The sequence below is a fragment of the Paenibacillus sp. LHD-117 genome (assembly GCF_030929555.1).
GTDB lineage: Bacteria > Bacillota > Bacilli > Paenibacillales > Paenibacillaceae > Pristimantibacillus.
In genome coordinates, this window is the sequence record NZ_JAVFVT010000048.1 from 1 (window position 1) to 55720 (window position 55720).

General features: G+C 50.0%; 36 protein-coding genes and 1 pseudogene. 30 read left to right on the forward strand and 7 right to left on the reverse strand.

Translation table 11 applies throughout. The features are described from left to right. A partial coding sequence (locus tag RB620_RS27075) for a transposase (RefSeq protein WP_308094525.1) occupies positions 1–201 on the forward strand: 201 nt, incomplete at its 5' end. A 748-nt stretch (positions 202–949) separates the two neighbouring features. On the opposite strand, the gene RB620_RS27080 is transcribed toward RB620_RS27075, so the two are convergent. Further along, a complete protein-coding gene (locus tag RB620_RS27080; RefSeq protein WP_308099923.1) occupies positions 950–1972 on the reverse strand; it encodes a Leu/Phe/Val dehydrogenase in 1023 nt (340 codons plus the stop codon). A 181-nt stretch (positions 1973–2153) separates the two neighbouring features. Here RB620_RS27080 and RB620_RS27085 point away from each other — a divergent pair, with 181 nt between their 5' ends. The 5 genes from RB620_RS27085 to RB620_RS27105 all read left to right on the forward strand — a co-directional run bounded on the left by RB620_RS27085 (position 2154) and on the right by RB620_RS27105 (position 18990). After that, complete coding sequence (locus RB620_RS27085; RefSeq protein ID WP_308099864.1) at positions 2154–2681, forward strand: DinB family protein; 528 nt, start codon at positions 2154–2156, stop codon at positions 2679–2681. Positions 2682–3086: 405 nt separating this feature from the next. Next, entirely contained in the window at positions 3087–9011 is a 5925-nt protein-coding gene (locus tag RB620_RS27090) for an RCC1 domain-containing protein (protein ID WP_308099866.1), read from the forward strand. Between the two features lie 46 nt (positions 9012–9057). Further along, positions 9058–17307, forward strand: a complete 8250-nt coding sequence (locus RB620_RS27095) for a S8 family serine peptidase (RefSeq protein WP_374121471.1) — start codon at positions 9058–9060, stop codon at positions 17305–17307. A 10-nt stretch (positions 17308–17317) separates the two neighbouring features. Next, complete coding sequence (locus tag RB620_RS27100; RefSeq protein WP_308099868.1) at positions 17318–17776, forward strand: hypothetical protein; 459 nt, start codon at positions 17318–17320, stop codon at positions 17774–17776. A gap of 563 nt (positions 17777–18339) precedes the next feature. Next, the gene (locus RB620_RS27105) at positions 18340–18990 is read left to right on the forward strand and encodes a hypothetical protein (protein WP_308099870.1); all 651 of its coding nucleotides are present in this window, start codon (positions 18340–18342) and stop codon (positions 18988–18990) included. Positions 18991–19164: 174 nt separating this feature from the next. Here RB620_RS27105 and RB620_RS27110 read toward each other — a convergent pair whose 3' ends face one another. Continuing rightward, the gene (locus tag RB620_RS27110; protein ID WP_308099872.1) at positions 19165–19371 is read right to left on the reverse strand and encodes a helix-turn-helix domain-containing protein; all 207 of its coding nucleotides are present in this window, start codon (positions 19369–19371) and stop codon (positions 19165–19167) included. A 160-nt stretch (positions 19372–19531) separates the two neighbouring features. Here RB620_RS27110 and RB620_RS27115 point away from each other — a divergent pair, with 160 nt between their 5' ends. From RB620_RS27115 to RB620_RS27130, 4 genes are all read left to right on the forward strand, one after another. Then, on the forward strand, positions 19532–20308 hold the full coding sequence (locus RB620_RS27115; RefSeq protein ID WP_308099874.1) for a recombinase family protein: 777 nt from the start codon (positions 19532–19534) through the stop codon (positions 20306–20308). A 130-nt stretch (positions 20309–20438) separates the two neighbouring features. Beyond that, a complete protein-coding gene (locus RB620_RS27120; RefSeq protein ID WP_308099926.1) occupies positions 20439–21680 on the forward strand; it encodes an IS110 family RNA-guided transposase in 1242 nt (413 codons plus the stop codon). Between the two features lie 357 nt (positions 21681–22037). Continuing rightward, on the forward strand, positions 22038–22271 hold the full coding sequence (locus RB620_RS27125; protein ID WP_308099876.1) for a hypothetical protein: 234 nt from the start codon (positions 22038–22040) through the stop codon (positions 22269–22271). Between the two features lie 799 nt (positions 22272–23070). After that, on the forward strand, positions 23071–23382 hold the full coding sequence (locus RB620_RS27130; RefSeq protein ID WP_308099878.1) for a hypothetical protein: 312 nt from the start codon (positions 23071–23073) through the stop codon (positions 23380–23382). A 243-nt stretch (positions 23383–23625) separates the two neighbouring features. On the opposite strand, the gene RB620_RS27135 is transcribed toward RB620_RS27130, so the two are convergent. The 4 genes from RB620_RS27135 to RB620_RS27150 are packed head-to-tail and all read right to left on the reverse strand — an operon-like array spanning position 23626 to position 27371. Beyond that, a complete protein-coding gene (locus RB620_RS27135) occupies positions 23626–24018 on the reverse strand; it encodes a response regulator (RefSeq protein WP_308099879.1) in 393 nt (130 codons plus the stop codon). Beyond that, on the reverse strand, positions 24011–25759 hold the full coding sequence (locus tag RB620_RS27140; RefSeq protein ID WP_308099880.1) for an ATP-binding response regulator: 1749 nt from the start codon (positions 25757–25759) through the stop codon (positions 24011–24013). The genes RB620_RS27135 and RB620_RS27140 overlap by 8 nt, the downstream gene beginning before the upstream one ends. A 5-nt stretch (positions 25760–25764) precedes the next feature. After that, complete coding sequence (locus RB620_RS27145; protein ID WP_308099881.1) at positions 25765–26304, reverse strand: heme NO-binding domain-containing protein; 540 nt, start codon at positions 26302–26304, stop codon at positions 25765–25767. Beyond that, positions 26301–27371, reverse strand: a complete 1071-nt coding sequence (locus RB620_RS27150; RefSeq protein ID WP_308099883.1) for an HD domain-containing phosphohydrolase — start codon at positions 27369–27371, stop codon at positions 26301–26303. Before RB620_RS27150 ends, RB620_RS27145 begins: the two co-directional genes overlap by 4 nt. Before the next feature lie 516 nt (positions 27372–27887). Between RB620_RS27150 and RB620_RS27155 the strand changes: the two genes are divergently transcribed. The 10 genes and pseudogenes from RB620_RS27155 to RB620_RS27200 all read left to right on the forward strand — a co-directional run. After that, positions 27888–29480: a sensor histidine kinase gene (locus tag RB620_RS27155; RefSeq protein ID WP_308099885.1), complete on the forward strand. Its 1593-nt coding sequence runs from the start codon at positions 27888–27890 to the stop codon at positions 29478–29480. A gap of 149 nt (positions 29481–29629) precedes the next feature. Continuing rightward, entirely contained in the window at positions 29630–33754 is a 4125-nt protein-coding gene (locus tag RB620_RS27160) for a hypothetical protein (RefSeq protein WP_308099887.1), read from the forward strand. A gap of 21 nt (positions 33755–33775) precedes the next feature. Beyond that, a complete protein-coding gene (locus tag RB620_RS27165; protein ID WP_308099889.1) occupies positions 33776–34132 on the forward strand; it encodes a hypothetical protein in 357 nt (118 codons plus the stop codon). 62 nt (positions 34133–34194) lie between these two features. After that, positions 34195–34446 (forward strand): hypothetical protein, encoded by a 252-nt coding sequence (locus RB620_RS27170; protein WP_308099891.1) that lies wholly within the window; start codon positions 34195–34197, stop codon positions 34444–34446. Positions 34447–34700: 254 nt separating this feature from the next. Continuing rightward, complete coding sequence (locus RB620_RS27175; RefSeq protein WP_308099893.1) at positions 34701–34889, forward strand: hypothetical protein; 189 nt, start codon at positions 34701–34703, stop codon at positions 34887–34889. 335 nt (positions 34890–35224) lie between these two features. Next, positions 35225–35689 carry a hypothetical protein gene (locus RB620_RS27180; RefSeq protein ID WP_308099895.1) on the forward strand — a complete coding sequence of 155 codons (465 nt, stop codon included), beginning with the start codon at positions 35225–35227 and terminating at the stop codon, positions 35687–35689. Between the two features lie 67 nt (positions 35690–35756). Next, complete coding sequence (locus RB620_RS27185) at positions 35757–36113, forward strand: DUF7957 family protein (protein WP_483874758.1); 357 nt, start codon at positions 35757–35759, stop codon at positions 36111–36113. 570 nt (positions 36114–36683) lie between these two features. Beyond that, positions 36684–37835 carry an SPFH domain-containing protein gene (locus tag RB620_RS27190; protein ID WP_308099899.1) on the forward strand — a complete coding sequence of 384 codons (1152 nt, stop codon included), beginning with the start codon at positions 36684–36686 and terminating at the stop codon, positions 37833–37835. Next, the gene (locus RB620_RS27195; protein WP_308099901.1) at positions 37832–38572 is read left to right on the forward strand and encodes a hypothetical protein; all 741 of its coding nucleotides are present in this window, start codon (positions 37832–37834) and stop codon (positions 38570–38572) included. The genes RB620_RS27190 and RB620_RS27195 overlap by 4 nt, the downstream gene beginning before the upstream one ends. A gap of 251 nt (positions 38573–38823) precedes the next feature. Beyond that, a pseudogene (locus tag RB620_RS27200) lies at positions 38824–39021 on the forward strand (TM2 domain-containing protein); the annotation flags it as partial. A gap of 62 nt (positions 39022–39083) precedes the next feature. Here the strand turns inward: RB620_RS27200 and RB620_RS27205 are convergent. Continuing rightward, on the reverse strand, positions 39084–40064 hold the full coding sequence (locus RB620_RS27205) for a phosphotransferase enzyme family protein (RefSeq protein WP_308099903.1): 981 nt from the start codon (positions 40062–40064) through the stop codon (positions 39084–39086). 242 nt (positions 40065–40306) lie between these two features. On the opposite strand from RB620_RS27205, the gene RB620_RS27210 reads away from it, so the two are divergent. The 10 genes from RB620_RS27210 (at position 40307) to RB620_RS27255 (ending at position 55489) form a co-directional block, all read left to right on the forward strand. Continuing rightward, positions 40307–41920 carry an S-layer homology domain-containing protein gene (locus tag RB620_RS27210; protein WP_308099905.1) on the forward strand — a complete coding sequence of 538 codons (1614 nt, stop codon included), beginning with the start codon at positions 40307–40309 and terminating at the stop codon, positions 41918–41920. A gap of 142 nt (positions 41921–42062) precedes the next feature. Then, positions 42063–42308: an AbrB/MazE/SpoVT family DNA-binding domain-containing protein gene (locus RB620_RS27215; RefSeq protein ID WP_308099908.1), complete on the forward strand. Its 246-nt coding sequence runs from the start codon at positions 42063–42065 to the stop codon at positions 42306–42308. After that, positions 42305–42697, forward strand: coding sequence for a type II toxin-antitoxin system VapC family toxin (locus RB620_RS27220; RefSeq protein ID WP_308099910.1), 393 nt, complete (start codon positions 42305–42307; stop codon positions 42695–42697). Before RB620_RS27215 ends, RB620_RS27220 begins: the two co-directional genes overlap by 4 nt. 142 nt (positions 42698–42839) lie before the next feature. Beyond that, positions 42840–44672, forward strand: coding sequence for a sensor histidine kinase (locus RB620_RS27225; RefSeq protein ID WP_308099912.1), 1833 nt, complete (start codon positions 42840–42842; stop codon positions 44670–44672). Beyond that, positions 44654–46288 carry a helix-turn-helix domain-containing protein gene (locus tag RB620_RS27230; RefSeq protein ID WP_308099914.1) on the forward strand — a complete coding sequence of 545 codons (1635 nt, stop codon included), beginning with the start codon at positions 44654–44656 and terminating at the stop codon, positions 46286–46288. The genes RB620_RS27225 and RB620_RS27230 overlap by 19 nt, the downstream gene beginning before the upstream one ends. Further along, positions 46278–47657, forward strand: a complete 1380-nt coding sequence (locus RB620_RS27235) for an extracellular solute-binding protein (RefSeq protein WP_308099916.1) — start codon at positions 46278–46280, stop codon at positions 47655–47657. The genes RB620_RS27230 and RB620_RS27235 overlap by 11 nt, the downstream gene beginning before the upstream one ends. 201 nt (positions 47658–47858) lie before the next feature. Next, positions 47859–51665 (forward strand): TIM-barrel domain-containing protein, encoded by a 3807-nt coding sequence (locus RB620_RS27240; RefSeq protein ID WP_308099918.1) that lies wholly within the window; start codon positions 47859–47861, stop codon positions 51663–51665. Positions 51666–51939: 274 nt separating this feature from the next. Then, on the forward strand, positions 51940–53289 hold the full coding sequence (locus tag RB620_RS27245) for an extracellular solute-binding protein (RefSeq protein WP_308099920.1): 1350 nt from the start codon (positions 51940–51942) through the stop codon (positions 53287–53289). A 438-nt stretch (positions 53290–53727) separates the two neighbouring features. Then, positions 53728–54633, forward strand: coding sequence for a carbohydrate ABC transporter permease (locus RB620_RS27250; protein WP_308099921.1), 906 nt, complete (start codon positions 53728–53730; stop codon positions 54631–54633). Between the two features lie 28 nt (positions 54634–54661). Then, positions 54662–55489 (forward strand): carbohydrate ABC transporter permease, encoded by an 828-nt coding sequence (locus RB620_RS27255; RefSeq protein ID WP_308099922.1) that lies wholly within the window; start codon positions 54662–54664, stop codon positions 55487–55489. The last annotated feature ends 231 nt before the right edge of the window (positions 55490–55720 follow it).

Genomic DNA, 55720 nt, shown 5'->3' on the forward strand with positions numbered 1-55720 from the left:
CGGGAATCCGATACGGGCAAAGCCATATATAAATTTCGAAGCCAGACGATTGAGCGAAGTTTCGCGGACGCCAAAGTGCTCCACGGACTTCGCTATTGCCGGTTTCGGGGAAGAGACAAGGTGCAGATGCAAGTGTTGATGACAGCAACTGCACAGAACATAAAGAAAATAGCCACGCACCTCGCTAAGCTAGCGGGGTGAGTAATTCCGCATGTTTATGCGTCTCTCCTCCAATAAAAAGTCTCAAGACAATTTCATTAGTGGGGTTTCCCAACAGCCTGATTTCATGCAGCAATTTCAGCCGCTTATTTAGCCTGCGGTCGTATAAGTGGTGAAATTGCTGTACGGAGTACAGGAATGGCCAATAGCAGAAGGCTTTTCACTCAAATTTGCTGTATGGAATACAGGAATCGCTCCAAGCGACTCGAATAGCGGATATCCCGAAGAGTGCTCACACATCAGACTAATCGAATATTAGTTGCTTGGAAGGTGCACATGCCAAGCGGCCCAAATAACAGATGTCCTAAAGTATGCTCGCACCAAGCGACTCAAATGGCGGATGACCTGAGGTATGCTCGCACATCAGACTAATCGAATATTAGTTGCTTGGAAGGTGCACATGCCAAGCGGCCCAAATAACAGATGTCCTGAAGTGTGCTCGCGCCAAGCGACTCGAAAAGCGGATGTCCTGAAGTGTGCTCGCGCCAAGCGATTCGAAAAGCGGATGTCCTGAAGTGTGCTCGCACCAAGCGACTCGAAAAGTGGATGTCCTGAAGTGTGCTCGCACCAAGCGACTCAAATGGCGGATGACCTGAGGTATGCTCGCACCGAGCGTCTCGAGTGACGGATTTCCTGAGGATGCCTCGCTCCAGGCAATTGTTGTGCCGAATGTTCGACAGCTCGCCGAGAGCAAACCAGCCTCTAACTAACTAGCCAAGCCAACAGCGCCTCACTTCCGCAAAATATCCTCCGTCATCCGGTCGGCCGCGGCCGAGGTGGACGTGCCCGTCGCCGCAGCCGTTTCGTACACGTTGGTCAGCGTGCCGTAAATCTTCTCCACGTTCCGCTTCGCTTCTGCCGCGTCCCCGCCGCCGAGCTCCGAGCCCGTCACGATAATGCCTCCGGCATTGATGACGTAGTCCGGCGCGTACAGGATGCCGAGCTCCCGCAGCTTCTCTCCGTGCCGCGCCTCCGCGAGCTGGTTGTTTGCGGCTCCCGCGACGATCCTGCAATCGAGCCGCTTCAGCGCCGCGTCGTTCAGGATGCCGCCAAGCGCGCATGGGGCGAACACGTCGCATGGCACGGATAGGATGGCCTCCGGCTTGCAAGGCGTCGCCCCGAAATCCGTGGCAGCCTGCTTCACGCGTTCGGGGTCGATATCCGTGACGACCAGATAAGCCCCGTCCTCCCGCAAATACCGGCATAGCCGGTAACCGACCTTGCCGAGACCCTGCACGGCAATCGTTCTGCCAAGCGTTGATTCCATACCGAATACGCGTTTCATTGAAGCCCGTATGCCGAGGAAAACGCCGTATGCCGTCATCGTGGCGGTCAAATCGTTTACGGCGCCGAGCGAGCCCGACACGTCGGTGACATAAGAAGTCGTCTCGCGGATGCGGTCCATGTCGGCGACCGTCGTGCCGAGATCCATGCCGGTAATGTAGTGGCCTTGCAGCTTATCGATATAACGGCCGAGCGTTCGGAACAGCTGCTCGCGAGCTCCTTGTCCGGGATGGGATAAAATAACCGCTTTGCCCCCGCCGTAGGTAAGGCCGGAGATCGCGGATTTGTAAGTCATGCCTTTAGCGAGCCGCAGCGCGTCCGTGACAGCCGCTTCGTCGCTGTCGTATTGCCACATTCGGCATCCGCCGAGAGCGGGGCCAAGCCTCGTATTATCGATGGCGATGATCGCTTTGAATCCGCTCGCCCTGTCCTGGAGGAAGAATACCCCTTCATAATTTTGCTGCCACATGTCCAAGATGAACCCTCCCTCGAAAGTTCGTTCATGCTGCGGGTCTGATGGGTCTGTATGATGATAGAATATTCAGCGCGGCATGCCTTGGACTAGGCGTAAGCGGGGGATGGGCGGCACGAAGATACGTGGTATACTTTTCCTTATTCATCATTTCGAGTTTACGAAGGAGTGTATGCGAATGGTATTGCCAAAACCGTTGGACGGCCTTTACCCGCCGCCTTTCAACAACTACATCGTGCTGGTGCCGGAGAGCGATCCCGTCCAGCTGCTGAAAGAGCAGGGAGAGGCAATCGACGCCTTATATGAGTCGATCGGCGAGGAGCGAAGTTTTTTCCGTTACGAGGAGGGCAAATGGAGCTTGAAGGAAGTACTCGGCCACATCATGGATACGGAGCGGATTACGAGTTACCGCTTGATGTGCGCCGCCCGTGGAGATCAGACGCCGCTGCCGCGGCATCCGGATCAATTCGTGAACTTCACGAAGTTCGACCGGCGTCCTTTGGCCGAGCTCGTTGCCGAGTATCGCGCCGTCCGGGCCGCAACGCTGGCTCTTGTGCAAGGACTGGAGGCGGAGGAGCTTGGCCGCACGGGAGTGGTGAACGATACGAAGACGATCGCGTCGGCGCTCGTTTATTTTATCGCGGGACATGCGGAGCATCATCTTCGTATCGTGAGGGAGAGGTATTTGCCGAAGTTGGGGCAGTAGAACATGAGTAAGATGGGCTGGAGAAGGGGAGTTGGAAGGAGAGCATACGAGCTAGTTGGAGTGCTAGAATAATACCAGAAGCGATAGGGGCTGTCCTGAAAGTCGATTTGACTTGGGCGGCCTCTTATTTGTATTTCTATTCAACTTATCAGGCCAAAACCATATTCTTGCGGCCGGTCTTTTCGATCCGAGCGATCTTATTCGACAATTATGAATCGTCCATAAATTAATAAATCAGTCTCAAGTCACTACTATTGAAGACAAACGACAAAATGACTGCAGGTTCGACAATTTACAACATTTTTCATCTATTACAATTATCGAAATGTTGGATTATAATGGATATCGTGATTGTTGATATCGAATCATAGAGTCCTATTAATCTAGTCCAAAAGGAGAAGTTTCATGAACATGAAAAAAACGATTGTGATGTGCATTTTAACAGCATTATTGGTTCAATTGACTTTCATACCTGGAATGGCTCAGGCACAATCTGCAACTAATTATCCATCGGTTGCAGCGGGCTATTATCACACCTTATTTTTGATGCCGGATGGAAAGGTAAGAGGAGTAGGTTTAAACAACTTAACTCAGGTTGGAAATGGTTCGACTAATACTGCAAGTTCACCAGTAGAAATTAACCTGACGAGAATTCGCCAAATAACTGCTAGTAAGTACTATAGCTCTTATGCAGTAAATGAATCGGGGGAAGTATTTGTTTGGGGATATAATAGCAACGGAGAACTAGGGACTGGAAATACGTCGCAATATTCAGTACCTACTAAGAACACCAATTTATCAAATGTCATGCAAGTAGCGGCAGGAGACAATTTTGCCGTTGCTCTTATGAAAGACGGAACTTTAAAAGCATGGGGTAATAACGGAGTTGGACAATTAGGGAATGGGACATACAGTAACTCATTAACTCCTGTAACGATACCCGGAATATCTGATGTCAAAAAAATTGCTGCTGGCTCTAACTATGTTGCTGCATTGTTAAATAACGGAACGGTTAAAACTTGGGGATATAATCAATACGGACAATTAGGATTAGGTCATACTAATACTGTGAGTTCTCCCACAGTTGTTCCAGGGCTAACGAATGTTAAAGATATAGCTGCAGGAAGTCAATATGCTCTGGCAATCATGAATGATGGTACAGTTAAGGCATGGGGAATTAATGCCAATGGTCAATTGGGAATTGGTTCGACTGCTCAGCAATTATCGCCAGTTAATATCAGTGGACTAGATAATGTATCCCAGATTTCAGCAGGAAGTAGTCATACACTTGCTGTATTAAATGATGGTAAGGTCAAGGTATGGGGCAACAATTATAGTTATCAATTGGGTTTAGCTTCCCAGGGAAATTATACTTCCCCGATAGAACTTAAAATAGATAACATCCTTTATGCTGCAACGGGATACGACTATAGCTTTCTAATATCGAGAGACTATAGTATTCGTGGCATGGGGTCTAACTCCAACTTTCAGCTAGGTCTAGGAGATAGTAGCCCGCGTACGACACCAACTTTAATTAATATGCAAGTCATGACCATTCCGATTCAGGCCACGGGTTATATTGGGCAAAATTTTATTGCTACGGGACCAAATTCTAATTCTACTTTTATTTATTCGAATGGTGTAATGAAGGTAACAGGGAGTAACAGTTCCGGCCAATTAGGATTAGGAGATTCGATCGGCCGCAATACACCGACAACTATCTCTGACCTAACCGGAATAAAGCAGCTTGTAGCAGGCACATCCCATACCCTGACGTTAATGGAAGATGGCACGGTCAAGGCGTGGGGATCGAGCTCTTCCGGTGGGTTAGGATTAGGGAACACGACCAGCAGAAATATTCCTACTACGATAGCTGGCTTAACTGGAGTGAAGCAGCTTACAGCGGGATCATCCTCATCCCATACACTAGCATTAATGGAAGATGGATCGGTCAAGGCATGGGGGTCTAACTCTTACGGTCAGTTAGGATTAGGACTAGAAGACACGAGCGATAGAAATATTCCTACTACAATATTAGGCTTAACCGGAGTGAAGCAGATAGCTGCGGGCTCGTACTATACCCTGGCGTTAATGGAGGATGGGACGGTCAAGGCGTGGGGGAATAACGTTTCTGGTCAGTTAGGATTAGGAGACACGACCAGCAGAAGTATCCCAGTGACTATAACTGGCTTAACCGGAGTGAAGCAATTATCGGCGGGCAACTCCCATATGATGGCGCTAATGGAGGATGGAACGATTAAGGCGTGGGGATCTAACTCTTCCGGTCAATTAGGATTAGGCGACACGACCAGCAGAAATACTCCTACTACAATAGCTGGCTTAACTGGAGTGAAGCAACTCGCAGCAGGTTCATCCCAAACGTTGGCGCTAATGGAGGATGGAACGGTAAAGGTTTGGGGATCTAACTCTTTCGGTCAATTAGGATTAGGAAACACGACCAACAGAAGCATCCCCACAACTATTTCTGGCTTAACTAAAGTAAAACAACTAGCAGCAGGTGCTTCACATACCGTAGCATTAATGGAGGATGGAACGATTAAGGCGTGGGGATCTAACTCTTCTGGTCAATTAGGATTAGGAGGTACAACGGCTATAAAAAATATTCCCACAGCTATATCTAGCTTAACCGGGGTGAAACAGATAGTCGCAGGCTCTTATTATACCTTGGCGTTAATGAATGAAGGAACGGTTAAGGCTTGGGGATCTAACTCTTCCGGTGAATTAGGATTAGGAGACACGTTTACCAGATATATCCTTACTCATATAGCTGGCTTATCTGAAGTAAGGCAGTTAGCGGCACGCAGTAATCATGCATTAGCATTAATGCAGAATGGAACGATCAAAACTTGGGGTGTAAACTCTTATGGACAATTAGGATTGGGAGATACGACCAGTAGATATACTCCTACTTCAATTTCTGGGTTAGCCGGAGTGAAACAGATAGTAGCGGGCTCATCTTATACCTTGGCGTTAATGGAGGACGGGACGACTAAAACTTGGGGATTAAACTCGTCCGGTCAATTAGGATTAGGTGATGCGATCAGCAGAAATATCCCAACGACTATAACTGGCTTAACTGGAGTGAAGCAGCTAACGGCAGGCGATTCCCATACGTTGGCGTTAATGGAAGATGGAACAGTTAAGGCGTGGGGGGCTAACTCTTCTGGTCAATTAGGATTAGGCAATACGACCAGCAGAAATATCCCAACGACTATAGCTGGCTTAACTGGAGTGAAGCAGCTATCGGCGGGTAATTCACATACGTTGGCGTTAATGGAAGATGGAACGGTTAAGGCTTGGGGATCTAACTCTTCCGGTCAATTAGGATTAGGTGATACGAATAACAGGAATATCCCAACGACTATAGCTGGCTTAACCGGAGTGAAACAGATAACGGCAGGCTTTTATTATACCTTGGCGTTAATGGAGAATGGAACAATTAAGGTTTGGGGTTCTAACTATGAGGGTCAATTGGGATTAGGTGACATATCAAGTAGAATTATTCCAACGACTCTAGCAAGTTTAACTGGAGTAATGCAGCTAGCAGCGGGCAACCTCCATACGTTGGTGTTAATGGAGGATGGAACGCTCAAAGGATGGGGGTTAAACACTTCTGGACAATTAGGATTAGGACATTCAAAGTATGCTTATGAACCAACTAATCTAATGATGATTCATAATACTCCTGGACTCGTCCTTAGCGGTCTACCAGACACCACAGTCACCGCAAGGATATTTCTTGATTCCGGAACAGAACCTTTAGAAACAAAGAATGTTCGATTATCTCAAGAGAGTAGTTACGTCAATTTCGAGTCTTTATATACGTCAGCCTTATCACAAGGAACCCATAAATTAGTATTTGAAGTAACAGACGGTGTCCAACTCGTTCGTAAAGAAGTTCCTTTCGAAGTGACAAATGCTTTACCTACAATAGACTCTTTCAACATAACATCGGATACGAACTCCATAACGGCAATCGGATCATCTGCCAGCGGGGCATTAGATCCTTCGCCTTATCGCTTTATCTTCGATGAGTCCGACAGTGGTTGGATGACAGGCAGTCCTGCAGCAACTTATACACTAAACGGACTGCAGCCTAATACGAAATACCCTGTCGAATTTCAAGTGAAGAACGCTAACGGCCAGATTACAACACAGAAGAAAGATGCATTTACGTTAGCAGCCGCACCAACCTTAGCCTCATCAGGTATTACACCAACATCCGCAACATTTACTGTGTCAGACTCAAACCCTTCAGACACCTCCTATCAGATTACAGTTGGCAATAAATTTGTTTCTACAGACGGCACGTTAACGATGCAACCCGTCTGGATTTCGATTCCGGCCAAGAAAATTACGGTCAAAGGCCTACAGTCCGGCACTAACTACAAATTCCAAATCAAGGCTCGGAATAAGGAAGGGATCGAAACGGCAATATCGGCCGCGGTGCAAGCCGGCCCGCCTATTAAACCACCAACTATTCCAGCAGGACTCAAGGCCGTACCATTAACGAATCAAATTGAACTGAGTTGGAAGCCCGTACTTGAAGCCACGTCCTATCAATTGGAGACGGATGGATCGATTGTAGAAGTTGGCATTCAATTGTCTTATATTCACAATAACTTGACGCCTAGTACTTCCCATCTTTATCGCGTACGCGCAGTGCGAGACGGAGTGCCTGGAGAATGGAGCGAGCCACTATCTACAAAGACGTTAATGCCTGCACCGGTTACGCCAGCTTCAGTGACGGTTAGCTCAACCGCAAAGAGCGTAACGATTCAATGGAGCGGCGTGACCAACGTGCTGAGCTACGAATTGGAATGGGACGGTCAATTATATCGTGTAGGTAGAGAAGCTACAGTCTATACTTTCAGAGATTTACTACCTGGATCTCAGCATTCGTATCGCGTTCGCGCCATCAATACAGGCGGACCGGGTCCATGGTCTTCACTCAGAACGGTGCTGACACTACTAACAGCACCTGCTGCACCTGCGGGGATAACCGGATCGGCATCCGACACCACGGTACATCTGAACTGGCAACGAGTTGAGGATGCAACTTATTACGAAATTATGGCGAATGGAGTCGTATTTTATAACGGTTCTGCTAATTTTGCTTCGCTTGGCGGTTTGCAACCGAATACAACCTATCAATATAGCGTTCGGGCTTGGAATGAGTTAGGTTCCAGTACGTGGAGCAACTCGCTTTCTTTAACGACGTTCGCTTTGGCTACGCCGAAGTTAACCAAAGAATATGCGGATGATACGGAACTTTCATTGAAATGGGGGGCAGTAACCGGAGCGTCAAGTTATGAGTTGGAACGTAACGGCGTCCTCCAACAAGTTAGCGGCATAAACGTCATTCAAGAAGGCTTGCAGCCTGAGACCGTATATACGTACCGAATTCGAGCAAAAGGTTCTAACGGAAGTAGTGCATGGTCCTCCGAGATGAAGCTGACTACGCTTCCGGCTAAGCCGGTTGCGCCTGTCGGAATCTACGCCGTAGCAGGTAAGGATTACATTACTTTGTCTTGGGAGAACGTCGTCGGAGCTAGCGGCTATCAAGTTGAAATCGATGGTAAGGTGATAATGGATAACTTTAATGCCACGTCTTATTCAGACGAGCTTCTTGATCCTTTCACCGCGCATACGTATCGTATTCGAGCAGTAACCGATGCGGTTCAAGGCGATTGGACGACCGCCATTGCTATGAGAACGTTACCTGAAGTGCCGAAAGCACCTGAAGGCATCACGCTCTCCTCTTCCGGGAACTTAGTACAATTGTCGTGGGCAGAAGAACCTTCGGCAGTACGTTATGAGCTCGAGATCAATGGCGCTGTGAAAGATGCAGGATTGCAGACGAGTTATACGCACCGTAGGGTAGCTGCAGGTTCCGAAAATCGTTATCGGATACGCACAATTAATGAAGCGGGTATCGGAGCTTGGAGCAATCTGATCGTGAACAATACAATAAACGCGAAGCTAACCAAAGGGAAGTTGGTCGATCTTAATTTGACGGCCTCCGATATCACGGATTTCAGCAAATATACTTTGATGATTAGTTATGACGCCAATGCAATGAAGGTGACGGATTTATCCTCCCTTACAGGAAAACCGGAATTAACGACGGGTCGCATTGAAGGGACAGATATCACCATCATGCAATTTACCCCGGGTCGTATCACCTTTGTGACGGATAAGCCGATTGAATCCGGACAGTCTTGGACGGGCGTTATTAACAGCATAAAATTCCAGGGACTCGCTTCCGGCGGATCTTCCATTACGTATACGGTTGTCCAACAATCTTAAATAGTAATAACGATGAGAGTCCCATTATTCGATATCGGAGGAACCTATGAAAACTATTTTATCGGCTTTATTCAAAAGCTTATTAATCATCGTATTGCTGAGCTCTTTCGCTCAAGATTACAGCTATGTATACGCTGAAGGGCAGAAGAACAAACCCACTCCACGGAGTAAGACTGAAGTGCTTGTCAAATACAAAGACCAGTCCAAATCCAAGGAAGCGAAGGAGCGGGTAGACAAGAAGTTATCGGCTAACGATCTTACCAGCAAGCGCAAAATGCAGCGTACCGGTGTGGAATTGCTAACGATTGAGGGTACAGGCTCGATGGAGGGGGTTCTGAGCGAACTTCGCAAAGATCCAAACGTACAATACGCGCAGCCGAACTATGAGCTAACACCTCTTGCGTTACCCGAGGATGAGCGATTTGAGGAATCTTGGGGATTGAACAACACAGGCCAAGACGTTGCGATGCAGCAAGGAGTGAAAGGCGTTGATATTCGCACGCTTGAAGCTTGGCAGCATACGACGGGACAAGCGTCTACGCTAATCGGAATATTGGACACGGGTATCGATATCCAGCATCCCGATTTGGCGGATCGTATTTATAGAAATTCGCTGGAGATTTCGGGCAACGGACTTGATGATGACGGGAATGGATATATAGATGACACGAGCGGTTGGGATTTTGCTAATGACGACGCAACCGTATTTGATGCGGCAACACATGACAAACATGGTACGTTCGTGGCTGGTTTAGTTGCGGCAAGCGCTAATAGTATTGGAACAAGGGGCGTGGCGCCGAACATCACTCTGCTACCATTAAAGTTCATGTCGGACAACAAAGGATATACATCTGACGCGATTGCGGCGATCGAATATGCCAAACAAGCCGGAGTCAAGATCATAAATGCCAGCTTCGGCAGCCCATCTTCTAATCCGGCCTTAGAGGATGCTATACGCAATAGCGGTATCTTGTTCATAAGCGGTGCTGGAAACAATGGACAGGATACGGCGGCAAGTCCCGTCTATCCTGCGGCCTATTCTTTACCCAATGTGATTTCGGTAGCCGCGTTGGATAATCAAGGAATACTGGCGGCTACGTCCAATTACGGGACAAACGTGGATTTGGCGGCGCCGGGAGTTGCAGTGCTGAGCACTTTGCCGAATGAATCCAATGGTTACTTGACGGGTACGTCGATGTCAGCCGCCTTCGTATCCGGTGTCGCGGGATTGGTCCAGAGCATGTACCCGGATTTGACGGCCGTTCAATTGGCTGATCGATTAAGAGCAGCCACAACATCGCTCGCCTCCTTGAAAGGAAAGGTAGCTAGCGGCGGCATCGTAGATGCCGCCAAGGCGATAACGGGAGAGGAAGCAGGCCCGGTTGTCACAGATGAGACAACCCCTGTCATGGGCGAAGAAGATATCGACGATATGGTGGTAACGTTGGCTGCCGAGATTGATCCGGCGTTGCAAGAACAGATCCATTACGGGGAAGAGGGCGTTTCCGTCACGACGGGGAATTATTCGAAGACTATCACGGATATGTCCGTCACGTCTCCCGGCTTTACAATCAATATCGGCCGGACTTACAATTCCAAGGATGACCGTACTTCAAGCTGGATGGGAAGGGGATGGACGTTCAGCTTCGAAGGTAGCTTAAAACTGGGGACTCAGATGGTTGCCAAGCTGCCGAATGGATCGGCTCAAGTGTTCATTAAGAGCGGGGATACATATACGGCCAACGACTCGCATAGCGAGTTGAAGAAGCAGCCGGACAATACGCATATCCTGACGACCTCAGACCAATATTCGTACGGTTTTACGAGCGACGGTTATTTGAACTGGATGAAGGATCCCGCAGGAAATACGATTACGATCGAAGTCAGCAACATGGGGAAAGTAACCAAAATAACGGATACCGTCGGCCGTGATTATACGGTTTCTTATACCGGTAACCTCATAACGAAAATAACGGATGTGACGGGGCGGTTCGTTACATATAGTTATGACAGCTCGAATCGACTGATCAATGTAACGGATGCCGAGGGCAAAGTCATATCCCGATATGAATATGATTCGTATAGCTACTTGAACGTCGTCCGCAATTCCAGCGATCATGTTGTGGCTTCCATCATCTATGACCGAAACGCTGGCGTTAACCAAAACAAAGTTTCCCGTTACACCGACACGTACGGAAATGCGCAATCATTCATTTACGATACGGTAAATCGGAAGACAACCATTAAGGATATCAATGGTCGTACATTGACGAAGTGGTACGATATGGCGATGTTTGTCACGAAGTCGCAAGATCCCGAAGGCAAGCAAACCGTTGTCGAATATTATACGGATGCAAGCGGCTTTAATAAATTCGGCGAAGAGAAGTCGATTACGGATCGAAATGGCAACAAAACGTTATACGAAAGAGACAATAGAGGCAATATTACCAAAATCGTTAATCCGGATGGAAGCTTCCGGGAATATGCCTACGACAATTGGAACCATCTTGTTAAGGAGAAGGACGAGCTTGGCAAGACGATATATTACGAATATATTAACCATTTGAAAACCAAACAGATTAATCCGATTAACGGTACAGACGTCTACAATGGCACTTTATCCGGAGCTTTCATCGTTACTTCTTTTACGTATTATTCCCAAGCCGAGGCACAGCGTTTCGGCGTTTCGGTCAATGGTTTGTTGAAATCGGAGACCGATGCGGAAGGGAATGTAATCATCTATACGTATGACAAATACGGCAACGCCGTTACTAGCACCGCTCCTGGGGGAGGCGTAACAAGGAAAAGTTATTCGCCGCTTGGTTGGCTAACCTCTGTGATTACGCCGGAAGGATATCGAACGGATTATACGTATGACAGGAATGGAAGATTATTGAGGAAGGTCGAAGATGGAGGAGAAACGTCTCGTTCCGTCTATGACACGGAAGGACGTAATGTTCAAGAAATTCGGCCTAACCAATATCAATCGTTCGAAGACCAACTATCTAATTCTACTGGCATTGCTTATAACAATCAGGAAGCAGGATTCAGAACTTATTATTATCCATATGGCAAGATCGAACGTACAGTCGATGAGATGGGTTTCGAAACCCGATATGAATACGACATATATGGCAACGTTACGAGAGAAATTCAACCGAACGGTTCGGAGTATGTGTATGAATACGATGTCATGAATCGGATTAAAAGGGTATTGTTCAAAACCAGTAAATCGGCTGTACCTGTGAAGGTGAAGGATATTGCGATCACAACTTTATCTAACGGGCATGAGCGCAAGACGGAAACCGTGTTTTTGAACGATACGGAACAAGCAGTAACCGCAACTGTATTTGATTGGAAGGGAAGAGTAGTCGAGAAACAACTTCCGGACGGGAATACGGATCGAACAACTTACCATGCCAATGGTTTGACGAGTGCGGTCACAGATGCCAGAGGCTCTTCCACGATTTACGCCTACGATGGATTAAATCGTCTAACCGATCAATGGGCGCCTCTGGATAAAGGAAAGTACATGTATACAGGGTTTGTCTATAATCGGAACGGGCAAAAAGTTGAAGAGCGCCGGGGTAAAGATCCTGTATCGCTATATAGCAAGCCGATTGGAGACCGAGCCGTTGTGTCCACATACATCTATGACGAACAGGGGCATAACACGGAGCTGCTCCATTCATCCGGCGGCAAAACCCTGATGCAATACAATTTGGACGGGCAGTTGGTTAGGAAAGAGGAATATTCATCAGCATCAGCGTCCATGGTAACCCAATATGCATACAATCATCGTGGTCAGATTATTTCCCAGAAAAATCCGGTAAGGGGCGGAGATATTAGCGGCGTTGCATTTACAAGCAATAACTTGATACAACTCGAGACTAAAACCCGCTATGACGCCAATGGGAACATAGTTTCTGTTATAACACCGGACGGCAAAGAAACAAAGTATGAATATGATGCGCTAAACCGAGTGACGAAAACGAAGAGTGAGGCTTTGGACGAATTTGGAAAACCATCCATTGCGACAACGGAGACGACTTACAACTGGCAGGGAAACCCGCTTACTTCGACGGATGTTTTAGGACGAAAGACGTCCTATTCGTATAATGCGAATGGTTCGCTTGAACTCACAACGTATCCGCATGGCGGAAAGCAGTTACAAGTTTACGACCGGGCACAACGAAAAATCGCCGTTATTTCGCCGGCAGCTTATCGTGAAGACTTGCATTGGGATCAAATGCAACGAACTGAATATATGTATGATAAGATGGATCGGGTTAAGGTTGTAACGGAATTTTTCAAAAGTTTAGAGTATAACCCGCAGAGCGAGGAACTGACATCCGAATGGGAAGAACTGGTTACAAAGGCGTTCGCATATGACGAGAAAGGCAATGTCACCAAAGAACTTGACGGAGAAGGTTATGCTTTCGGAACGGGCAAGACGGCGGACGAACGCATTCAGAACGGGTATGGTACTCGAACGACTTATAACGCCGCCAATTTGATTGCCACAAAGACGGATCCGGTTAGCGCTGAGAAAGGTAATAAATTTACAAGTATTTATACGTATGATGGTCTAGGTAGACAAATCGCCGAAACCGATGCGATCGGCACGGTGTACGTCACCTATTACGACGATGCAAACCGTATATCGTCGACAGCCGTACGGAAGTCGGCTGCTTCGCCAGAGCAGGCACTTACGACGAATGAGTATGACTGGGCGGGGCACCTGCTCGAGCAGAGGGATGCGAATGGACAGGTAACGCGTTACAGTTATAATGATTTTGGTCAGATCCGTACGGTACAAATGCCTGGAGACGAGACCATGCCGCCCCAAGTATTGAACCGACAATACGATGTGATGGGTCGCCTTGCGAAGGAATGGGATGCGCTTGGCGCCGTTCAATTGACAACATACGATCCGAGCGGAAGAGTCATAAGTCAAACCCAGCAGTCCAGCACGAGTACGAATAGGATCACGACTTCTACCGGATATGATTTGGCTGGTAATAAGCGATTCGAGACCGATGGCAATGGCAATCGGATCGCCTATCAATATGATGCAATGAACCGATTGATAGAGAAACAGGTCAAAGTAACAGGCGTTAACTCGGCGTCACAGGAACAGGTGACATCGTATCTATACGACCGGAATGGAAATATTCTTAATGAGAACTACTTAATAAATGGAGAGACTCATGAATTAACATTCGTTTACGACGGCCTTAATCGGTTGGCGGTGAAATGGGATGCCAACGGAGTTGTCGTTCAAAGATTGGCGTATAACGCCAACCATGCGCAAGTAAAATCATGGGATGCATTGAATCGGCTTTCTCAATATCAATATGATCGCAATAATCGGGAGACGGCACGAGTAGATGCGTTAAATAACCGCATCGAAAACGTGTATAACGAGTTGGGACTCGTCAGCTTGTATCGCGATGCGAAAGGCAACGAAACGGCGTATTCGTATGATTTCATGCGTAGACTGACGAGCATAACGAATGCGTTGGGCGAAGTAACCCGTTATACGTATGATCAGGTTGGTAACAAACTGACGCAGACGGATGGTAGAGGTTTTACGCAAACCTTCGTCTACAACGCCGGCAATAAGCTCATTGCACGCATCGATCCCGCAGCCGAGCAGAGCGACGAATCCGTTCCGACCGAAAATATGGAAGCCAAGACGGAAAGCTATCGTTATCGCGCAGACGGTAGCTTGCATTCGAAGATTGACCGAAACGGTCATACGACAACGTATGCCTATGACATTCATGGTAGGTTAACGACGGAATCGGTCGAAGGAGCGGGCATTGCCCAGCTCTCTGAGCTGCAGCTGAAAGTGACATACACATACGATGCGAACGGCAACCAACTTACGATGACGGATAGCACCGGGACGACAAGCCGGACGTATGACGAGCTTAACCGGGTCGTAACGAAGTCCGTTCCGAAGATGGGAACTAGCGTCTTCCATTACGATGTAATGGATGAATTGTTCCCAGGTTATTCTGTTGAGAAAACCGTGGATGTCAAAAACAACGAAACTTTGAAGGTCTATGATAATGCAAATCGCTTGTCGATTGTTAAGAGCAGCCCGACAGACACAGCCACGTACACCTATTACGATGATGGCAGCGTGAAGATGATTCAATACAGCAACGGCATCAAGGAGGAATATACGTATACCGCGGGTAATCAATTAGAGACGCTGAAGAACTGGAAGGGCACTACACTGCTAGATTCTTACACGTATGCGTACGATGCGGCAGGGAATCAAACTTCCAAGACCGAAATGCAAAACGGCGTCACGATTGGGACTACGACGTATACGTATGACGAATTGAATCGACTTTCGCGCGTCCAAGAACCAAGCGGCCGTGTATCCAGCTACACCTACGACGCCTCCGGCAACCGAACGCAGGAGAAAGTCGTTCAGGGAAGCCAGGTCACCTTGACTTTGTACACGTACAACGAGCAGAATCGGCTCATGAATACGACAGAAGTCAAGACGAATGGCGAGAAGCTGATCGATCAATACAAATACGATAACAACGGCAACTTGATCTTCAAGGGACGCGAGGTTACTAAAGTTGTTGATCCCATGCAGCCGATCGATCCAAGCTTTGGCATGTTCATCACTGGCCAGGAGAACGAGAATCCGCGTATCCAAAATATTGTCGACGGCACGGCCCAGTTTGTCTACGATGGTTGGAATCAATTAATTCAGATTGGCTCGGGAAGCGGCGGTTCAACCTATGCGTATAATGCCGAAGGCCTTCGTACGCAGAAGACAGTAGGAGGAGAGACGACTCTTTATCTCTATGAATACGATAAAGTTATTCTGGAGGTTAACGGCAAAGGCCAGACCAAAGCAAGAAATGTATATGGCATTAACTTGCTGACGCGGGAAATGGGCAGCGAGAAATACAGCTACTTGTACAACGGCCATGGCGACGTCACTTCATTGGTAGACAACGCAGGCGTTGTTAAGGCTTCGTATCGGTATGACGCATTCGGCAACATAATGGAGTCCACGGGTACCGTTCAGAATCCGATTCGATATGCGGGATATCAGTACGACGAGGAGAGCAAGCTGTATTATTTGAACGCCCGTTATTATGATCCGAAGATCGCAAGGTTCTTGAGCGAGGATACGTATCGAGGGAATGCTAAAGATCCGTTGTCGCTGAATCTTTATACGTACACAATTAATAATCCGTTGAAGTATTATGATCCTAGTGGTCATAATTATATTGATCGCGGAGATAAAGGCAAAGAAGTCAAAGAAGTACAACAGAAGCTAAAGGATATGGGCTTTAATGTTGCAGTGGATGGTTCGTTTGGTCCTCAAACCGAGGCAGCGGTTAAGGCATTCCAGAAGAGTATGGGCATCAAAGTAGATGGTAGCGTGGGTAATCAGACGTTGAGCGTATTGAATGCTGCACACAGTACTAGAGCAGCTCCAGACTCTATTCAACAATATGCTCTTGATTCAGCTAAGAATACAAAGCCAGGAGGACTATCATCAGCCGATAATTCTTATTATAATGATTCAAGAAGGAATAAGAACTATCAACCTGAGCAGGGATCTAATACCAAGCAGTCATCATCTAAGGAATCCAGTAATACGGGTAAGCAGTCAACTCAGCCTGCAAAATCGACATCTGATCTGAACTCAAACACCCAGGTAAGTAAGTTTCAAGGAGCAGTCAATAATGCGAAAAACCTTGCCTATGACTTTCTTGATGGTTATACGATGGGCGCATGGGGTGAATATGTTGCAATAACTGAGGAAGATCCTTACTCCTTTAAACAATTTTTAGCTGCAGGTAATGTCGCAATAAATTTCATTCCGCAAAAGAAGGTACAGGAATTAATTGAAAGTGGGCCTGTAATAGTAAAAGAGGTTGTTGAAACCGTTGAAACAACAGTGAAGGGTATTATGGCAAAAAACGCTGATGAGGGGACGGGTAATCAATTAACTCGGAACGTAACTAAGACTTCCGAACTTGATAAGAATTTGCTTGATAATCTAACAGATGCAGGCACAATTAAATCAGGAGGAAGAAGTGGTGGAGGAAGACCACTGAATGGTACTCCGAACAGTTACGTTAAAACAGATGCAGGGCACACCCTTGTATATGATGGTGATGGCAGACTAATTTATGATATTTCGAGTGAAAGGGTAAAAATGACCGTTTGGGATAAAGCACCTAACGGAAATTATTATCCAAGGGATGTAAAATTGGAAGGTAGTGTTCCATCAGAATTATTAAAATAGGAGATTGAACATGAAAATTTATGAAAGCATAGCCAATGAGAACTTGCTGAAAGAATTTGCGAATCCTATGGGAAAGACTATGATGAATCATGCCTTTAATACTTGTGGTATTGAAAACTATTTATCGATTGCCACAGTGCTTTCACCTAAGATTTTAGAAGTCAATGGTTGCTACTTCATCTCTGAATTTTATAATGGCAATATTGAATCGCTAGAACAGGAGTATAATTTTGACAGACAAAAAATAGAAAAGCACGTTAATAGTTGGTCTTTGACAGACTTTTTCTTACTAGCAAGAGATAGTTCGTTGGATAATGATGGTATCTATTTTAATTTCTGCAAAATTATCAAATACTTTTGGGAATTATGGTTTAAGGAACTATTTCCTGAGCTCAAATTTAATATTGAAATAATTGAAAATTTCATGGGAGAGTCAGACATGGCAATAACTGTTTATCAACTTACATGAATCATAAGTATAGACCTTGATTGGCTTCATGCCTTTCAAGGTTTCTTTTTTGGTGGGGGCCACCCAGTGCCGAATGAACCCATCATTCAACCAAAAACACATCTAACCCATGTAATACCCGTATAATGATTTCTTGAATTTGTTGTACGTACTAGAATGCTTGAATTTTATATCCTAAATAACGCTATACCGTTACATTTTACAGGTCGATTATGGTCAGATACTACCATGATTGACCTGTTTTTTGTTATCTTCGCTTTCTTGCGTTTTTTTCAAAATTTTTCGCAACTGTAGAATACTTCGCCCCGATAGGGAGGATGACAAGGTAATGCATCTTTTAAGATGGAAAGCACGACCATTATTAGTAGGGGCGGCTAAATCAAGTAATTTGATTTTGTCCGCAACAGAACTGTTCATAGTAGCGATTATTACGACGAAGAAAGCAATCTGGTGACGATCAGTTTACATAAAGAGTAGGTCATGTGGTAAGGCTAGCCACCCACTCCCTCATTCTTATAATACAAGCGGCAAATTCGTCAAAAGTTTTGCCAGTGGGGGAACGCATGAATAACGTACAGCTTTCAATAGACAAAGTTGCTATTGAATATCATGGAGTGACGGTGAACTTCTACAATCAACTCGCCCTGTCTTTTCGGGACTGGTTTGATGTTAAGCCTGTCATACGTCATAAAGGGTATGTTTATCATTGGAATTTGGGAATGGATGATGCTTACCTGTACTTGCGGTATCAACCATGGTGGCAGAAGAAATCAAGGAAGTACACGCTTCAAATTGAAACCCATCCTGATTATTTGGTGAAGTTTCGCACGTTGCTTGATGCACTATACGGACATTCTCAGGAAGTTCATTTCAACCGATGCGAGTTGGCTTATGATTTCCCATACCCGATGAGCAATGTATTTCTTGCTTCAAATACGGGGCGGAACATGAATGTTTATGAAGGCACTCGCTATTTTGGCAGGAAAGAAGAAAGCAAAGACCATGCTTTCTGTCGGAATTATGATAAGAAGGAAGAACGGAAGTCCAAGGGGATTGAGAAGTGGGGGAACGAACAAGGGTGGAACTGGTTTATAGACCTGACGAGAAAATCCCGATGGAGAGCATCATCCAGTATCCGCCCAAGTTCAATGACTACTACACTTGTAGCATTATTGCTGACTTGCAAGCTGTACGAGCGGAGAAAAGAGCCATGATACTAGCACTACAACATGGCTTAATGACTCCTGATGAACTCAGCAAGCATCACCGAGCATCAATAAAAGAAATTATGTCCTTACAGAAACAGAAACCCGTAGATTTTGATGCTCTCGCCACTAGGCATTGGGCGGATTTAATAACAGTTCCCTGTGCTTTAGTTTGTGGCAAGGTTAGTTATCTTCCTGTACAAGAAGTTCGCTCAGGCTGATGTTTAATGTCTTGCAGATAACGTCAAATGTGCTGAGATGAACTCTGTCGACTTCACTGGAGCATAGATGACTTATGGTATTTGGTCGTAGTCCTGTTAACCTTGCCAATTCACGCTGAGACATATTACGTTCAGCTAGAATCTCTTTGAGTTTTACTACAACGGGCAATTTGACACCAACTTCCGAACAGACTTGATTACCCCTATTATACGATTTCCTTACCCCATATGGAAATGATTGATTGTATCGCTTAGTTGGTATATAATCAAGTTGTATCTACTAAGCGTTACAATAATTCAGATTTCTGTAACGGTGGGGAGGAAACAGCATGAATGTCATCGGTTATGTCAGAGTTTCGACACAAGGACAAGCCAAAGACGGTTATAGTTTAGCGTACCAACAAGATGAAATCCGTTCCTATTGTCAGGAGCAAGGATGGAATCTGATGAACATATACAGCGATGAAGGTATCAGTGGGGCTAAGATAGACGAGGAAGCCCTTGAGGTGGACAGAATCGGCTTTCAGACGATGTTAGCCGCTATTGCCGCCCAAACCATTGATGCAGTTGTCGTCCTCAATACAAGCCGTTTATGGCGGTCAGACATTGTGAAAGTGTTGGTACATCGAGAGTTCAAGAAGCATGGGGTAGACGTTCGGAGCATCGAACAGCCGACATACTCCATCTACAAGAAAGACCCGAACGATTTTCTAATCAATGGGCTGATGGAACTGCTCGACCAGTACCAACGGCTCGAAATCGCTCTCAAGTTAGGTCGGGGGCGGAGCAAGAAAGCCCAACAGGGCGGCTATGCCGGAGGACGAGCAACATTCGGCTACAAGGCTGAGATAGGTCAGAAGTGTATCCAAGTGGACGAAAAGCAAGCTAAGACCGTCCGCAGAGTGTTTGAACTAAAGGAACAGCATCCAACATGGACGCTGACAAGAATCGCAGAATCCTTGAATGAAGCAGGTTTTACGACCCAACAAGGCAAGAAGTTTACGAAAGTGCAAGTCAAACGAATATTAGACAGACGTGATTTTTATAGCGGTATTTACCGCTATGGAGATATATCAGCGGAGGGCTTACATCAAGCCATCCTTTGACGGACATTGAATGGAGATGCTTGCGTCCCACTGCGAACCGAAAGGTTAACGCTCGAACTGAGGTTGCACCCATTCTTTACCTACCGTCATAGCTAACTCACAAATCCGTAAACAGGGGTGAATCCTTTTGTTGCACTATAAGCAAACGCATATCTATGTCGGAATGGATTTACATAAGGCTCAACATACCGCCGTTATCATCAACTGTTGGAATGAGCGGTTAGGCGAAATCCAAATCGTGAATAAACCGTCTGCCTTTGATGACCTGATGAAGTTCGTCATGAAGCATACGCCAAAAGGCTTGACCCCTGTATATGGGTTAGAGGATACGGGCGGCAACGGCAGGTCAGTAGCCGTTCACCTTGTCGAGAACAAGCAAATTGTCAAGGAAGTCAATTCGGCTCTATCTTACAATGAACGCATGAGTAATGCGACTACGCAAAAGAGCGACAGTTGGGATGCGTTCTGCATCGCCAAAGTGCTACTTGCAAGACTAGATGAACTGCCGGATGCAAATCCACAGGACATTTACTGGACTCTTGGGCAGGTAGTAGCAAGACGAAACTCTATCGTCAAACATGCCGCTATGCTTAAGAATCAGCTTCATCAGCAATTAAGCTATCATTATCCGTCCTACAAGAAATTCTTCTGTGACATTGACGGGAAGGCGGCTTTAGCCTTTTGGGAAAAGTACCCTGCACCGCATCATCTATCATCGGTGGGGACAGAGGAACTAGCTGAATACCTTCGCAAAGCAAGCCATAACACCTGTTCCACCCGTAAGGCGGAAGAAATCTTGGAAGTCGTCAGACAGGACGGAGCAACCGAGCGTAAACTTCAAGAACATCGAGATTTCCTAGTCGTTAGTATGGTTCATGATATGCGGAGAAGTCGGGAACTTATTAAGCAAGTTGAAGAAGAACTTCGGAAGGTGCTAGCCAAGACAGACTATAAGCTAGATTCGATGGACGGAATCAACATTGTGACAGCGGCGGAACTGGTTGCAGAAATCGGAGATGTTCGCCGCTTCTCTAATGCCGACAAACTAGCCCGATTCGCCGGAATCGCTCCTATCCGATTTAGTTCGGGCGGCAAGGGCAAAGACCAAGCAAGCGGTCAAGGCAATCGAGTTCTGAACAGCATCTTCCATAACCTAGCCGTTCAGCAAATCCAAGTCGCCAAGGGAAAGAACAAGACACAGCGTAATCCACTCATGTACGAGTTCTACCAACGGAAGCTAGCAGAAGGCAAGACGAAAAAGCAAGCCCTCATATGCATCATGAGAAGGCTAGTGAACATCATCTACAGCATGATGAAGAACAAAACTGAATACAGGGCGGCGAGTCCTCTAACGGAACTCAAAGCCGGATGATATAATAGGTGGTAATTGGAAATCAGTTACCACCTTTTCTATAAGAGATTTTAAGATTACAACTTAGGGGACGGGAAATGCTTTCAATGCCGCGAAAAGCGGAGGAAAGCACTCTGGCTTTTATAATCAGTATGTTGGCAAATCAAATGAAGAAATTCAAAAAGGTATACAATCACTTGATAAACAAATAGCCGAGCATCAAGATAAGATTCGCAATCCTGAGGCGCACATACCTAATTTCAGGGATTTAGACCCAAGGCAACAGGAAGCACTAATAAATAAAAAGTGGCCATCAGACATTCAAAGACAGATGGAACAAAAAGAAATTCTTGAAGACATTTTAAGGAGTAGATGAAAATGGATAAACAGCTAAAAGATTTTCTAGGCGATTTAATTACACTTATTCATGAGAAGTACAACGAAACGTTGGTTGTGCCTGTAGACGAAAGTGCCGAGGATAAATGTTACAGGTTGGGTTCAAATTTTGCATATTACGATGTCTTAGATTTAGTGGAGTCTCAATTATTATCACAAGGTTTTGATTCTGATTCTTTCGAGAAAATTTCACCAATACTAGGTGAAAAAATCTAAATTGTGACTTGACTCTGATAGAGGTAATTTTACCTCTTCAGAGTCTTTTTCATTGGGCGGCTACCCAGTACGGAATGAACCCATCATTCAACCAATAACACATATAACCCATTTATTACCCGTATAAAGATTTCTCCAATTCGTGTGTACGCACGTAAATGCTTGAAGTTTATACCCTAAATAACGCTATTACGTTACAATGTACAGGTCGATTATGGTTAGATACCACCATGATTGACCTGTTTTTAGTTATCTTCGTTTTCTTGCGTTTTTTCAAAATCCATCGCAACTATAGAATATGCCGCTCCGATAGAGATGATGGAAAGGCAATGAATCGCATCTTCTAGGATGGATGGTACGACAATTAAGAGTAAGGGTGGTGAAGTTGAATAATTTTGATTATGTCCGCAACAAAACTGAACATAATAGCGATAGTTACGACGAAGAAAGCAATCTGGTGACGACCAGTTTACATAAAGAGTAGGTCATGTAGTAAGGCTAGCCTCCCACTCCCTCATCAACATAATACCAGCGGCAAATCCGTTAAAAGTTTTGCCAGTGGGGGAACGCATGAATAACGTGTAGCTTTCCATTGACAACGTTGCTATTGAATATCATGGAGTGACAGTGAACTTCTACAATCAACTCGCACTGTCTTTTCGGGACTGGTTTGATGTTAAGCCTGTCATGCGCCATAAAGGGTATGATTACCATAGGAATTTGAGAATGATTGGAATTTATCAAAAATCAAGGAAAAGTGTAAATGAATCATTGGGATTAAAGTGAGAGGAGGTTTCAAGTGGTTAGAATCGTAAAGCACATCGCTAATGATGGAAGAGTTGATTTTGAGTTTGTCGGGTTTGAGTTATGGGATGATTTTTATACTTTAACAAATATCCTTAAAACCCAGATGGACGCAAAAGTTGTTGAAAAACTTGAGGGAATATATTCAAGATACTGGACTTTTGAAATTAACAATATTCCGTTTAAGTTGATGTACCATGAGGACACGGGCTATTGCCTATGTCCGATTAAAAGTAGCGCAGATGATATTATTTTTATGGAGAACCTAGCTCATAAAATGTTACCGTTAGTAAGTAAATCCTTGTAATAATAACAATGATTAATTTTGAGCCTTGGTAGGCTTCGCGCCCTTCAAGGTTCTTTTCTGTGGTGGGGCTCCCCAGTGCCGAATGAAGCCATCATTCAACCAATAACACATCTAAACCATGTAGTGCCCGTATAAACGCACGTCATGCTTTACTCTTTTATTACCTAAATAACGCTATACCGATACATTAAACAGGTCGATTATGGTCAGATTCTAAGGCTAGCCGCCAAATTGACGGCAGCCCTAATCCGCCGCGCTCCTCACTCCGCCCCCGCGCCCCAGCAGCGCCCCGATCTTCTCCAGCAGCCGCGACCATTCGACCGGCTTGGTGTCGAAGTCGTCGCAGCCGGCTTCGAAGGCGCGGTCGCGGTCGCTCGTCATGGCGTGGGCGGTCAGCGCGATAACCGGGATGTGGCGCGTCTCCGGATCGGCCTTCAGCGCGCGCGTCGCGTTCCAGCCATCGACGACCGGCAAGCTCATGTCCATGAGGATGAGGTCCGGCTGACGCGACTTCGCGAGGTCAATGCCATGCTGTCCGTCCACCGCCATCTCCACGTCGAAGCCCTTGCGAATCAGGCGGCGCGACAGCATGTCACGGTTCATTTCGTTGTCTTCCACGAGCAGTATGTTAGGCATAGTCACCATCCTCCTCCGCTGTTCCCGATGACAGGGCGATCAGCTGATGAATTTCCTGCACAAGCTCTTCGCGATTCAACTGCCCTTTGCTTACGATGTTTTTGGCGTAGCCGCTCAGCCTGTCCCGATCCTCTTCCGTGATCGTCTTCGCGGTGACGATGACGACCGGAATCGTCCGCCACTCCTCATGCTCCCGCAGCACCTTCACGAATTCGAACCCATCCATCTCCGGCATCATGAGATCAAGCAAAATCAAGCTCGGCGCTTCCCGCCGAACGCAATCGAGCGCGAGATTGCCGTTGCCGGCCTGCATGACGCGGAAGCCTTCCTTGCGAAGAAGCTTCGTCATCATGTCGGAGGTCAGCGCGTCGTCTTCGATGACGAGTACCGAGTGGGCCTGCCGCCGCTCATCGGGAACATACTTCTCGATGATGGAAACCAGCCTGTCCCGATGGACCGGCTTCGTGACGAATTCGGAAGCGCCCATCGCATAAGCCAGCTGCTTATCTTCCAGCATCGAAATCATGACGACCGGAATATGCGCGAGCTCTGGATCGTTCTTGAGCATCGTCAGCACGTTCCAACCGTCCATGCCCGGCATGAGCACGTCGAGCGAAATAACGGCGGGCCGCAGCAGCTTCGCGAGCCGGATGCCTTCCTGCCCCGATTGGGCCAGCGTTACGTTCCATTCCGCATTGCCCAAATAGCGCTGCATCAGCCCGAGCATGGCCGGATCGTCATCGATAACGAGCACCGTGCCGACGCCGGACACGCCTTCATCGGCGCCGGCCGCGCGATCCCGCGAGCGCGGCGGCATGACCGCCACGTTCGGCTCCGATTCCGACGCCTCCACCAAGGGAAGCCAGACCGTGAAGACGGAGCCAACGCCAGCCTTGCTGTCGAGGCGGATCGTGCCGCCGAGCATGGTGCACAGGTTCTGGCTGATGGCAAGCCCGAGTCCGGTCCCGCCGAACTTCCGGGTCGTGGAGGAGTCCGCCTGCTTGAACGCCTGGAATACGTCGGCCGCCTGCTCGGGCGTCATGCCGATGCCGGTGTCGCGCACGCGGAAGGTGATGCCCGGCACGCCTTCCTCGCTCTCGTAAACGACGGACAAGGTAACCGTCCCGTCCTCCGTGAACTTCGCGGCATTGCTGATGATGTTCAGCAAGATCTGCCTCAGCTTCGTTGCGTCCGAATGAATCCGTCCGTCCGGATAGTCCACGGCGAGCCGGTTGCGGTTCGACGCCATCAGCGGCTCCGCGGTGGCGACGATGTCTCCGATCAGGGAAGGCAGCTCGATCGGCTCGTAATACAGCTCCATTTTGCCGGCTTCGATCTTGGACAGATCCAGGATGCTGTTGATCAGCGTGAGCAGGTGACGGCCTGCCGTGTGGATCTTGTGCAGATCGTCCGAGAAGGCGGCTTCGCCCATCTCGTCGGCTTCTTCCTTCAACATCTCGCTGTAGCCGATAATCGCGTTCAGCGGCGTGCGCAGCTCATGGCTCATATTGGCGAGGAACTGGCTCTTGATCTGGCTCGCTTCGATGGCTTCGTCGCGGGCTTGGGACAGCTCCTGCGTACGTTCCTTCACGAGTTCTTCCAACTGATCGTTCAATTGCCGGAGCTCTTGATTTACGTAATAAATCTCGCGGGTTTTCTCCTCGGCGATCCGCTCCGCTTCCTTGCGCGCGCGTTTTTCCCGTTCCAGCTGCCTGCGGAGTACCTCAATGTCGTCTGTCAATCCGCTCACCCCGCTTTGGTCAGAACGAACCGGGCGGACGTGCCGTCCGTCAGATTGTCTCTTCGCAGTTCGATTCGTTCCCCGTAATGCTCGATGCAGCCCAAGATGAGTCCTTCGGCAAGGTCGGCGAACGGTCTCGCGGAGCGGTAGATCATGATGAGCTGGCCGGGGACGGATGCGTCGAATTCGAAGGAAGGAAGCTCGGCTCCCGGATACAGCTTGCGTACTTCAACGTGGATATAGCTGTCCACCCGCTGCAGGAAATCGAATACATTCACGTTTTCTTCCATGAAATAAGGATGTTTCTCTACCAAATAGCTGAACAAATAGTGTCCGAACGTCTGGACGAGGTCGGCTACGGGGATACCCGTTCGGTCGCTGAGCTGCACGACGAGCGCGATGATCTCTTGGTGGCCGTACGTGCCGACCGTCGTGTAGCTGCCGCCCGAGGGCAGATCCGCCGCGACGATAATATCGTCCGCTAGCGAGAGCGAGAACTTGCTCTCCACCATTTCCAGAAACGTTGTAAAAATCATGCCTTTCATCCTCCGATGCCCTCCTTTGTCGTATTATCATTCGTAAGTCCGTTCTCGATAACGGAGAAGAACGCCTCGATCACCTTGGGGTCAAAATGCTGCCCGGATTGGATCCGAATCTCCGCGATTGCTTCTTCCTGCGTCCATGCCCGCTTGTACGGGCGCTCGTGCGTGAGTGCGTCATAGAAGTCCGCGATCGCCACGATCCGGCCGGCGAGGGGGATGGTCTCCCCGCTAAGCCCGCTCGGGTAGCCGGCTCCGTTCCACTTCTCGTGATGGGTGAGCGCGATGATTCTCGCGACCTGCAGAACGGGGAAGCGGCTCCCTTCCAAAATGCTGGCGCCGATGTCCGTATGCAGCTTCATCTTGGCGAATTCCTCCGGGGTGAACCGGCCGGGCTTCAGCAGGATGCCGTCCGGAATGCCGATCTTGCCGATATCGTGCAGCGGAGCCGCGCGCCCGATCAGCGCAGCTTCCTCCGCCGGCAAGCCGAGCGCAAGGGCGATTTTGACCGCCAAGTCCGCCACCCGCTCAGTGTGCTGACCCGTCTCGTCGTCTCGGTACTCCGCCGTGCGGCCCAATACGTCAAGAATTTCGGCCTGGGCAAGCTCAAGCGCCTTCGTCCGCTCGCGTACTCGCCGCTCCAGATCGTGATTCTTCTCCTGTAGCTGCAGATGATAGAATCGCGTAGCGAGGAAGTTCTGAATACGAAGAACGACCTCGGTTCGGTCGAACGGCTTCGTTATAAAATCGTTGGCTCCTTCGTGAAGCACTCGTTTCCTCGCTTCGGGCGTGACATCCGCCGTAAGGACCAGAACGGGCAAATAGTCGCCTTCCGGCTTCCATTCACGCAAGTAACGCAACGCCTCGAAGCCATCCATGCCCGGCATATGCAAGTCTAGCAGCACGATATCGGGTTGGTGCGCGCGGTACAACGTCTCCAGCTGCGTCGGATCCGTGGTTGTCACCAGATTCGAATACCCGGCGCGATTCAAAATTCGCTGAAGAAGGCTAATGTTATAGTCCTGATCGTCCACGATCAGGAACGTGGCATTTTTCATCCATAACTCGTCCATAGGTAGGCAGTCCTCATTTGCGTATGTAATAGAGTCGATTGGAATTGGTGCAACTTAACATTCTATGTAATAGTATAGAATGAAATCCGAGATATTTCGACTATATTCTTCTAGGACCGTAAAAAATGAGCTGGTAGCGGCGAACTAGAGGATCGTTCCGAGCATGCCGTCACCATTCGATGATCTAACGGAACTCAGCGCTCTTATGACGGGATTATGAGCCTTTCTGGATATCTAACGGAACTCAAGGCTCTTAATCGATTGAAAATTGTAGTTTTTCAGGTAGAAAAAGCCTAATAAGGCTCCATACATCCGTTAGATATTCAAATTGTCTAAAATGAGCCGAATAGAGTCGACCGCTTCCGTTAGCGCTTAAGAACTACCGCTGCGGCAACGTTTTACAGGATTGGTCTACTAGGAGCAGGATTCATCAGCGTATTGGGAGGAAAATAATCGCTTGCCGTCGAATGAGAACACATTCCAGAAAAAACCATGAACAGGAATGAGGTCGGCAGCATGCATCACGATCACGGTACGTATGACTTAATTTTGGTGATCTTCTCTTATATCGTGGCGGCCGTCGCTTCGTATACCGTTCTCGATCTGGTCAACCGGATCGGCACGACGGAGGGGCGGAACCGGTGGATGTGGCTGCTCATGGGCGCGTGCGCGATGGGCATGGGCATTTGGTCGATGCATTTCGTCGGCATGCTCGCCTTCTCGCTTCCCGTTCCCGTTGCCTATCATATCCCGACCGTCGTGTTATCGGTGGTTGTCGCAATCGCGGCTTCCATTGCCGCTCTGCATATCGTGGGAAGGCGGCAGCCGACGATTCGCCGGATTTTGACCGGAGGCGTGCTGCTGGCCGCGGGCATCGTCGCGATGCATTACATCGGCATGAGCGCGATGATGATCGATATCCGCTACAACCCGGGATACGTCGCTTTATCCGTAGTTATCGCCATCGTAGCCGCCATTACGGCGCTATGGTTGTCGTTTTATTTCCGCAGGGACGGAGCAGGGGAGCGGGGCTACCATACCAAAAAAATCGCCAGCGGACTCATTATGGGCGCCGCGGTGGCCGGTATGCATTACGTCGGCATGTATGCCGCGCATTTCGATGTAGGCGAGATTTCCGAACTAGCGGGGTCGGGTTTGATCCTTGATCAGAAGCGGCTCGCGTACTTCATCTCGGGCGGAACGTTGTTTACGCTCGGGCTTTCGCTTATCGGCATTTATATCTCCAATAAATTCACCTACAAAGATTCAGAGATCGAAGACAAAACGACGGAAATTCACAAGGTGAACCAGGAGCTTCGCGAGCTGAACGATCAATTGGAGCAAATCGTGAGGGAGCGGACGCTTGAGCTATCCCAGGCCCGCGACGAAGCCATCGAAGCGAGCCAGATCAAGAGCCAGTTCCTCGCCAACATGAGTCACGAGCTGCGGACGCCGCTGAACGCGATCATCGGCTATAGCGAGATGCTGAAGGAAGAAGCCGAGGAGATGGGCGAAGCTTCGTTAGCGGACGACCTTGGCAAGATCCGGACGGCGAGCGCGCATCTGCTTACGTTGATTAACGATATTTTGGACATATCGAAGATCGAAGCGGGCAAGGTGGAGATGTACTACGAGAAGATCTCGATATCCGACTTGATCGGGGAAGTCGTCACGACGATCCGTCCGCTCGTCGAAGGGGGAGGCAACCGGTTGGAGACGGCCGAAGCGGAAGGCGAGCTGGAGACCGATGCCATGAAGCTGCGCCAAATCTTGTTGAACCTGCTCAGCAACGCCAGCAAATTCACGCATGAAGGGACCGTGCGCTTCGAGACGTACGCGGAGACGGTGAGCGGTAATCCGGGATACGGCTTCGTCATCGCCGATTCCGGCATCGGCATGAGCGCCGAGCAGCTCAAGCGGCTGTTCCAGCCGTTCACGCAGGCCGACGCGTCCACGACCCGCAAGTACGGCGGCACCGGTCTCGGCCTCGCCATTAGTCACCGCTACCTCGCCATGATAGGCGGCCATATCATGGTAACCAGCGAGCCGGGCAAGGGCAGCACGTTCAAGTGTTGGGTGCCGGCAGGGCGGGGGACGATGGTTTCATAGGTCGGTCGTATCATATAAATAGAGATCCCGCAGCTTTCAGAGGCTGCGGGATTTTTGACATAATCCGACAAAAGTTCCTATTTTAAATACTCGAATAGTCATGTATATTGAGGAACAGTAGACTATTTCAGGAAAAAAAGGATGATGTTATGTCGATTGTCGGATTGAATGGGTCATTACCGCCAAGAAATCTACCAGGCCCGCCTATTACTATTCCTTCAGGCTTAGGCCCTCTTGCCTCCACCAAAGTAGATCATACCAAGTATTTGCCCGTACCCTCATCACCATCGAATAGCACGACAACAACATCAACGAGCGGTTCTACGACTTATCAGAAGCCCAGTCAGGCCGAGCTTAATAGTCAACTGGAAGCTGCGAAAAAAGAGTGGTGGGATGCCAGATTCCGCAATGATGAAAAGGCTATGGAAGCAGCAAAAGCGAAGGGAAACACGCTTCGTCAGGCGGGAGCCGTAGAAACGGAAGCGGCCAAAAAGCTGGATATTGAAAACTCGGCGAAGTGGGAGGCTTTAAAGCAAAACGAACTCAACGCCAACTTGTTTGCCTCCAAGAAACAGTGGTGGGATGCATACGATAGCGGGAATGAACAAGGGATGAAGGACGCAAAGGCAAAGGGCGAGCTGTACCGAAGCATGGGGGCGGTAGAGACGGATGAGATGAGACGGTACGATGCCGAACGCCTGAAGCAGTCCGAGGCCAAGAAACAGGAGCAAGCAAGAGAAACTGAACGCCAGAAGCAGCAGCAGTTGAATTCGCAGCTGCTGCAAGTTAAAGTGCAATGGTGGGAAGCTAGGCTGCAAAGCGGCAATCGCCCTGCGGAAATCGCAAATCTTGATGCGATTAAGAAGAAAGGCGACGAACTCCGAGCCCAAGGTGCTCAAGACACAGCTGAGTCTGATGCGGTTAACCGTCGCTATCAAACGCTTCTGGATGAAAAATTATCAGGAGAAAAGGCGTTGCTTCAAGAAAAGAAAAGCTGGTGGAATGCTTATCTAAACTTGGATCAAGCGGGGATGAACAAAGCTGCATCAGCGGCGGAAAAGCTTCGCGGTAATCGATACGTGAAGGAAACAGCGGAGATGGAACGGTTAGAAACCCAAAACCAGCAGTTCCTGCGAGCCAAACAAGATTACTATACGCAACAGATGAACTTGAATACATCGGGTATGTCTGAAGCGAAGGCAAGAATGGAAAAGACAATCCAGAATGGCGCAAGTTTATCCAGTCAAGCGGTCTACGGCATGGATACCGCTAATCGGACGATTATTGGACATCGGGTGGCTTACTGGAACACGAATGCGGCGGAGGGTTGGAACAAAGCGGAGCAGCATAAGTATGCCGAACAAACCTATCGAAATAACCATGCTTTTAAATCCTTGCTGATTAGCGATAATCGGAGCACAGCCTTTGATCAAGTCGCCAACGATATCATCTGGAAGACGGCCGACAAATGGGATCGATATGCAACGTTGTCTCGCAATGAGCTTTCGATGCAATCGGCTCAACAATCGACAGTAGGTAAAGTGTTAACTTACACCGGGATGAACAAATATGAATCTTCCAACAATACTGGCGTAAATCCAAAAGGCGGTTCTGTGTCTCCATCCTACAATACAGGGATAAATCCAAAAGACGGTTCTGTGCTTCCTGTTTCTACAGTCACGCAACACGTTTCTTTGTCATCAAGTGAAGCAGAGTTGCAGGATTTATATAAGTCGATGCATACCGCTTTAAGCGGTTTCGGGTTGTTCAGGGAGACGAAGACCGATGTTGTGAACAAGGAGCTCGAGCAGCTGCGAAAGCGATACTGGGGAGCGATTGATACTGGAAACACGGCAGCAGCGAATGTCGAAAAAACGCAGATCGATCAGCTTCTAAAAACCAATCAGGGGCTGGACGGCTTGCTTGTATCAACGAAGCAGGAAGCCAACAATAAAGCATTCCTAAGTTTGCGTGATGCTTTCAATGCGGATTTGTCCAAGAGTCTCTATGACAGTGCAATATCAAAACTCACAGAATTGCAAAAGATGCTTACACAAAACGGTTCCGATCTGAGTATACGGCGTAATGCCTCCGTTAGTGCGGCAAGCGCGGATGGGTTGCTTCTCCACATTAAGGCGAAAGAATGGAAAAACGCCGAAAACCTGATCTCGGATGCGGGAGGTACGCTGGGGAAAGTAAAGGCAACCGTTAAGGATAAGCTGGGTATTACACAAGCCGGTATGGATGCAGCCGTAGCGATGGATAACGCGAATAGACAGGTTTTAGCAGCCAAGCGGGACTTCTGGGTTTCGGTAACAAACGGAGCTTCGTCCGCTCAATTGGATCAGGCTTATAAAAATATCGGAACGGCCGCTGCAGATCGTAATTCCACTTTAACGGCAAATCTGGATACCGAATTCAATAAGATTTTCCGAAATGCGATCGAATATAAGATTCGGTCTTGGACAGAAAGAGGCAACACGGATCAACAAGATGAGGTTTACGCGTTAGGTAAAAACGTGAATGCATTAGTGACGAAAGCCAATAATTTAGGACTTTCCGATTCCGTGAAAGGATTTTCATTCGGTGCGGGGGAAAGCGGTACTACGAAGCTGGATCAACAATTAAGCACGTTGTACGATTACAAGAAGACGATTTGGGATATGGATGCCGGAGTGATTGCGCCGAATGACAACACCAGGTTACCGACCAATCCGAAACAAACGATCGAAAACCTGTTGACCGCTGCCAATAAGTACATCGCGAGAGACTTAACACTGCCGGAGTTTGCGATGGACGCAGCGAATGAGAAGGTATTGCAGGCGAGGAACAAAGTGTTAGAGGCCGTCGTGGAAGGCGTTCGTACCAAAGCCGACTATTATATGAACGAAGGACGCAAGAACGTAGCGCAGGGTGCAACATTAGAAATTGATAAGCTGGTCGGCGATCTGGACAAGCTGATGAATCGATCGGCGGCGGAAAGTATGAATGCGGCAATCAACCAGCGGATCAATCAAGTCAACGTAACGATTGCCGATACGGATATGGCGGCTCTGCAGAAGTCGCTGGCGAAGATGAACATCTACGAGGGTCCGATAACCGGCAGATACGACAAGGGAACCTTCGTAGCGGTATTTGCTTATCAGAAGCTGCTGGAGAGCGATGCCAGAGCCTCGATGTTCAAGCAGGATGGGGTTGATCTTGGCAAAGAAGGAATGGTGACGAAAGAGCTGGTCAAATTCGCCATTACGGATACAGGGCTAGGCAGGAAGAACAGCCCAACCAACGATTTATCTTTCCTGCGTGAGCAAGTCACGTACTTCGGGATTGCGGACGGCATGGTAACGCAGCTTGCGGAAGATGCTTATAGTAGTTTGGAAACAGTAGCGGCTTTGAATCCGATGAGCGCGGGATTTTGGACTAAAACAGTTCCGCAGCTGACCGAACTGGCCAAGGGCATCATGAATGGCGAAATAACAATCAACAGCTTATTCGGCGCGATGGCGGGCGCAGTCAAGCAGGAATATGTCGAACCTTTCCAGTATCTTATTAACAACTATGCGAAGGTATCGGGCGGACAAGCCAGCTATGAGGAAGCCCGAACCTACGGCAAGAATCTTACAAAAGCCGTCGAGGCCATAGCAGGGGCTATAACTCTTAGCTACCCTATTGTAGCCAAAGCTGTTGCAAAAGCTACACCTAAAGTGAAAGAGTTAATAGATGGTATTAAGAATGCGTTGGGTAATTCCCCGGCCGATGCTAAGGAAATTAAGGATGAAGTTGTGGGTGGTGGGATAGGAGAAATTGATGAGATTATTAAAAAAGGAAAACAAATAACTCATTTCTTAAACCCCGCTGATCCGTTTAGGGATGTATTCGGGGCAGGATCTATCTCACATCCAGAAGAGTGGAATAGACTTATAGATGAGCTCAAAAATAATGGAGTTGAAGTGGTATATAGAGAAGGCAGTATGGGTTATGGCCCACTTAAAAAAGGAGAACCTGGTCAGATATTAATTGATCCAGAAGCCTCCATGAGTGCATTACGGCATGAGTATAGTCATTTTTTAGAGGCAAAGACTAAAAATTTTCCGTCGGCTGCTGAATCGTATCGAGATTGGGAAGCCAGGATTGATGATGAACTTAAAGCTTATACTATTGAAATTGAAGAGGCAAAAAGATTGGGGTTGGACAATGTAGCAAAACAACTCCAAAAAAACTTTGAAGAAGAGAAACAATATATCATTGACAGATTTAAACCCCGAGATGAATAAAACTGTTAGGAGATGATTTAAATGGCTTCAGTTGCCGAATTGGTAAAACAAATTGAAAATAATACTATAAAAAATGAAGATTTAATTTTTTGCATGGAGGACCATAATTTTGGTGTAGTAACCATGTCAATGTTCAAAGCGATAGAACGAAAATATTGCAATCAACGAATAGTGGATCGTTTAGCTGAGTTAAGCCGACTTTTGAAAGATAATAAATTTATTGGACCATGGCAGATGGGGCATGTAGCATTAGCAGCATTATCATTATTAGAAAGCGAGAGTTCGAAAAAGAAGTTCATTGAACTCTTCGAAAATCTGAATGAGAATGACAAATTTTTAGTCGATAATTTTATCAAATCAGAAGCATATAAAGAGTAAGTAAAAGCTCCATTATGAGGAGGAGTAGACACTGGTAGTTATCTTAAAGGGTGGAGCGATAAATGAATATCAAAGAACTGGAGTTAAGGCTTATATCGGAGAATATTCGGAGTGACGTTTATTCACTCAATGGAGGCTTGCCAAACGAGGCTTGCTGTATTTCTCAGAGTAATGGAATTTGGGAAGTTTATTACAGTGAGCGAGGGAATAAATCTGGCTTACGAATATTCCAAAAGGAAGAAGAAGCATGTCAATATTTTTACGATTCACTTATTGAAGCTTTAAAGGATTTAAAGGATATGGGACTTTATTAAGTTCATTTCAACCTTGATTGGCTACATGCCTTTTAAGGTTTCTTCTTTGTTTGGGGTGCCTTTGAGAGACCGTTCTACTTGGAATCCAGTTACTGAGGTATTCGATATCAATCCATCCAAAAATGCACATGATAAAGCTAACCTTACGGCTCCAAATCCAACTGATCCATTCCCAGGATATGACTCAGAATCTGATTTTATTAAACATATGGATGATGAAATCGACTATTAAAGTTCGAGGTGAAGAAATGTACTTGGATAAGACTTTACAAAGAATAAATGAAATAAATAATGAAGCTTTTGGAATACCACAAAATACTCCCTATGTTGCTCTGAAAGTTGTTAATGTAGATACTGTACAAGTAACGAGTTTTTTCGGGATGCGTTTTTCAGTGGATATATCAAATGGAAAGCTTATCGACAAAGAGAGTAATGGATGGTAATGAACTTACATCATAATTTAGATAGACTAACAACATAACTACAGTGGGGCTACCCAGTGCCGAATGACCCCATCATTCATCCAATAACACATATAACCCATGTAATACACGTATAAAGATTTGTTACATTAAACAGGTCGATTATGGTTAGATAACCACCATGATTGACCTGTTTTTGTTAGCATCATTTTCTTGCATTTTTTCAAACTATTACGTCACAACTGTAGCATGCGCCGCTACAGGATTCGGAAAAGAATATAATTACTTGATATAACATGGATATGTTCTCGACGAATCGACAATGAAGATGATTTCTAAAAAAGGAGAGTGATTACATGGAGTTTTTTGAATTAGTAAAACAACATTTTGGATCAATCGTTTCAAAATATGATCTCTGTTTAGAAAAAATAGTAGATGATGAAGTAGCTTTGATAGCGCGTAATTTTGCCATTAGTATTTGGAGAAGTCGAGATGGAGTGGACATAGTCTATCTAATGTTAGATGATAGAAACTCATTGGTTAAAATAAATATTTCTTCTTATCTCGCCATGAATTATAACGAAAATGATAGAAGGGGTATAATCATATCCACGAATTTGTTAGAAAAAATTATCAATGGTTTGATTATTCATTCAAGGGGATTAGAAGATCATTTTGTGAATATATTACTCGGGGATAAAGGTTGGTTTAATGAGTACAAAAAAAATAAGTATAGCGAAGACTTTCAGCTTGCAAGTACTTATGAAAGAAAAATCATTGAACCAATATTACTCGACAATGCTAGTTCGACTAGCATATAGTAGTTCAACTTAGAAGTTTGAGTTTAATTAAATGAAACAGTCTTACCGGATATCGTACCGTAAAGAGGTGAGGAAATTGTCGATAGTATTTAGCCAAAATGATAATGAACTGGTAGTAAACGATAATAAAATAGTTTTCGATCATAAAATACGATACGTTAAAGAAGTAAGGGAGACTTTAATCGTATTACTTGAAATACCTAGCAACGAGGTGTACTTAAATAACGTGTTTGGTATTACTAGTATAGGAATAATAAAATGGCGAATTCAAAATGTTGGTGATGTTTTTCCAATAAAAAATCAGTTACCATTTGAAAACTTGATGTTGCAGGGATCTGACATGTTTGTTTCGGATTTTTATGGCAGAAGGTACTCTATAAATCCTGCTAATGGGGAAATACTTTCGAGTGATATTGCAAGATAGTATAAGTTTATTTTTAGAAATCTTGGTTGGCTTCGCGAAGTGCACCCCTTAATTGGAAAACACCCTTTTAGGGGGTGCTATTCTTATGGCGTTTAAAGAACAAAAATTGAAGCAATATCCGGAGTCTTTGAAGCGAGAGGCAAAACACCCACAGTTCAACAAAACTGTGGGTGTTTATATGTTATGTTGCCCTACTTCCGATCACAAAAAAATGGAGAACCAGAAGTACTAGAAAAGGTTCCAGTTCAACCGCGAATTTCTTTTTCAAGTAGCCTCTACACTAATTAGAATACTCAAAGAAGGAGAATGCATTTTTCCGGATACAACCTCTTATGCTTCTTGATTAGCATGATGGGCGGCCTATCATGGTGGCTAGCGAGCCGGGCAAGGGCAGCACATTTAAGTGTTGGGTGCTGGCGGGATGGGGGGAGTGCCGGTTCATGAGTATTATTTCCTAGTCTCTATCTCATGTTTTTCTATGATTTCAATTGCCTGCATTGGGAAATTTGTACTACAATATAGGGAAAGTGGAACATAGTAGAGTAGGATTGAGATAGTGGGGGGATACGTTTGGCCATCATCGACGTCATCAAATTTAACGGAATAGCCAATCGCGATTGGCTCGTTTTTCGTTATCCGGGCGAAAGTTTCGTATACGGCACCCAGCTTATTGTGGGTGAAGGCCAGATTGCTGTTTTTGTAAAGGGAGGCAAGGCGCTAGACTATTTTTCCGCGGGAACGTATACACTTAATGCCAATAACATTCCGATCCTGCAATCGTTTATTAATCTTCCGTTCGGCAAGAGAACGCCCTTCACCGCGGAAGTGTTCTTCATCAATAAGACGATTAAACTGGATGTGCTTTGGGGAACGAGCGACCCAATTAGCCTAATCGATCCTAAATATAACGTTAGGTTAAGGGTACGTGCGTTCGGGCAGTTCGGGATGAGAATTTCGGATTTCCGCGTATTCCTGACCGAATTAATTGGGGCCGTAGGGGACCATGACGTTGTCAAATACGATACGATCATCAGTTATTTTAAAGGCATTACCGTCACGAAAATCAAAACATTGATAGCCAACACCGTAATTAACAAAAAAATATCCGTTCTTGAGATTGCCCCGTTGTTGGAAGAATTGTCGGAAAGGGCAGAAAACAGCGTTGCGTTCGAGTTCGAACGCTTCGGAATAACCATCGTTAACTTCCTTGTATCTTCCGTTAATTTTCCAGATGAAGACTTTGAAACGATTAATCGGATTCTGGGAGAGAAAGCCGCTTTCGAGATTATTGGCGACCAACGCTATAATGTGAAACGTTCGTTTGACGTGATGGAAACGGCCGCGGGCAACGAAAGCGGAGGGAATATTGCGGCGGCCGGCATCGGTTTGGGTCTAGGCGCAGGCGCCGGATTGGCGGTAGGGACGGCTTTTACCAATCATGCTAGCGGCATCATGAATAGTTCCACCAAAGTCATTCCGTGCAACAAATGCGCATCCATGAACGACGTTGACGATAAGTTCTGCGGCAATTGCGGCAACAAGCTTGCGAGCGAGAAAGTGGAATGCCGATCTTGCAAGTCTCACATTGATCGTAACGCGAAGTTTTGTCCGGAATGCGGGTGTTCGATGGGGATGAAAGTTTGTCCGAGTTGCCACAAAGAGAATTCGCCCGAGACGAAGTTTTGCTCCGAGTGCGGTACGAGAATGGAGGGCAACCCGTGAGTACCAAAAACATATCTATCGCGCAATTTCTTAAACTAGCTGGTTGTTTAGTCATTAACGCCGCGCTTATTATTGCCTTCATTCGATTATTTGATCTGTTTTCCGTGATGTCGCCGCTTAAGTCCATGCTCATGTTAATCGTTCTTATTGGAAGTCTGGGCGTATCGAACGCCGTTTTGTTCATTCCGGGAACAATAACCGGGCGAATAGGATTGGTTCACACCACGACTTTAATCGTCGCAACGATCACTTACACGATCATCGCTAATGTGATTTCGATTATTGCGATTTCCGCCAGCATCGCTTGGTATATCGTGTGGCAGCTGGTCGTCTTCGCCGTTTATTTGCTTTCTTTATCAACGATTAGCTTCTTTGCCCGGCGAACGGCCGCAGACAGAGATCTCGACAAGGTCGAGCAAAATGCAAAACAAGCCGTCGCGCTGCAACTCTATCATATCGAAACAACGTTAATGGCCAAAAAACATGAGGAAGGCTTCATTCCACTCTCCAAATCTTTTTATTTATTAAAAGAAAGATTGCAAGCGTCAAGTCCTTTCGGAAGATTTGCCGGAAACCATCAATTAATGGAGATGGAACAGCAGATCCTTAATCATTTGGAATACATATGGATGCAGTCCAAACTCGAAATTACGCAAGCTGCCGTCATCGAAATCCAAAAGTTAATGGAAGAAACAAGACAACTCGTGATGGCAAGAGAAACAATGAGCATCCAATAAAGCTTAAAAAAATCGAAATGACAAGGAGATCATCATAAATGAGTACACCGAATTGCCCGTCCTGCGGAGCTCCGACCGGAGCCCAATCAACCGAATGCAAATATTGCGGGGAGAAGTTAACGGCTGCCCAACCCCACTATCAAGCGAATCCGAATTTCTCGAACCCGCCGCAATACCAACAACCGGCTAGCAACTACTCCAATCCTACGCAACCCGCATATGGCGCACCGGCGCAGTACAATCGGAAGAGTAAAGTTGCCGCGGGTTTGTTGGGTATTTTCTTAGGCGGGCTGGGTATCCATAAATTTTACCTCGGCAGAATCTGGTGGGGAATTGCTTACATATTGTTCTGCTGGACGTATATTCCTGCCATTGTTGGATTTATCGAGGGCATTGTTTATTTAGCATCGAATGAAGAGAAGTTCCAAATGAAATATAGACGCAAATAAAAGAATGAACAAAGGAACCCACAGCCTTCGAGGCTGTGGGTTTTTAACTAACACAAACCTTCCTATAACCTCTCCAAATCCAGCTCCACCAGCGGCCCGCAGTTCTCGATGTCATGTTTAAACCTGTGCATGAGCTGCTGCTCTTTGGGGCTTAAGTCCTTCGCGTCCAAAATATTGCTGTAGATCACGTACAAAATGACATGCCGCAGTATCATAAAATCGTGGATATGACGGAACCACTCGCTGCCCAGCGTATTCTCCTTGGCATAACCGTTCATGAAATTCCCCATGAACCGCTTGGCGAACGCGTTCCGGTCGTCCGGGGCGACCGGCGGCAGCCACAGCGCGTAATAAAGCGGCATGGCGATATCGTTGACGAAATAGTTGTAAGCCGTGTCGTCGAAGTCGAACGCGGTCATGCGGCCGTTGTCGACGAAGAAGTTTTTTTGATGCAGGTCGTTATGGATGAGCCCGTACCCGTCCTTCGTCTCGGGCAGCGAGGAAATCCGGCGAATGAGCGCCTCCGCGTTCTCGATGATCAGCGTCTGCCCGGCCAGTCCGTCCGCGACATTCAGCATGTCGTCTTCCCGCCAGGATGCTCTCCGGTAAGCCGGATCGGATGGGACGTACGCCTTCGTCAGCGCGTGCATCCGTCCGGTGCAGCGGCCCCATTGCTCGAACAACGCATCGTTCCAGTCATCCGCTCCCGCCAGCTTCCCCGGCGCTTTCTCGAATGCGTAAGCAAGGAAGCCATTGTCGAGCGTCTCCGCGTAACGTCCTGCCTCCGAAGCGACCGCCCTTGCCACGGGAACGCCTCCGTCCGCCAGATAGTTGACGAAATCAAGCTCGCCCATGAGCGTGTTCTCCGTACGGCGGAGCTGATGGGTAATTTTCAAAATGCGATCCGCGCCGTTTGCCGTATATTCGTACACGTAGCTTTCGAACCCGCCAAGATCCTTCACCCGTTCTGGCACGACGCCGAACCGCCGCCCGGCTTCTTCCAGTATGCCGGGATGATATTGCTCCGTGATTTCTTTAATCATAGGTATGCCCCCAGATATTCTCTTATTTGTGATGGAGTACCCTCTACTATACCCCAATGGGGCCTCGTTCGCTAAGGGGGAAAATGAATGTAGCCGTTTATGCCCGGTCGGCAGCAGCGCGCGCGATGGGCGCGGAACGATAAAAGGGTTTATTTGACGGTAGCGGTGCAACTAACCGGGTCATTTTCGCGTCTTACTTCTTGGCGGTTTTTTAAGAGAGGCCGCTGGGAGGAGAACCAAATTTGAAAGTCTCGAAAATGCTGTTATTAACGGTCGTCATGACCCTGTTATTCGCGAGCCAAGCCTTCGCCTACGACGTCCAGCTGCTGCCGTTCAAGGATGAAGAAAACGATTATGCCAAGGAGCCGATCTACACGTTGTCCGCGCTTGGCATCATTGACGGTTACGAGGATCGGACTTACCGTCCTAGAAACGATCTGTCGCGGGAAGCGTTCGTGAAGCTTCTCGTCGTGGCCGCGCAAGCCGAACGAGCCACCGTAGGACGCGTTCCCGCGGACGTGGCGAAAGATCGTTGGTCCGCGCTGTATATTTCCGTCGCCTATGAACGCGGTTGGATTGCTAGTTTGCTAGATTCAAAAGAAGGGAACTTTCAGCCTTCGCTGACGATTACGCGCCAAGAGGTCGCGATGTTGATCGGCGTGTCGCAGCTGGAAGCGGCGGACGAGGAGGTACGCGAGCAATGGCTTGCCTCTGAATGGAAGAAGGAACGGGACGCGCGCGCGTTCAAGGATGCTTCGACCATCGACGCGGCCATGCAGCCGTACGTGTATTACGCGACGCGCCTTGGTATCATGGAGGGGGATCCGACCGGGTTCAAACCGCGTACGCCTCTCATCCGCAAGCAGGCAGCGGCCGTTATTTATCGGTTGCTGGACCAGCGGATCGCGGGGCAGAAGGTTGACTTCACCGGTTATTACGCCATAGCTTCCTATCCGGCGATCGGTCAGGTGGATAAGCTGTCCGACGTGATCTACGGCTGGTCGCATTTGCAGTACGACGGGGCGGGTTCCGCGTCTCTGAATACAAGCGCGACGGAATTCAAGATTCCGGGCGGGTACGGGGAAGCGATCGAGGCCGCCGACAAGGCCGGGGCGACGAAAGAGCTGATGGTATTTTACGCCGCGTCGAATCTAAAGGATTTTCTGAAGGACCAGCCTGCGCGGCAGGCGTTTACCACGTCCCTGCTCGCGACGCTGAACAACCCGGCTTATTCGTTCACCGGGGTCAGCATCGATTTCGAGGGGCTGAAGGAAGCGGGGAGCGCGGCGGATTTCGTCGGCTTTTTGAAGGAGCTCAAGGCGCAATTAGGCACGTTAACGTTATCGGTAGCCGTTCCGCCGATCCATTATTACAAGGGCTACGATCTGGGAGCTATCGGCAAGCTGGCCGATACGGTCATCCTGATGGCGTACGATTTCACACATGATGTTGGCATGCTGCCGTCGGCGCCGTTGCCGCTCGTGAACGACACCGTCCGAACGGCGCTGAAATCAATTCCGAAGGATAAGCTTGTGCTGGGCATTTCCAAGCAGGCCAACCAGTGGATCACGGCTCCGAACGGTGTGACCGGCACTGCCTTAAAGCCGAGTATCGCCGACGTGGAGAAGCGGCTGGCGATGCCGGGCGTTACGCAAACATGGTCCATGCCGTTTTTGCTGAAGAAAGCGGAGTTTAAGGACGCGAGGGGCAGCCATGTACTGTATTACGAAGATTCGCAAAGCATCGAGAAGAAGATCTGGCTCGCCAAGTATTACGGGCTGAAGGGCGTATCGCTCTGGCACATGGGCAACTACACCGCTTCGGATTGGGAGATTGTAGGGAGGCATGCTAGTTAGTTAAGGATAGAAACGAACAGAGCCAGGCCTCTCATAATTGAGGCTGGCTTTTTTTGTGTGACATTGCCGACATGATTGTGTCATGAGATAATAAGAATGACATCATTTAATCGATATGCCACGAATCAATGGAGGTGACTTCATGCATCAAATACCCGTCAAGCTCGGTGAAGGCGGCCGCGTTGTAATTCCGGCCGATGTTAGGAAAGCGCTCGGCATAGAAGTCGGAGATGAACTGATGCTTCATATGGAGAACGGAAAAATTATTCTCATGACCCGGAAACAGGCGATTCAGTATGTACAAGAGCAAATGAGCCAATATCAAATTGGCGATCGGGTTTTGTCGGAGGAATTGCTTGAGGAACGTAAGGGAGAAGCGGATTCATGAAAATGCGTGTTGTATTTGATGCTTCCGCAGTGCTTGCTTTATTGTTCCGTGAATCGGGCAGCGAGATCGTGGAACGGTACGTGGAGAGCTGCGAAGCGATGATATCGGCAGTTAACCTTTCGGAGGTACAGGCCAAACAGCAGGAGCTGCAAATTCCCATGGAACAAACGATGAAGTATTTGTTGTTGCTTGGTTTCGAAGTCGTTCCGTTTACTGCGGAATCGGCTGTCAAAGCTGCAGCGATGCGGAACGAAACCAAGCAGCTCGGGTTGTCTTTTGGCGATCGGGCTTGTCTTTCGCTGGGTCAACAGCTGGAATGTCCGGTCATTACCGCAGATCGGGCTTGGACAACGATTAACCTAGGGATTGAAATCATCGCCATCCGCTGAGAGACGACGGTCCTTCGGCCCCATTTCAGTTCCTTGCCCCGCCGCCTGCCAGTCCGCGCCGCGGTCCCGTTTTTTCTCGTGCAGGACCATCCTCCCCCGAGTATAATAAAGGTGCGTCTACTGAGGAAAGGATTGCTGCGGCATGATGACTTTCATTCGGAACAGGCTGACCCGTAATTTATCCGCGAAGCTGATCCTTCTTCTGCTTATGCTTCTTACCTTTGCGATCGCGATGATCAGCTCGCTTTATTACTGGTTCACGTCTGACGTCATTTTACAAAATGTAAGGGCTTCCACAAAACAATCCGCCAAGCAATCGGCGGATTATTTGTCGCTGATCCTGACGGTGGGAAGCGATATGGGCCAGCAAATTTACCGCGATGTCCGGATTCAGGGCGTCATTCAGGAGGAAGCGAAGGGCGGCCTCACCGTCGACCAGAAATTCGACCATAAGAACACGGTGAACGACATCCTTAACAATATTATGTACACCAGCTCGTTCGTGCACAGTATCTATCTGCTTCGGGAGCAGGGGGTCAGCTGGGGAAGCGGGATGTTCAACGCGTCGAAGGTGATGCGGTACACGCTGACGGAGCGAGATTGGTATAACGACGCGGTGAGCGGAAGGAGGGACGATCTGTGGCTGCCGCTGCAGTACGATCCGTTCAGCGGAGGCGGCGAGAACACGAGGCTGGTGCTGACGTTCGTGAAGCCGCTGCGCAACCTCGCCGCCCGCGAGTCGGTCGGGGCGATCTTGGTCAACATTGATGGACAGCTGATTCTGCAGGCGATCGAGAGGATCCGGCTGGGGAAGACGGGCGATTTTTTCGTCGTGGACCGGGAAGGCAAGGTCGTCATCGCCGCGGAACCGGAGAGATGGTCCGACACGTTGGCGGCGACGGGGCTCGGCGCAAGGCTGGCAAGCATACAGGCCGAGGAGTCGGAATTCGAGGCGGAGCTGGACGGCGTGCGGCACTACGCGGTCACGCGCAAGCTCAAGAACGATTGGATGATCGTCGGGACGGTGCCGGTGGGGGAGATCATCGGGGATATTGCCCGCATCCAGCGTCAAATCTGGCTGTTCGCGACGATGCTGCTCGCGTTGGCATCGGTGACGGGATATCTGTTCTCTAGGCGGATTACTTCACCCCTCAAATCATTAATGAAGCAAATGAAAGAAATCGAACGAAGCAACTTCAAGGCGCTTACGACGGTATCTTCGCAGGACGAAATCGGACAGCTTAGCCGCAGGTTCAATCAGATGGTCCGGCAGATCGAGATGCTGATCGAGCAGGTGAACCGGGTGGAAGCCAAGAAGAGGGAGGCGGAGATGAGGGCGCTGCGGCACCAGATTAATCCGCATTTTCTGTACAACACGCTCGCGACGATCCGGTGGATGATTAAATTCGGCAAAAAAGAAGGGGCGTACGACGGCATCTCCTCGCTGGTTCAGCTGATGGAGGCGAGCATGGAGAAGCAGGGCGTGTTCTACCGCATCCGCGACGAGCTCGCCTTACTGGACAAATACATGGTCATTCAACGATTCAGGTACGACTTCCGCATTCATCTGGATGTCCGATGCGAGGAGGAGCTGCTAGACGTTCCGATTCCGCGCATGTTGCTGCAGCCGATCGTGGAGAACGCGATTTTCCACGGGCTTGCGCCCAAGGAAGAGGGAGGGACGGTGACGGTGACTATCTGCAAGCAAGAGGATGCGCTCGAGCCCATGTTGATCATCAGGGTGGAGGACGACGGGGTCGGCATTTCGCCGGAGAAAATTTCCGGGCTGCTGGCCCGGTCACGCGAGCCGAAGTCCGGCATGTTCGGAATCGGCCTCAACCACGTGCACGAGACGGTCCAGCTCTATTACGGCGAACGAAGCGGCGTCGACATCGCGGGCGTCCCTGGAAGCGGAACGACGGTTACGGTCAAACTTCATGAAGGAGGGGCTCGCGGATGGTCTATAACGCCTTAATCGTGGACGACGAGCCGATGATACGGTTCGGGCTGGCATCCTGCGTCGATTGGGAGAAGGAAGGCGTTAGGCTGGCGGGCGAGGCGTCCAACGGAGAAGCGGCGCTGCGCCTTATCAAGAATGAGGACATTCACATCCTGGTCACCGATATCAAAATGCCGCTCATGGACGGCCTGGAGCTGATCCGCCTCGCCAAGGAGGTGCGTCCTTTGCTCAAGGTCGTGCTGGTGAGCAGCTACAGCGATTTCTCTTACGCGGTGGAAGCGGTGAAGCTTGGCGTCGTCGTTGACTACTTGCTGAAGCCGACCATGGAGCCGGAAGATCTGATCCGCGTCATCCGCGCCTGCAAGGAACGGCTGGAGCTCGACAAGGCGAGCAGCCGGAAGGAGGAGTGGCTGCGGCTAGAGGAAGCGAAGAGCAGGCGGCTCCGGTTCGAGGAGGAGCTGAAGGCGTTCATGGGCGGCGCCGATCAGGCGTTCGAGTGGAAGCCGGACTGGGCGATCGGTAATTTGGCTCTGGCGGTTTGGAAATTGGACGCGGACGACGGCAAGTCGCTTCGGCAACTCGTCTCCCTGGAGGCTGCCAAAAACAGGCTGGACGAGTGGTGCGGCAACGGCCTATCGTTCGTGGCGGGCGATGATGAACTCGTCACGCTGATCGCGGATTACAACGGCAGCGCGCTAACCGACATTGCCTTGTTCCATAAGCGGCTCGGGGCAGAAGGGTCGGGCTTGCGCTTTACGGTCGGCATAAGCCCCGTCATCCATCGCCTGCAAGCCGCGGCGCTCGCGTACGTTTGGGCTTTGAAGGCGCTGGAGAACGCTTTTTTCGAGGGGAGGAACCGGTGTTATCTAGGCCGGATTCCCGCCTCGGCAGGAGAGGGAACGGATAGAGAGGAGCTGGAAGCGGAGGACGGCATCGACCGGTTGCGCGAGAGGTTCTCGAAGGCGTACGCATTCGCGGACCAATACGGCAGCGAAGCCGCGCTGAACGACATGATCGCGTTGTGGAGAATGAAGCGGTACGGCCGTTCGGAGATTATCGCCCATGGGAGAAGCCTGCTGACGATGATGTGGTCGCATCGGTTCCGAATGAAGACGGAGGAAGATATGGGCATGATGATCGGCAAGCTGGAGGGATTGAAGCAGGCGCCAAGTTTGGATCATCTGATCCGGACGGTGCGCGAGGAGTTGTCCCGGTTCTGGAAGCCGGACGATTCGCCCGTGGCGGTCGACGCCGGCGGCGCCCATGTCATTCAGCTCGCTTTGTCTTACATTCAGGAGCATTACCGCGGGGACATCTCCCTGCAGGACGTGGCGGATTACGTGCACATGAGCAAAAATTATTTCAGCGAGCAGTTCAAGCAGCGTACCGGCATGAACTTTATCGATTTCGTTATTCGGCTGAGGCTGCACTACGCGAAGCATCTGCTGGAGCATACCAGCATGAAAGTGATCGACGTCGGCGCCGATTCGGGTTTCAACAGCCCGAAGCATTTCCTGAAGCTGTTCAAGCGGGAGATGAACTGCACGCCGGTCGAATTCCGAGAGCGGTTCGAACGACAGCGCGCCGCGGACGACGGTCGCGCCGGAGAGGATGTGCTCTATGAAATTTAAGGCGGGGAAGCGGCGCGGGGGCTTGGCGGGGACCGCGGGGGCGACGCTTCGGTTGGCGGCGTTGCTGCTCGTTGCCGCCGCGCTTGCCGGCTGCATGCGGGCTTCGCTGGCGCCGGAGATCGACGGGGAGCGGACGGAGAACGGGGACGTAGGCAAATACGCGGTCGAATTGGAGTATTGGCATACGTACAGCGATCTGGAGCAAGAAGTGTTCCTGGCGAAGGTGCTGCCGCTGTTCGAGAAGCAGTATCCGCATATTCGGGTGAACGCCGTGCGCAAGGACTATACGGACCAATTCAAGGATACGCTCCTGTTCGCGGTAGCGGACAACAAGCAGCCCGACGTCATGCGCATGGACATCGTCTGGGTGCCGGAATTCGCCAAGAAGGAGGCGCTGGCGGAGCTGTCGGGCATGCCGGGCTTCAAAGCGATCAAGGACACGTTCATCGGCTCGTTAATTCAGACCAATATGTACAAGGGCGGGTATTACGGCTTGCCTGTCAACGCGAATACGCGCGCGGCGATTTATAACAAAACGCTGTTGCGGGAAGCCGGGTTGACGGAGCCGCCAACCACTTTCGAGGAGCTCGAGGCGGCCGCGGAGCGGCTTCGCGCTTCCAAGCCGGAGGCTTACGGCATTGGCGTATGCTGCTCGAACGGCTGGGGCATGCTGCCGTATTTCTGGACGCTGGGCGGCGAGCTGACCGACCCGCAATATACGAAAGCGTCCGGCTACTTGAACGGCGAAGGAAGCCGTGCCGCGCTAAGCCGGATGAAGGATTGGCTGGACCGTGGCATCGTAAGCCGCTCCGTCCTGGGCGAGGTGCCGGGCACCTGGGACGGGATTCTGAAGGGCCAGCTCATGATGATCGACGACGCCCATTGGTTTCATACGGTCAATGCGACGGGGCCGAACAAGGAGCTGCTGGACGACGTCGTCATCGGCCTGTTCCCGGGAAGCGGGCAGGCGGGCGGCCAAGGCGCGGCAGCCGCGGACGCGGACGGGAAGGCGGCCACCGGCACATCCGTTATCGGCGGCGAGAACCTTGTCCTCTTCGAACAGTCCGAGCATAAGCAGGAGGCGTGGGAGTTCATCCGCTGGATGACGTCGGAGGAGCCTCAGCGGATCATGGCCGAGACGGGTCTCATACCGACGATTCAGGGGCTGGAGAATAGCGTGCCGAATCCAATCTTCAAGCCATACTTGGAGCAGCTGAAGCGTGCGAAGCCGAGACCGCCCGTTCCGAATTGGACCGCCATCGACGAGGAATTCGCGCGCATGGTGGAACGGATCATGGCCGGCGAGCTGACGGTGGAAGCGGCGACTGACCAGGCGGCGGTGCAGATTGACGGGCTGCTGCGCGATTAAGTAGGCGAAGTAGAGTCGATAGATGAAGCAGGCTCCATAACAAAAGATACCTAATCGGAATATTATGGATTTTTGATAGGATAGCGCTTCCATTATGATAGAACTAGATTCGTGCAGAGGATTGGGGCATGGGTCTCATTCCAATCATGAAAGGTGGCATGTCATGTGGTAAGGGCGGATAAGTCTAGGTGGAAAACGGTCATGACGTATGTTCTTCTCGTCTCGATGGCGGTATCGCTCGTTACGGCCTCGCAGCCGAAGTCGGCAAACGCATACGTCGGCGCGCTGGGCAACGTCACGGGGACCTCGGTATCCGGGGATACGCTCACGCTCACGATCGACAACGGCGCGGAACCGAATGACGACATTTTGATCTTCGACGTGCTGAAGAGCGACATCGTGAAGGTATCCTATCGTCCCAACAATGTATCGCCGAGCGCCGATACGCCGATGATCGACCCGGGCAAGACATGGAGCTCGGTCGGCGCGACGATCAACACCGCGGGCAATCCTATTACGATCGTGACCTCCGAGATCCGGGTGGAGATCGCGAAGACGCCGACGCGCATCACGATTAAGAAAGCGGACGGAACGACGCTGCTATGGGAGCCGTCCGGGGGCGGCGTCTTCTACGATGGCGTACGTTTCATGCGGAATTCGGGCGACAATATTTACGGCATCCGCAGCTACAACGCCAACGAGTCGGCGCCCGACCTGACGCGCAATGCCAACTCGCATCCCGCCCACGCGGGCAATCAGGGCGATTCCGGGGGACCGCTCATGTGGTCGACGGCCGGCTACGGCGTTCTCGTCGACAGCGACGGCGGGTACCCGTACACCGACGCGACAGGCAAGCTGGAGTTCTACTATGGCGGCACGCCGGACGAAGGGCGCCGCTACTTCAAGACCGACGTCGAGTATTACGCGATGGTCGGCACGCCCGAGGAAATCATGGGGAGCGTGGGCGAGATCACGGGCAAATCCCCAATGCTGCCGAAGTGGTCGCTCGGTTTCATGAACTTCGAATGGGATACGAACCAGACGGAGATGACCTCCATGATCGATACGTACCGGGCGAAGGATATTCCCCTTGACGCGTACGGACTCGACTACGACTGGAAGAAATACGGAGAAACGAATTACGGCGAGTTCGCTTGGAACACGTCGAACTTTCCGAGCGCAAGTTCTACAGCCCTGAAGTCCGCGATGGACGCCAAAGGCGTGAAGATGATCGGCATCACGAAGCCGAGAATCGTGACGGAAGACAGCGGCGGCAACCGGACGACCCAATACAACGACGCCAACGCGGCGGGTTATTGGTATCCGGGGCATGGCGAATACAACGATTATTTTATACCGGTGAAGGTCAGGAGCATTGATCCTTATAACGCGGGCATGCGTTCTTGGTATTGGGATCATTCGAAGGATGCGTACGACAAAGGCATCGTAGGCTGGTGGAACGACGAAACGGACAAGATCGCGTCCGGTGCGGCCCAGTGGTGGTTCGGCAACTTCACGACGACCCATCTATCCCAGGCGATGTATGAAGGACAACGCGCCTATACGAATAACGCGCAGCGCGTGTGGCAGACGGCGCGGACGTTCTATCCAGGGGCGCAGCGTTACGCGACGACGTTATGGTCCGGCGATATCGGCGGGCAATTCCAAATGGGCGAGAAAGTCGGCTGGGCGTCTGGCATGAAGGAGCAGCGCACGGTCATGCTCTCGTCGGTCAACTTGGGGCAGCCGAAGTGGGGCATGGACACGGGCGGCTTCAACCCGAACGACAGCAATCCGAGCCCCGAGCTGTACGCGAGATGGATGCAGTTCGCGGCGCTGACGCCGGTGTTCCGCGTACACGGCAACCTGTATCATCAGCGGCAGCCGTGGTACTACGGCAACACGGCCGAGGAAGCGGCCAAAGGCGCGATCAAGCTTCGTTATTCACTCATTCCTTATATGTATGCCTACGAGCGGGAAGCTTACGAGACGGGCAACGGCCTCGTCCGGCCTCTGCTCTTCGATTATCCGACGGACGCCGCGGTAAGCAACTACGTCGACGCCTGGATGTTCGGCGACTGGCTGCTGGCAGCCCCGGTCGTGGACAAGGGCCAGACGTCGAAGCCGATTTATTTGCCGGCGGGCACGTGGACGGATTATTTTACGGGCAGGGTATACAGCGGGGGCCAAACGATTCAGTACGCGGTGGACGCCGACAATTGGTCGGACATTCCGCTCTTCATTAAGAAAGGCGCGATTATCCCGACGCAGCAGCCGCAGGATTACATCGGCCAAAGCGCGGTCTCGACGGTCGACATCGAAGTCTTCCCGGACTCGTCCGCCACAAGCTTCACGTACTACGACGACGACGGCGGCAGCTACGATTACGAAAGCGGCGAGATTTTCAAACAGACGCTGACGGCGCAGGATAACGGCGGCAGCGGGATCAGCTTCTCAGTGGGCGCCAAGTCGGGCACGTACGCGCCTGCCTTGCAAAGCTACATCGTCAAGATTCACGGCAAAGCGGGCACGGGAGTAACGCTCGGCGGCTCCGCAATGACGTCCTATGCCGATCCGGCGGCGCTGCGCGCGGCATCCGGCGAAGGCTGGACGACGGGACGCGATATTTACGGCGAGGTGACGTACGTGAAGGTTGCGGCGGGCAGCGGCTCGGCCAAAAACATCGTCGTCTCCGGCAGCGGCACGGCCGCCGCGACGGCCATGAAGCTGGAGGCCGAACAAGCGTCGCTGTCGGGCAACACCACGGCCACGCAGGCTTCCGTCAACAACAATCATACGGGTTACTCCGGCACGGGCTTCGCGGACAAAATCGAGAATGATGGCGCGTCCGTCACGTTCTACGCCGACGTGAAAGCGGCTGGCGATTACGCTGTAGACCTGCGCTACGCGAATTCGAACGGCTCGGTTAAGACGCTTAGCATCTTCGTAAACGGCAAGCGCGTCAAACAAACCAGCCTCGCGAATCTCGCCAACTGGAATACATGGGGTACGCAGACGGAGACGATCCCGCTGTCTGCCGGACGCAACGCCATCACGTACCGGTATTATGCGGACGGCGGGGATACCGGCTACGTCAATCTGGATTATATCTCGGTGCCGTTCCATCCTTCCGTCGGCAAATACGAAGCGGAAGGGGCGGCGCTCTCGGGAGGCGCGGCGACGAACAAAAACCATTCGTTCCATAGCGGCACGGCATTCGTCGACGGCATGACCTCGGTCGGAGCGGCGTCGTCGTTCAAGGTGAACGTACCTTCGGCGGGCAGCTACCAGGTGGCGCTCCGCTACGCGAACGGTAGCGGCAGCACAAAGACGTTAAGCACGTACGTGAACGGCGTCGACGTGGCGCAGGTCAGCCTGCCGAGTCCCGGCGCTAGCTGGAGCGTGTGGCAAGACGCGACCCAGTCGCTTTCCCTGATCGCTGGCGAGAACACGATCGCTTTCAAGTACGATGGAGCGGACAGCGGCAACGTGAATCTGGACCGGGTTCTGGTGTCTTCGAGCGCGCCCGGATCGCCGCAGTCTGAGAGAAATCTGCTAGACAACGGCAGCTTCGAGCGAGTAGGGTATAGCTCGAACTGGACGGAATGGCATCCGGGCGGACAAGCGTTAGCTTTCGGCGTCGACAGCGGATCGGGCACGCATCCTCCGACATCCGCTTGGAACAGGGATGCAAGAGCATACTTTTACGCCGCCGGCGCTTATCAGCAAAGCATCCACCAATTCGTGAACGTGCCGGTGAACAACGCGAACTATAAGCTGGAGGCATGGGTTCGCATGCAGCACGCGACTCCGACGACCGCGAGGGCGGAGATTACAAGCCACGGCGGTGCGGCGATCTACGCCAACATTTCGAACACCGGCGAGTGGGAGTATATCAGCATCGACAACATCTTCGTCACGAGCGGAGGGATCGACGTCGGGTTCTACGTCAATTCGCCTGGCGGCACGGTGCTCCATATCGACGACGTAAGGTTGACGAAGCAATAATTCGCGGGGAATGGGAACGGGAAAGCCGGCGCTCTTAGGGGCGCTGGCTTTTCGCGTTTTTCGAATGCGCCGCCGAGGGCCGGCGATAGCCGGTTCACCTGGAGTCTCTTTTTTTCTGATCGTCGGAAGAAAACATACCGAATGTTTGGTAAATCCTGTTTTTCATAAAACGGATGAAGAAAAAACACCAAAAAAAGAAGATAGTCAATCGGATGGCCCCTGACTTTTTTCCTATAATGTAAGCGTACTCATACACCGATGGAGGGGAAAAGGGATGAAGCTGAACACAAAAACGATATCCAAAATGATGCTGATCTGGCTCGCCGCGATCATGGTGCTGGCCGCATGCAGCGGCGGCAACAACGGAAACAACGGAGGCAACGCGACGACGAACGCGGATCCAAGTCCAAGCGCTGCGCAGGAGACGGAAGAGCCTACGGAGAAACCGGCGGATCCCGTTACGATCGAGTTCTGGCACGCGTTCGGCGAAGGCGAGGAGAAAGTGCTGCTCGAAGAGGTTATGCCGAAGTTTAACGAAAAGTATCCGCATATTACGGTAAAAGCGACACGCATGCCGACCGAGAATCTGGATCAACAGGTCATTACGGCGGCGGCGGGCGGCGCGGTGCCGGACGTCATGCGGATGGACAATACGTGGATTCCGCGTATGGCCAAGGAAGGCGTGCTGCAGAAGGTAGACGGCTTCCCCGGCTTCGATCAGATCGTCGCGGATTCCTTCAAAGGGCCGATGTCGACCAACTTCTACGACGGCAGCTACTACGGCGTGCCGCTCGACACGAATACGAAGATCGCGATCTACAACAAGGAGCTGCTGGCGGAAGCAGGAGCTTCGGCGCCTCCAGCCACGATCGATGAACTGGTAGCGCTCGCCCGCAACCTGAAAGCGAAAGGCAAATTCGGCATTACGATCGGCGGTCCGGACGCATGGAATATGCCACCTTGGTTCTGGTCGCTCGGCGGTCGCATTACCGACGACAACTACACAACGGCGACGGGTTACCTGAACAGCGACGCCAGCGTGAAAGCGCTGGAGACGATCATCGGCTGGAACGATGAAGGGCTGCTCGCGCCTCCGATTCTCGGCGGCCAGCCTGGCACGTGGGAAGGACTGCGCGGCGAAGAAGGCAAGCCGGCCACTTACATGATGATTAATGAAGGCCCTTGGTTCTTCGGCATTCTGGGCGACGCGGTCAAGGACAACATGATTCCGGCCAAAATGCCGAACGGACCGGACGGCATGAGCCACTCCGTGATCGGCGGCCAGAACATGGTCATCTTCGAAGGCGCGAAGCAGCCGGATGCGGCATGGGTATTCACCCAGTTCATGCTGACGGAGGAAATTCAGACGCTGATGGCCGTGAAGACGGGAGCCATTCCGACGAACGTGGCCGCGGCGAACGCCGAAGAGCTGAAGGGCGTGTATTACCTCGGCGCTTACGTCGCCGAGATGGAGACGGCGCTGGCGCGCACGCCGAGCGCGAACTGGAATCAGATCAGCGACGTGTTCGGCAAGGCGTTCGAGACCGCGCTTCGCAAGGAAGCGACGGCGAAGGACGCGCTGGATAAAGCGGCTGCGGAGATCGACGCGCTGCTGAAAAAATAAGGGCCCGGCAGGCCCGGAAGGAGGCGGCGGCCGGCGAAAGCCGGCTGCCTTTCCTTTACTCGTAGAATGATCCTAAACAACGTTACCATTGCGGTTGTTCTTGAATGCTAACGGAAACAGCCGACGTTATTCGGCTCCATTTGAACGATTTGAAAATCTAACGGAAGTATGTGGCCTTATCCATGTTTTTCAGCCTGAAAAACGCTCTTTTTAATAGAATAAGAGCTCTTGCTTCCGTTAGAAACCCATATAAGCTCATTAGCGCATGATAAGAGCGCTGAGTTCCGTTAGATCGGCGAATGGTTACGGTAATCTCGGAACGATCTGCATATTAACAATAGTTGTGCCGCTTGATCCCGTGCTTCGCATAATGGGCACGAGACGCGTCACACTGCCAAAGGACGGCCACGGCCGTTTCGCCTTGGGAGGAATCCGGACATGAACAGAGTAAGCAGAGCGGTCAAACAATATATCCAGGTTGCGCCATTCCTGGTGCTGGGTTTTATCATGACATGCGTGTTCGTCCTTTACCCGCTCGTGAAGGGGATACACATCAGCTTCTTCGAATACAAGGTCATCAAGCCGGAGCAAAGCGTGTTCCTCGGCTTCGACAACTACAAACGTCTATTTAACGACCCTAACGTCTGGATCGCGTTCCGCAACACGGTGCTGTTCGCCATCGTGACGGTGCCCGGCCAATGGGCGCTCGGGATTCTGGCGGCGATGATCATCAACTTGCAGGTCATACGCTTCAAAGTGTTTTTCCGGCTGGTGTACTATTTGCCTGTCATCAGCTCCTGGATCGTCGTCAGCTACTTGTTCCAATTCCTGTTCAGCGACGGCAGCAGCGGCATCATCAATTATTTGCTGACGGATGTGCTGCGCATCGCGAAGGAGCCGATCGCCTGGCTGCAGAATACGTGGAGCGCGAACGTGGTCATCTGGATGCTTAGCATCTGGAAGGGCGTCGGCTGGGTCATGATCATGTATCTCGCCGCGCTGCAATCCATTCCGAAATCGTTGTACGAGGCAGCGCAAATCGACGGAGCCAGAGGGCCGACGGCCTTCATTCATATTACGCTTCCGCTGATGCGCACGATGACCGCGTACGTCGTTATCAACCTCATTATCGGAGCGTTCCAGGCGTTCATTCAAGTGTTCCTGATTACAAAGGGCGGTCCGCTGGATTCCACGCATCTCATTAACACGTACATGTTCAAGCACGCGTTCGAATATTTCGACTTCGGCTATGGCGCCGCGATCAGCGTCATGCTGGGACTGCTCATCTTCGTCATCACCTACGGCAATCAGCGGACGTTCGGCAAGGATCGGATCGAATATTAGGAGCGCCCGCAAGGAAGGAGATCCCCGTATGAAAAAAACAACAGCCTGGCTCGCGCACATCGTACTGGTGCTTGGCATCGGCTTCGTTATCGGGCCGTTCGTCTATATGATTCTGACGTCGATCACGACGGACAACTTCAGCCTGCCGAGCCCCTATAAGCTGCTGCATAGCGAGAAGACGCTCATCAATTACGTCGAGGCGTGGAACAAAAACAACTTCTCGAGCTATTTCGTCAACAGCTTGCTCGTCTCGTCCGCCACGATGGTATTGTCCCTGTCGCTGGCATGCTCCACCGCCTACGCGTTCGCGAGATTTCCGTTCCCCGGCAAGGAGGCGCTGTTCAAGTTGTTCCTGTTCTCCATGTTCGTCCCGGCCATCCTGAACATCATTCCGCAGTTCACGATCGTAAAGTCGCTTGGGCTTGTGGACACCTACTCCGGGCTAATCCTTGTGTATATTAGCACGGGCGTGGTCGGCAGCACGTTTTTCCTGCGAGGATTCTTCGAAAGGATTCCGACGGAGCTGGAGGAATCCATCGTCATCGACGGCGGCAACCGCTGGACGATCTTCCGCGCGATCTACATTCCGCTGTCGCTCCCGGCGATCGGGACGCTCGGCATCTTCTCGTTCTCCGGCACGTGGGACGAGTTTATTCTGGCGTTGACCTTGATCAAAACGGAGGCGCATCGCACCTTGCCGATCGCGCTGCAGCTGTTCCGCGGCCAATACGCGACCTACTACGGCTTGTTCTTCGCGGCGTCCATGATGGCGCTGCTGCCGATCATCGCGATTTTCGTCATCTTCCAGAAGCAATTCGTCAACCCGAACTTGTCGGAGGGCAGCGTGAAGGGGTGAGAGGGGAGTCTGGTGTCAGAAGAAAATAAGGAATTAGACTTTTAGACTGAGCCTAGAAATTGAAACAGCGACAACCAAGGACGATAAAGTCCTAGACTGTCGCTGTTTTATTTTTGACGAATTGTAATATGAAGTGCGACACCTAGAAAAACAAAAGGCCCATGCAGGCTTCGTGTAAAATGGAAGTTACCACACCACCATTTTGTACAGGAGAAACCAACATGAGCTACT

Bases quoted from the DNA above. Each gene is read 5' to 3' on its own strand.
- RB620_RS27080 (WP_308099923.1), bottom strand. From the start codon at position 1,972: ATGTGGCAGCAAAATTATGAAGGGGTATTCTTCCTCCAGGACAGGGCG.
- RB620_RS27085 (WP_308099864.1), top strand. From the start codon at position 2,154: ATGGTATTGCCAAAACCGTTGGACGGCCTTTACCCGCCGCCTTTCAAC.
- RB620_RS27090 (WP_308099866.1), top strand. From the start codon at position 3,087: ATGAACATGAAAAAAACGATTGTGATGTGCATTTTAACAGCATTATTG.
- RB620_RS27095 (WP_374121471.1), top strand. From the start codon at position 9,058: ATGAAAACTATTTTATCGGCTTTATTCAAAAGCTTATTAATCATCGTA.
- RB620_RS27100 (WP_308099868.1), top strand. From the start codon at position 17,318: ATGAAAATTTATGAAAGCATAGCCAATGAGAACTTGCTGAAAGAATTT.
- RB620_RS27105 (WP_308099870.1), top strand. From the start codon at position 18,340: ATGAATAACGTACAGCTTTCAATAGACAAAGTTGCTATTGAATATCAT.
- RB620_RS27115 (WP_308099874.1), top strand. From the start codon at position 19,532: ATGAATGTCATCGGTTATGTCAGAGTTTCGACACAAGGACAAGCCAAA.
- RB620_RS27125 (WP_308099876.1), top strand. From the start codon at position 22,038: ATGGATAAACAGCTAAAAGATTTTCTAGGCGATTTAATTACACTTATT.
- RB620_RS27135 (WP_308099879.1), bottom strand. From the start codon at position 24,018: ATGCCTAACATACTGCTCGTGGAAGACAACGAAATGAACCGTGACATG.
- RB620_RS27145 (WP_308099881.1), bottom strand. From the start codon at position 26,304: ATGAAAGGCATGATTTTTACAACGTTTCTGGAAATGGTGGAGAGCAAG.
- RB620_RS27150 (WP_308099883.1), bottom strand. From the start codon at position 27,371: ATGGACGAGTTATGGATGAAAAATGCCACGTTCCTGATCGTGGACGAT.
- RB620_RS27155 (WP_308099885.1), top strand. From the start codon at position 27,888: ATGCATCACGATCACGGTACGTATGACTTAATTTTGGTGATCTTCTCT.
- RB620_RS27160 (WP_308099887.1), top strand. From the start codon at position 29,630: ATGTCGATTGTCGGATTGAATGGGTCATTACCGCCAAGAAATCTACCA.
- RB620_RS27165 (WP_308099889.1), top strand. From the start codon at position 33,776: ATGGCTTCAGTTGCCGAATTGGTAAAACAAATTGAAAATAATACTATA.
- RB620_RS27170 (WP_308099891.1), top strand. From the start codon at position 34,195: ATGAATATCAAAGAACTGGAGTTAAGGCTTATATCGGAGAATATTCGG.
- RB620_RS27180 (WP_308099895.1), top strand. From the start codon at position 35,225: ATGGAGTTTTTTGAATTAGTAAAACAACATTTTGGATCAATCGTTTCA.
- RB620_RS27205 (WP_308099903.1), bottom strand. From the start codon at position 40,064: ATGATTAAAGAAATCACGGAGCAATATCATCCCGGCATACTGGAAGAA.
- RB620_RS27215 (WP_308099908.1), top strand. From the start codon at position 42,063: ATGCATCAAATACCCGTCAAGCTCGGTGAAGGCGGCCGCGTTGTAATT.
- RB620_RS27220 (WP_308099910.1), top strand. From the start codon at position 42,305: ATGAAAATGCGTGTTGTATTTGATGCTTCCGCAGTGCTTGCTTTATTG.
- RB620_RS27225 (WP_308099912.1), top strand. From the start codon at position 42,840: ATGATGACTTTCATTCGGAACAGGCTGACCCGTAATTTATCCGCGAAG.
- RB620_RS27230 (WP_308099914.1), top strand. From the start codon at position 44,654: ATGGTCTATAACGCCTTAATCGTGGACGACGAGCCGATGATACGGTTC.
- RB620_RS27235 (WP_308099916.1), top strand. From the start codon at position 46,278: ATGAAATTTAAGGCGGGGAAGCGGCGCGGGGGCTTGGCGGGGACCGCG.
- RB620_RS27240 (WP_308099918.1), top strand. From the start codon at position 47,859: ATGACGTATGTTCTTCTCGTCTCGATGGCGGTATCGCTCGTTACGGCC.
- RB620_RS27245 (WP_308099920.1), top strand. From the start codon at position 51,940: ATGAAGCTGAACACAAAAACGATATCCAAAATGATGCTGATCTGGCTC.
- RB620_RS27250 (WP_308099921.1), top strand. From the start codon at position 53,728: ATGAACAGAGTAAGCAGAGCGGTCAAACAATATATCCAGGTTGCGCCA.
- RB620_RS27255 (WP_308099922.1), top strand. From the start codon at position 54,662: ATGAAAAAAACAACAGCCTGGCTCGCGCACATCGTACTGGTGCTTGGC.